Below are 48,837 nucleotides of genomic sequence, written 5' to 3'. Positions count from 1 at the left end.
AATGCAGACCGCGTCCCAGCGCTGGTGGAGCAGCTGGCTGCGCCCAAGGTCCGTCTGCGGGATGAGGCGCAGCAAGCGCTGGCCCAGATGCTGGAAGCGGAACCACAGCTGCGTGCGGCCATGGAGACGCATCCCAGTGAGGAGGCGCGATTGCGGCTCAAGCGGATCCTCAAAGGTTTTCATGACGGACTCTGGACCACCGAGGCCCAGCAGGCCGAGGTTACCACCGGTCCCGAGCGGGGACCCATGCGGGCCACGTCGGACGGAGCCCACCTCGCCAGCTTGCACAGCCGGGGCATCGACCTTGTGGAGACCGAAGACCTGACCACGGTGCGCACGCTGGGCCGCTCGACCACGGGCACGCTCACCCTGCGCATGCTCGCCTGGTCCAAGGATGGACGAAGAATCGCTTTCTCCAACCAGTCCGGTGCCGTGATGGTGGAGGACGAGAATGGCCAGCGCGTCTTGACGGTGCCTGTGGAAATCAGAAAAACAACCGTCAACCCCGACGGCGTGCCTCGTGAAGTCACGCAGAATGCCCCGCCTGTCGCTGCAGAGTTTCTTCCTGGAACCCATGACCTGCTGGTGTTTTCAAACGCTGGTCTCACCGTCCATGCGAGCGGCGGTGCCAGTCCTCGGAAGATGTCGGTGGCCCAGATCTTCCCTGAGATCACCCGGAATATCCTGGCGCAGTCCATGGCCGTGTCCCGGGATGGCAAGGCCGTAGGGGTGGCCTTTGAGGTGCCCGGCCCGGAGGAGGATCTGGTGGCCATGATTTCGCTGCCCACTTTCAGCGTCTCCTGGGTCTCCCAGATTTCCGTCACCCCCCGCTGGATTGCCGTGAACCACGACGGCTCTGAAGCCCTCGTGGCCATGCGGGAACGCGGCGTGGTCCGCTGCGCTGCGGATGCCCCTCAGGCCATCACCATCAGCCGCTCCATCGACGACCTCACCTCTGTGGCCTACGCTCTTGATTACAAGAGCGCCTTTATCACCTCGGCACGCGCGAACGCCCCGGTGCGCCAACTGGCCCTGCCGGATGGCACAGAGATCTGGACGGCGCCACCGTCTCCGATGGGCTGTTACCACCTGACGCTGCTTGGGCCGGACCGCTTCGCGACCAAGACCTTCGACAACCGCATCCTGATCTGGAAGAAACGTGTTTCACCCTCTGCCCGCTGACATGCCCAGTATCCGCCTGATCCTCTGCAGCATGATCTGCCTTCTGGCAGCTCCAAAGGGTTCTGCCCAGGAGCCGGCTGCCCGGCCCTCCATCAACGCGGCCGTGCCCAAAGTCTGGATCTTCAACGGGACACCGGGAGACGACAGACACCACGAGTTCTATGAAACCAATCTGGAGTCGTTGCGACGCTCCCTGACGGGGCGCTTCGGGGTGCCGGCAGGGAACATCACCGTCTTGTACGGCCCCAAGAATGCTGGCTACGACGGCCCCTGCACCCGGGAGGCCCTGCTGGATGAGCTGGCGAAGGTGGTGGCGCACACCAAGACCGCCGGAGCCGGACCCGCATGGATCATCTTGCAAGGACATGCCAACCCCGTCACGGGCGGGGCCATGTTCAACCTGCCGGGGCCGGATGTGAGCTTCCGTGAAATGGGGGATGCCCTGAAGGAGTGTGCCGCGCAGGTGCCCCTGGTGGTGCTGGGCACCACCACGGTCAGTGCGGATCTGGTCCGGCGGATCTCGGGCCCCGGCCGCTATGTCATCACTGCCACCACCGCCGGGGACAAAGAGAGCGAGACGGAGTTTCCTAAAGCCCTGGCCCAAGTGCTCGCCGCTCCGACCAGCGATGCCAACCAGGACGGGGTGCTCAGCCTGTCGGAACTCTATCTCGCCACCAATGAGGCCGTGCTCGCTCTCTACAAACAGGGCGGCTACATCGTGCAGGAGCATGCCCAGCTCGATGGCAACGGCGATGGCAAGGCCACGCAACGCCCGGCGGAGGAGGATGCGGAGCCGGCATCCCGCATCGGCCTCGCTATCGGAGGCGGTAATTCTAAGTTCGAATAACACGACCCCTTACTTCCCCTGAATCATGTCCACTCCAGCCACTTCCAACGATCCCGCTGCCCGACTGTTTGCCGCCCGCGAGGCGCTGCGCAGTGAAATGAAAAAATGTGTGGTGGGCCAGGAGGAGACCGCCGAGCTCCTGCTGCTCACGCTGCTCTGTCGGGGCCATGCGCTCCTGCTCGGGGTGCCAGGTGTGGGCAAGACGCTCATGAGCGCAGCTCTGGCCAAGGCGTTGCATCTGGAGTTCCACCGTGTGCAGTTCACGCCAGATCTCATGCCGGGCGACATCACCGGCACCGAGGTGCTGGAGGAGGACCCCTCCACCGGTCGCTACCAACGCATCGTCATGCCGGGACCTCTCTTCGCCAACGTGTTGCTCGCGGATGAGATCAACCGCACTCCACCCAAAACCCAGGCTGCCCTGCTCCAGGCGATGCAGGAGGGGCAGGTGACCATTGGTCGTGAAACCTACACCCTGCCAAGTCCTTTCCTCGTACTCGCCACGCAGAACCCGATCGAGATGGAAGGCACCTATCCGCTGCCGGAGGCGCAGCTCGACCGCTTCTTCTTCTGCATTCGGGTGAACTACCCGGATCAGGAAGATGAGCTGGCCATCGCCATGAACGCCCCGGGCAGCGCGCTTGCGGCGGTGAATGCCGTATTGGATGCAGAGGCCCTGAAAGCCCTGCAGGAGAGCGTGCAAGCGGTCCCCATCTCTACTGACGTGGGACGTTATGCGGTTCGGCTTGCCTCAGCGACGCGGCCACAAACCAGCAATGTACCGGGCGTCACGGAATTCATCGAATGCGGTGCCAGTCCCCGTGCCTCCCAGGCGCTGGTGCTCGCGGGCAAGGCGCGGGCCCTGCTCAATGGGCGGGCCCACGTGGACTTTGCAGACATCCGGGCACTTGCACCGGCTGTGCTTCGCCACCGTCTGGTCCTGAACTTCCGCGCCCGCGCTGAGAAGGTGGATGCGGACGCGATTGTCGCAAAGCTGCTGCAACAGGTGTCTCAGGAGAAAGCATGAACGCGGTCGCGGCATCAATGACGGTGGAAGATCCGGAGGTCTTCCTCGCGATGGAAGATCTGGATCTGGTGGGCCGGGGCCTGGCGGATGCGGTGTGGCACGGGCAGCACCAGAGCCTCATGCGCGGACCCGGGGTGGAGTTTCACAGCCATCGGCCCTATCAGCCGGGCGATGACCTGCGTCGCGTGAACTGGTCCCTCCTGGCGCGGCAACGGCGGCTTTATGTGCGCGAGAGCCGTGCTGAATCAAGGCGCCCTGTCTATCTGGTGTTGGACAGCAGTGCCTCCATGTCCATCCAGCATGGGCCCAGCTCGAAGCACCAGTATGGCAAGCGGGCCCTCGCGGGAGCGGCGCATCTTGCCCGCAGACAGGGCGATGCTCCGGCGTTGCATCTGACCCATGCGACAAGCCTGCCACCGCGCAGCAGCAGGGACCATGTTTCTGGCATTTGTGCAGCCCTCAGCGGCTGTGTTGCCGAGGGGGCAGGGGACATGGCGACGGCGCTGCTTGAGATGCGACCCTTTTGCCGTCAGCGGGGATTCATCTTGTTCATCTCCGACTTCATGGAACAGGAAGAGGCGGTCTTTGCCGAACTCGCCGCCTTCCGAGCCCAGGGTCATGATGTCTTTGCCCTCCAGGTGCTCGATCCCGTCGAGGTCTCCCTGCCGGAGGGCGGGGACTATGATTTCATTGAACCCGAAACCGGCGGTCATCTTCGCACCGCCGCGGAACCCATCCGTGTGGCCTACGCCCAACGCGTGGCCGAGTGGAGGGAAGGATTGCGCCGGCTGGCAGGGGCACAGGATGTTCGTTGGTACAGCACGACGACGGAGCAGTCTCTGGTGGCGACGTTGAGGGGATGGTTGGGGTGAGGAGGGGGGATTGGTAAGAGGTAAATGGTAAGAGGTGAGTGGCAGATCAAGTCACCGAACAGCCGATGCTTCCGTGTCGTTCAGTGGAAGCTCTTCCTCGAAGAGGATGCGGCCAAAAGCCCAACGTTGGCGAGCTTCGCGCGAGCCTACGTTGGGTATGGGGTATCGGTCTTTTACTCCGAAGGTGTTGGGGCGGTCTGATTGTCTGTCGCATTCAAGGTTCCCTGGCAGGCGTTAGTTTCCCTGTCTATGACGTTGCGGTTGTTCAAAGGATCAAGGAGCTAGGGCATCCACTGGAACGGATGGTGCCGGCGCCGTGTGTAGCCGAATGTCAGTAGAGATGGCGTCACCGAAGACGTTTCAATTAGTGCCTCCTCACGTCGACAACTACAACCGGCCTTGCACTCCTTCAGCAGAAGGGAACGTGCTGGAGCTGATGGGGCTGAGGCACGCGGACGGCTTCGCGCCGCGTTGCGTGCAGTGCACTTACCTTTCCCTTTTTACCGCTTGCCGATCCCCCACCTACCGACCTCAGTCATCCAGATGCACAATCCCCCGTTTCACGGCTTCAATGGCCGCTTGAGTGCGGTCGGCGACATTTAGCTTGTCCAGGGTGTTTGAAATATGCAGTTTCACCGTCGCTTCGGACATGTGCAGCTTCGCTGCGATTTCCTTGTTGCTGTACCCCGCCACAATGTGGCGCAGCACCTGGAGCTCACGCGGCGTGAGCGCATTTCTCGCCTGTCGGGCGGCAAGCTTCGCCGCCACGTTTGGGGAGAAGTATTGTTCCCCGGCAAAAATTCTCCGCACCACCTCCAGCAGTTCCTCCACCTCGGCGGACTTCGAGACATAGCCTGACGCGCCCGCTTGGACGGCCCGCCAGATGTCTTCTTCGCCTTCGAATACGGTCAGCAGGACGACGCGAGCATCGGGGAACTCCAACCGCAGCTGTTTTGTGATCTCCGCTCCATCCTGCCCTGGCATCTTGAAATCCATAGTTACCACATCGGGCTGATGCTCACGGTAGAGCTGGATTGCCTGGGTACCGTTGCTGGCTTCACCCACCAGGGTCATGTCACGTTCGCCAGAGATGGCCTCGGTCAGGCCCAGGCGCATCATCGCGTGATCATCGACAACCAGAACGCGGATTTTTCTTTTCATGAGTGGGGAGTGGAACCGTTGGAGCGTTTGGCGACTTCAGAAGGCACCACCACGTGAATGCGGGTGCCCTTGCCGGGTTCAGAATGCGTCTGGATCGTGCCTTGCAGCTTGTTGACGCGTTCGCGAATGCCCAGCATGCCAAAGTGACCCCGCGGCGCAGGGGCGTTGGTATCAAAGCCGCAGCCATCATCCTCAATCTCCAGGGATACGGTTTCAGGAGTAAACTGTATCTTCACCTGAATGAGACGGGGAGAGGCATGGCGTGCCGCATTGGCCACGGCTTCATGAGCGATGCGCAGCAGGTGAATTTCCGAAGGCCCGGCCAGATGGTAAGGTTCTCCCTTCACCTCCAGGGAGAAGTGCGCCCCCGCCTCGGTGGCCAGGGGGGTGAGCATCTCCTCCAGTGCTCCATGCAGACCGCGCAGCTCCAGGGCGGTGCTTCGCAGATCGCGGATGGAGGTGCGTGCCTCTTCGCGGCAGTGCCGTAGCATCTGCTCTGCCAGGCCCAGCGATTGACTGGCCTGTTCCGGGGCTGTGGCGATGCGTTGCCGTGCATTGCGAAGCTGGATGGAAAGTCCGGCCAGCTCCTGCTCAATGGTATCGTGCAGTTCTCGCGCAATGCGCTCGCGTTCATCCTTCACGGCAGAGCGTTCGATCTGGGTGCCGATGATGCGCGTCTGCTCCGTCACCCGCTGGCGCAGCAAGGCCGCCCAGCCCAGGAAAACCAGCGACGCCGCACCCAGAATGCCCAGGGCCCAGAGCGTGCGCCGTAGCGTCCACCAGGGCGGGTGCTGGATGATGGCTGCATCGTTCCCGCCACGAAGATGCAGACGGAAGCCGTCCACGCTCTCGCTGAAGGGAAGGGGGCGTGTGGTCGTCAGTTCACAGATGCCCGTGAGCCGCAGCCGTGTATCCGGTGCATACCGGGGATACGGATCACTGCGGGGCGGGAGTGTTGCTTCAAAGAACCAATCTCCCGTGCGGCATTGCAGCGTGCTTTCATGGTTGGGTCCGTCCCGCTGCGCCTGCACCGTTGCATCCACGGTGACCAGCTCTGCCTGCTGGGTGCCGAGCTGCCGGTCATTCAGGTTCAGCACCTGAGGTTGAGGCGGGATCGCGATGCTCAGTGGCGTGACCCTGGTGGCGCGCAACACTGGACGGAACGGGGCCACTGCGGCAAAACCTTCCGCCTCCACCCGGGTGCCCAGTACGATGCCCTTTGCCGCCGTATGGACAAAGATGCTCCCGCCATCCCCCCGCATGTAGAGGCCGTCATCCGTGGTGTGCGTCACCACGCCGCGCACCCTCACCCGCGTGCTCGAGTTGGAGTCGCTGCGCAGCAGTTCATTCACCGGGCTCAGCCGGGGTTCTCCCTCTGGAGCAGGAGCCTCAGAGGGGACGATCTGATCAAAACTGGGCACAAAGAAATGCCGTCCGGCAAGCTGCCGCTGGCTGTTGAAGACACTGCCCACCACGCCGCGGATGGTCACGGGCCGCTGCATCAGCTGGGAGGCTTTTTGCACGGCATCTTCACCCGTGGGGACGAGGAGTCGCACGGTCCAACCTGAAATTTCCGCGGTGATGACCAGCGAGTTGTCATGCCACAACACGCCGGTCATCACCGCTGCCACCTCCACCCATTGACAATCCAACGAGGGCGAAAAGAGTTCTGCAGCATCGATGCGTTTTGGCGGTGGCGGCGCACCATCGCCCAGATGGGTGATGTGGCGGCATTCGATGATGGGCAGGAATCCGCCGGGCTGAGTCACCCCCTCAATGCGGATGCGGCTGCCCAGTTTGAGTTCGGTGCCCATTCCTTCTGGCACAGCCACATAGATGCCCTCGCGGCCATCGTTGGCGATCAAGTTGGACTGGCGTGAGTTGCGAAAAGTCACGGTGGCATCCACCAACACCGGCAGTCGCTTCGCGGCCTGTTCAGCCGTCAGCGCACGAATGCTGATGATGGAGGTGAGAGGCGGTTCCGCCCCGTGCGCAATCTGCCCGCTCCAAGGCACGACCAGCAGCATGGCCAGCCAGACGAACAGAGTGCGAGATACAGTTGCAGAGACAGATGCGATCATTCCAGTGACATGCCACGAGCGGGAGTCCGCCATACGACGAGCGGCTTCATGACGCACCAGTCTTTCAGAATATTTCATGTGCGTCATCATATCTGCATAACTCATGCAAAATAATTAGCCATCTGGCTAGGTAGGCAGCAGCGGGGTGTGGATGTCATACTGCGAGCATGAAGTCCACAGTGACATTCCATGAAGTAAAACGTTGCGCCATGCGACTGCCCTTCCGGCCAGGCGTCTCCCGTCGTGCCCGTTTGGGTTTCTCGTTGGTCGAGGTGACGCTTGCGCTGGGCATCGTCTCGTTTTCCATGGTCACCATCTTCGGCCTGTTGCCGGTGGGGCTGGATGTTTCGCGTCAGGCCATCGACACCACCGTGTGCAGTCAGATCACTCAGCAGATGATCCATGCGGCGCAACAGACGGACTTCTCCCGCCTGACCCAGTTGCAGTCCGACTCCGCTTCCGAGCCCTGGTGCTTTGATGATCAAGGGGGGCGCTCCGCGAATCCCGCCTTCACCCGGTACAAGGCGGCCTATCAGGTAGCCCCATCGGCTGCCCTCCCCACCGGAGGCGGTGCCTCACGGCTGGCGCTGGTGACGGTGAGCGTCGTTGGCACTCAGGGGCCGCGGACCAGCAAGGAGGCGGACATCCTCAAGAACCCGGATGCGAGGAGAGTTTCTTTCCTCGTACCCGACAACGGCCGGTAGTTGCACCTCCACCCAATTTTTAGCACCCAAGCCATGCCCCATCGACGTTCCATCCGGGCCTTCACGCTTGTCGAGCTCATGCTCGCCGTGGTGGTGCTTGCCCTGGTGGTGGCGGTGGTTGCCCAGATGACGCAGCAGACCAGCCAGGTCTGGAAGAGTTCCATGGGGCGCATTCAGTCCTTTCAGGAGGCGCGGGGAGCGTTCGAGTCCATGACGCGCACCCTCAGCCAGGCCACGCTGAACACCTACTACGACTACTACGACAGCGCCAACCGTCCGCGCACCGTACTGACGGCGGCCGATCGGGCGGCGTTTGTGCCCCAGGTGTACGACCGCCTCTCGGACCTGCACTTCATCTCCGGACAGGCGCGCACCTTGCTGGCCGCCAGCCCGCAGGCGGTGCCCACCCAGACGCAGGCCGTCTTTTTCCAGGCCCCGCTGGGGCACTCGGCAGCCCACGAGTCCCTGCGCGCCTCTCTCAATGCCTGTGGTTATTTCCTAAAGTTTGGCAGTGATGAGGCCTCAGTGCCTGAGCCGGTGCGGGAAGCGGCCGGCTACAGGCCGCGCTATCGCTACCGCCTCATGGAGATGACCCAGCGCACGGAGCGGCTGGGCGTCTATCAAACTGGGACGGGAAAACCCCAGGACTGGTTCGTGAACCATGCAGAGGCCACGGGCCGGGTGCTGGCGGAAAATGTGATTGCCCTGGTGCTGCTGCCCAAGCTGTCTCCGCGTGAAGATTCCCCCACAGGCAAGGGAGACGGAGTTTCCCTGGCACCGCAGTACAACTACAACTCGCGTGTGCCCCGCAGCGCCACCGATGATGCTGCCTGGGCCGGAGCAGATCCGTCGTTTCCCGGTGACACCTTCACCACCCATCCGCCTGCACCCGCCCCAGGGCTGCCCCCTCAATCGGTGAATGCCTCCCGTCATCATCAACTGCCGCCCTTGATGCGTGTGGTCATGGTGGTGCTGGATGAAGCCTCTGCCACCCGGCTCCAGGGTGACAGCATAACTTCTCCTGCGGTGCTCGACTTCTCCGGCGCGGGCCTGTTCCGCAATGCCGCCGCGCTGGAGGCCGACCTCCGTGCGGTGGAGGACATCTGCAATGCCGAGCCCGGCAACCTCACGAAAAACACCACGCGCCTCACCTACCGGATCTTCTCCACGGAGATCATGATGCGTGAGGCCAAATGGAGTGCGAACTGATATGAAATTGAGATCTTCCACGCGTCGGCGATTATCCCGGCGTGGTCTGGCCCTGGTGGTGGTGCTGCCGCTCATTGCCCTGCTGACCATTCTAGTAGTCACCTTTCTGGCCAGCGTCTCCACGGAGTATCAATCCGCCAAGAGCCAGGAGTACTCGTCGGATGCCCGTATGCTCGCAGACTCCGCTGCCAGCATGGTAGTGACCCAGGTCCAGAATGCCACCAGCGCACCTTCTCTCGCCTGGGCCTCCCAGCCGGGGATGATCCGCACGTTTGACGCCACGGGCAACGCCACCGCTGCCTACAAGCTCTATTCCTCCAGTCAGATGCGAGTGGGGGGAGCCTTCGATCCTGTCTCCAAGCTGGCCGAAGAGGTTCCCGCGGACTGGGCTGCTTCCACGAACACTCCGCTCTACACGGATCTCAATGCTCCTGTGTGGGTGGGGCGGGGGAGCACAGCCGTGGCCCACTACCCCGTCATTCATCCCGGGGCGGTCGCGCGGGATCACGGTGCGACGGAGGCCCTCGTGGGCACGGTGGCCCCGGTGGAGGGTTGTTACCTCGATTCCACCATTCCTTCTGGAGCCGCCATCGTGGCCACCAGCACTTCCCAGACCAATCCCCTGCCCATGCCGGTGCGCTGGCTCTACGTGTTGAAGGACGGCCGTATGGCAGTGATGGATGCCACGTCACGCAAGGTGACCGGTGCCGGGGATCCGCTGCCGGATGGGACGCTGAATCACATCGTGGGCCGCATCGCTTTCTGGACGGACGATGAGAGCTGCAAGATCAACCTCAACACCGCCTCTGAGGGCACCTTCTGGGATCGTCCCTGGACGGTATCGGTAACAGGCAGCGCAGGCACCTCCGATGGTTACGAGCGGCAGTTGGCCCTGCGCATGCCGGCGCAGAACGAATTTCAGCGCTATCCCGGGCACCCCGCCATGACCTGCCTGAGCACGGTGTTTCCGCCGCTCACTGAGGAGTCGCTGGAGACCTACAATGCGAGGATCTACAGCTACATCCCCCGCGTGGTGAATGGCGGCAGCCGCAGTGGTACGGCTTCAGTGACCGGCAGCACGCTGCCACTGGTGACGGATGCCGACCGCCTCTACGCCTCGGTGGACGAGCTCATGTTCAGCACGGTGGGGGTGCCGCGACAGGAGAACAGCCGCGGTGCCTTCATCCCCTTTGCAGAGCAGGACATCGAGCGCACCCGATTCCTTCTCACCACCACCAGCCGGGCACCGGAGGTGAATCTCTTCAACAAACCACGGATCACGCTTTGGCCGCTCCAGGCTAACACGACGGACGTGAACAAGCCGCATGAGGCGGTGAACCGCAACGCGCAGGACAAGCTGATCGCCTTCTGCTCCACGCTGGGCAACAAGAGCGCCACGCCGAAGCCTTACTACTTCCAGCGCTACAACACCTTCACCACCTCGGCCCAGCTTGCCCAAGCCAGCAGTCAGAGCCCCATCATGGATTGGGATGAAGTGCCACGGAATCAAGAGCTCTACGCCTACTTGCAGGCCATGACGCAAGCGCAGATCCCCGGACTGGGCGGCAGCCTGCAGGGCAAGTATCCTGCTACGAGGGACCAGATTCTGACGGAGATGTTCGACTTCGTCCGCAGCCATGTGAACACCTTCAGCACGGCGGGAAACCCAGCGTACTACTACGCCCCCTTTAACCCCAACCGCCTCATTCCAGCGCAGTCGCAGATTGTGCCGTTGGTTCTGCCCAACGGCACCCGGGGCTTTGGAAGATTTCCCACGGTCACGGAGGCTGCGCTGGTTTTCTATGCCTCCAGTGACACGGATCCCACCCAGATGCGGGCGGTGTTGATCCTGGAACCCTTCAATCCGGCGCCGGGGCCGCCGGTGTGGTCGTCCCACGTGCGCTACACCGTGAAGGGGATGGACGCCTTCATGGCTGGTACCACGCCCATGGTCTTCCCCAGTCTGGCGGGGAATCTGGTGACCGGCCTCGATGGTCAGTCCAATGCCACTGCCCTGACCGGGCTGGAGCAGGCCACCCAGTACTACAGTGCCTCCGGCGCCTTCACCAACGCCAAGGTCCTGGGCCAGGGGGACGAGGAAACAAACTACACGTTCTGCTCCGCGGACTTCAAGGTGAATGCCACCAAGTTCGACTTCAACGGTGGCACCATCACCATTGAGATCGCCGCAGCCTCCTCGCCCAATGTTCCGGTGCAGACGCTGAAGCTGAAGTTTCCTGCGGTGACCGGCCTTCCCCGTCCGACCATGAGCACGGCGGCCTACGTCAACTTTGACAATCGCATTGCCCGCTACGCGAACCCCGCTGTGAAGAACGGTCGCTTCGGCATCCTGGAAGACGGCAAACACAATCCGCTCCCCCTGATCACCAACACCGACACGGTTCGCAGTGTGGAAGCCCGCTACGGCGGCCCGGCCAAAGGGGACCTACGGGTCTATGCTTCTCTGCGGGAAGTCCCGGAGGACTACTTCGAAGGTCATGGGGAACGAGACACCGCTTTGGGTGGCAAACCTTATGATGCTCCCGGGGTCACGGCGGAGACCAATCTTGTGCACAGCCTGCGTATCGACGCCCAGACCGGGCCGGGAGACACGAGCAATCAGAATGGATTCTATGCTGGCAGCGGGGGCTCGGGGGACGTGCGCGGCAAACTTCTCCCCAACGCTCCTTATCTGGACCCCAACCGCGGGGACAACAAGCGCAACAGCACCGCGCCGGTCGCTCCACGCGGGCTCAATGGCGCGTACATGGCCGATGGCGTGACTCTTGGTGACTGGGACACGGGTATTGGTGGCACGGCAGACGGCCCCTACATCAACATTGCGGACCAGGCGAGTGCCAACAAGTCCCAGTCCTCCTCCGGACTCTACTATGCCAAGGGGGGCTATGTGAATGGAGCAGGGGTGGTGGAGAGCGGAGCATCCTTCTCACCCAACCGACAGATTGCCTCCGCGGTGGCCTTCGGTTCCCTGCCCACGGGCATTGATCCGGCCCGGCCTGCCGATGCCAAACCCTGGCAGACTCTGTTGTTCTGCCGCAATCCCCTGGGTGGCGACACCCATCCTGGGTTCGGGAAACAACAGGGTGTAACCGGTCCTCCCGCCGGCCCGCCGTACGACACCCCGCCAGATCACGCTTTTCTAGACCTCTTCACCATGCCCATCGTGGAGCCCTACGCCATCAGCGACCCCTTCTCCACGGCAGGAAAAGTAAACATGAACTACCAGATGGTCCCCTTTGCCTACGTCACCCGGGCCACGGCGGTCAGGGCAGTGCTGAAATCCACCAGCATCATGGCCATTCCTGCCAGTGATGCTGGTAAATACAAATACAACACCGCCGCTGCACCCACGCCGGACTATCGTTATGCCTTGAACCTCGATGAAAGGGAGGGAACCCTGGCGGGATTCGAGAGGCGCTTCGCCGCAGGCGACATCTTCCGGTCCGCCTCGGAGATCTGCGACATCTATCTGGTGCCTGGGAAGAGCGTGAACCCGGCCCAGCCCGCTGCGAGTGTGAAGTATGCGGACATGGCGACGTGGTGGAAGGACTATCAGCTCACCGGGGACAATGTGCGTGAGCAGCCCTATGGCCACATCTATCCACGGCTCACCACCAAGTCGAATGTCTTCACCGTGCATGTGAAAGCGCAGGCACTGAAGACCTTGCGGAGAACCACAGCCGGCGAGTTTGTGGACGGTCGGGATCTCGTGACCAGTGAGTTTCGGGGTGCCTTCATTGTTGAGCGTTACCTGGAGCCCAATGCCGACTCCCTGGTGAAGGCTGATGGCAAGACCTCCACAGATGAGCTGGATCCTGAAGGCATGGTCGGGCCTTATAAGTTCCGTGTTCGCAGCGTCACCCGATTTGCTCCATGAATCGAGTCCATCATCAACTCAAGCCCCACAGGCGTTGCGCCGCTTTCACCCTGGTGGAGTTGCTCTTTGTCTGCGTGATCGTGGCCGTCCTCCTGGCCGTGGCGGCACCGCTGGGGATGTCCGTGCTGCGAGCATCCAGCCTGAATCGCGCGACGACCATGATCATGGATGAACTGAACGCGGCCCGGCAGCTTGCCATGACGCGCAACTGCGAGGTGGAGGTGCGCTTCTACAAGATTGCAGCGGATACCTCCACACAGGATCTCCAGTTCCGTGCCTTTCGCACTTTCGTCATGGAGCCGGGTGCCGCCGGCCAGGGCAGACCACAGGGGGATGTGCGGTATCTGCCGGAGTCGATCATCATTGCCGCTGATGGAGAGAGTTCCACCTTGTTCGACTACGGCAATCCCAACCGATCCGGACTTTTTCTCACCAAGGAAACGCTGCCGGGCCAAACGACTGAATCAGATGGCCTGGGATTTGTCTTCCGCCCCAGTGGTGGCACCAACCTCGGCCCGATCGATCCGCCCGAGGGCAACTGGTTCATGACCTTTTTCTCGCAGCATGAACCGTTAAATCCTGAAACCGGCATCCCCTATAACTTTGGCACCGTGCAGGTGGATCCCGTCACCGGTCGTGCCCGTGTGTTCCGTCCGTGAGCATGACATCAAGGTTTAGCCGATTGGCTAGGTAGTCAGTTCGCCTGCCGGAAGGTAATTTTAAACCGTCTCTGCCTGATCCCCATGGGTGGAAGCAATCGCTCCTTCTTTCGCACTTCCTCACGTCATCCATGAACAGCAAGACCAATGATATGCGCCGCCGGACGCTGATCCGTGCTCTGGGGATTCCGCTGACCTTGGTGGTGTCAGCATGGGCTGTTACAGCTCGCGGTCAGGCCACGACGGGCTGGAGCCCGACTGCCGGTGGCACGTACTCTTACTCCGACACGAGCAACTGGGCGGGCAGCACCATCAATGGAGTGTGGCACAGTTCGCTTGCGGTGGCGGGTGGACAGACGATTACTGTGAACTCGGATCTGGCACCGGGCTATGGGTTGACCTTCAACTACACGGGCAACTCAGGGATCACGCTACGGGGAACGGGAGGGAATCGCACTTTCAAGCTCGGAGGGGACATCGTGCACACCGCCGGTGCCAGTGCGACCATCCTCTTTGGATCCACCGGTACGAACGAGGCTCTTAACATCGACCTCGGCGGCGTGGTCCGCAATTTCACGGTGGGAGCAAGCCGCACGCTGGGGTTCGTCAATGCGATATCAAACGGAGGCATCATCGCCAACGGTGGAACGCTGAACTTCTCCGGTGCCAATACCTATGAAGGTTCCACCACGATTCTCTCCGGCACCTTCTCCCTGAACGGTGCTGCCGGTAGTTCCGCCAATTCTGATTTCCTGGTGAAGTTCAATGGGGGCAGCCAGACCACCCTTCGATTCAACAGTAGCACCAGTGGAAACACGGGCGTCACCCGGGCAAAAAGTGTGACCTTGAACGGAGTCGGTCGCAGTGATGGCGTCCTCCTGACCGTCTCAGGAAATGCCGGAGCGAACTCAAACGACACCATCACCGATGCCCTCACTGCGGAGGAGGGCTACGCCGTCGTGACCCTCACTCCGAATGCGGCCAAGAATACGCGGCTCACTGCAGGCACGCTGGTGCGGGAGGCGGGCAGCACCTTGCTGGTCCGGGGGCAGAATCTCGGAGTGAACGTTGCAGCAGACCTCGTGGCGGACTCCTCGAACCTCATGCTCGATGAAACTCCTGATCTCGCTGGCAGCGGGGCGGTGGGGTCATCTACCGTTGGCATCCTGAAAGGCGTGTACGGTGCCACCACCACGGGAGGTTCTGGAACGGGGCTGGTCACCTATGATGACGACAAGGGTGTGCGGTTGTTGAACACGAGCACAGAATACACCGCCGCCATCGTCAGCGGCCAGACCCAGCAGGACAACGTGCTGTACACCCGCACCTCGGGGAGTGCCTCGCAGGACATAACTCTCGGGGCCGGTGTGACCTCGATCAACTCGCTGTCGTTCAATCTCACAGGTGCAGGAACCAACACTGGCGTCACCATCTCCGGTGCTGGTGCCACCCTGCGGGTTCACAGCGGCGTGATCTTCGCCAATCAAGCGGTCACCACCGCCGCAGCAACGGATGTGATGCTCCTCAGCGTGGCCACCCTGGACCTCAATGGTCAGGAGGGTGTCATCCTGGCCTTCACCAACGGCGTCAACAACAGCAATACGAACGCCCCTCTCCAGATCAACAGCGTCATCACCAATGATGGCGGCAAGGGGGTCACCTTTGGCGGCACCGGGCAGATTGTGCTGGGCGGTTCTGAGGCTAACACCTACACGGGCACCACCACTTTGAACAGCGGCATCCTTCGCCTCAACAAATCCGTGGCCAATACCGGTCTCACGACCGATTTGGTGATGAACGGCGGCACCCTGCTCAAGAACAGCAATGCCATCGCAGACACCGCCAGTGTCACCATTAACGCCGGTACTTTCTGGATGGACAGCACTTCAAGCAGCGGCAACAACAACCACACCGAGACGATCAACAACTTCACCATGAACGGCGGCTCCTTCGGCAACCACGGCAGCAATGCCACTTTCAACATCAACGGCAATGCCACCCTCACCAACGGTGAGCTGGGCATGAATGCGGGAGGAGATATCACCGTGCTGGGCACCACCACGCTGTCCGGCGGAGTGCTGCGCGCCAAGGAGTCCTCCAGCACCTCCACCTTTACCGGCCTCACCTCCTTGAAGGAACTGATCATCAACAACGTTGCTTCTGGTGCCTACACCGCCATTATCGTGAACAGCAATGCCACCAACAAAGGGGCCCAGTTGACGCTGGGCGGAGACATCACGTTCAACGGCAATACCAGCAACCAGGAGACGGTGAAGATCGCCACTTCGAATGCTGCAGATGCCAATCAGGGGGTGGTACGCCTCGACGGCACCCGCACCTTCAACATCGGCGATGGTGCGGCCGCCGCCGACCTCACGGTGGAAACCTCCCTCACGGATGCCACTGCTGCCGGAGGCTTGAACAAGACCGGGGCTGGCACCCTCGCGCTCAAAGGCGACAGCACCTACACAGGTGCCACCACGGTGGACCAAGGCCGCCTGCTGGTGAACAACACTACGGGTTCCGGCACCGGGTTGGGCAACCTCACCGTGAGTGCGGGGGCCACTCTGGGAGGCACGGGGCGCGTGGTCGCCGCTGCGGGCAAGAGCCTGACTTTTCACGGCTTGCTGGATGTGGGCGATTCCACCTTGCCCACGCCTGCGGCAGCAGATTTCGAACTGCGCGGGGACACCATCACCTTTAGCTCCACCTCCCGGCTGGAGTTTGACCTCTTTGGCGGCAGCGGCGATGGATTGGGAAATAACATCGTGGGGGTGGATGCAGACCTGCTGCTCTTCGGCACCGGTCAGGGCCTTGTGGATATCGCTTCCGGTGCGGCATTGCATGTGGACGCGGCCGATACCATGACCGCCTGGGCGGTGGGGGATACCTGGAAGCTGATCGACTGGTCGCAGGTCTCCGGGACCTCCGGGAGCTTCGCTTTCAGCTCCAGTGTGGACGGTCTCCTGGCGGGCATGGGTCTGGCGTGGGACACTTCCCAACTGCACTCGCAGGGCACCATCTCCATCGCCGCGGTTCCTGAGCCATCGCGGGCCTTGATGGCGTTTGCGGCCTTGATTGCCGCCGCCTTTCGCCGGAGCCGGCCCAGGGGGACGCGGTCTTCCTGGCAACCTGCGTGGTGCGCCGCGCTTCTTGCATTCATGTGTGTGGGCGTGATGGGCGTGAACGCCCAGGAACCTGCGCCGAAGACAAATCTCGTTAGCAATGGCGACTTCACGCTCGATGCCGATGGCGACTCCTGGCCGGATGGCTGGGGCAAGGGCACAGGTCTTTCCTGGGAGAAGGATGAGGCAGGCAAGCCATTTTTCCGCATCACTGCCACTGAGTCCGGCAAGATGCTCTCTGCCTATCGTGAAGTCCCCATCCCGGCAGGCGTGCTGGGGATCGAAGTGGCTTTCAAGTATCGCACCGCAGACGTCAAGAAGGGCAAGCAGAGCTGGAATGATGCACGGGCCATGTTTCATTTCCTGAACCAGGCGCGGGAGCAGGTGAAACCCACGCCATCCCCCATTGTCTTCTCCACCAGGGCGGCGGAGTGGACAGAGATCAGTCGCACTTACATGGTGCCAGAGGGCGTCGCGGCCCTGCAGATGATGCCCAGCCTCTTCCAGACGGAGTCGGGACGTCTCGATTTCGCCGAGATTCGTGTTGTTCCATTGAACCCGGAGCAGATTGAGGCGCTGAAGAAGGCCGATGCTGAACGGGCCGCCAAGAAGGCGGAGATGGATGCCAAGGTCGCGGCAAAACGTCGTGAGCAGGCGGCGGCTTTGCTGGCCAAGGAAGGCACCCTCCTCAGCAACGGCAACTTTGAGACTGAGAACAAAAAGAAGGATTCGCCCGAAGGCTGGGGCAAAGGCGGCGGCATCTCCTGGGAGAAGGAAGAGAGCGATGGGAACCGCTTCATCCGCCTTACCAGTCTCACGCCAGGCAAAACCGTGCTTCTCTTTCGCGACTGTCCGGTGCCGGAAGGCGCGGCGGCCCTGGAGATGACCTGGAAGCAACGCATCACCGGATTGAAGAAAGGCCCCAAGCCCTGGTTTGATGCGCGCATCATGCTGGAGTTCAAAGGCGCTGACGGCAAGACGCTGCCAAGCAAGCCCGCCCCGCCGTATTCTCAAAAGGACACAGATGGCTGGGTCGAAAAACGGACCGAGTTCCTGGTGCCCGCAGAAGCGGTATCCGTAGTGGTCATGCCCGCGTTGTTTGAAGTGAAGAGCGGCAGCTTTGACCTCGATAACATCCTGCTCAAGCCTACCGATGCCAATGTGCTCCTCGCCAAGCAAAAGGAGCGCGAGATCCTGGCGGAGAAATCTCGTGTGCCCCTTGAAGAGCCCAACCAGGCCAAGTGGCCCCCGGCGATCCGTGCCGAGGGCAACCGCATTGTCACGGTGGACGGAGGCAAGGAAGTCTGGCTCCAGGGCCTGAACGTGCCCAGCCTGGAGTGGAGCCTGCGCGGAGAGCAGGTGTACAAGTCCGTGGTGGTGGCAATTGATGAATGGAAGGGCAACGTGATCCGCCTGCCCATCAAAGACGACTACTGGTTTGGCAAAGACCTCGAAGACGGTGGCAAAGCCTATCGTGCGGTCGTAGATCAAGTCATCACGCTGGCGTCAAATCGTGGCGCGTATGTGGTGCTGGATTTGCACCGCTACCGCGCACCGCGGAAGGAGTTCCTGGACTTCTGGAAGGATGCGGCTGAGCGCTACAAAAACCATCCCGCCTTGATTTTTGACCTGATGAACGAGCCTCACGGCGTCACCTGGGAGGTCTGGCGCGATGGCGGGTTCGTGGAAGAGAAACGCAAAGACGGCGATGAGGATGCTTTCCTCACTCCCGAGGAGAAGCTGCACAACAAGCATGGTTTCCAGTCACCCGGCATGCAGGCCATGCTGGACGCCGTGCGCTCTACCGGGGCCAAGAACATGGTGCTCGTAGGAGGTCTGGACTACGCCTATCAGCTGGATGGCATCATCAATGGATTCGGCCTCAAAGACGAAGGTGGCCAGGGCATCATCTATGCCTGTCATATTTATCCCTGGAAGCGCGGGTGGCAGAAGTACCTGCTTGATGCCGCGGAGAAGTATCCCATCCTGTTGGGAGAAGTGGGTGCCGATGCCAAGAAGATGGACTTCATGCCGCATGAGATGCAGGAGAATGCTGAGACCTGGGTGCCCGACATTTTGGGGCTGATCCAGAAGCATCGGTTGAACTGGACCGGCTGGTGCTTCCACCCCAGCGCCAGCCCCCGCATGCTTGTGGACTGGAACTATACGCCCACGCCCGTTTGGGGCCAACCCGCCAAGGAGGCGCTCGCCGGGAAGAAGTTTGAGCTGCATGGGAAGTTGCGGTGAGGAAGAGGAGTGGTCGCCCGGGACGAAAATTTCGGCACCAGCACTGTAGAAGAACCGTCCCGGTTTTTGTTCATCGAACCACCAAGCACCTTGTCGTCGCCTCATTCCAGCAGCCTGACGCCAAAGGCGTCAAACAATGTAGCCCAGGGTCAGGCCAGGCACGAGCCGCCACCCTGGGTACACGGGCGGTTTGACCCGAACTCCGAAGCGAGTTCTACAAATCGTGGCAGTATCCCTGAGGTGTCCACCGCATGCAGTTCAGCGGCCTTCGGGTGATTTGGGCAGTTTGTTGAACTCCCTTGGAGTTCCGAGACTTTCCTGTCGATACCCAGGGCGGCGACCGCTTCGCGGTCTGACCCTGGGCTATTTTGTATCACGCCGTTGGCGTGGAGAAAATGCGAGATTGGCGGCCAAAGCTCAGGAGAAGCGCGACTGAACAGCCTGAAGCCTGTGACTACTTTTCAGCGCAAGCACTGTAGTAAAACCGTCCCGGTTCTTGTTCCTCGAATCACCCAGCGCACCCAAGAGCCGAGACGGCTCTTCTACATTCATTCATACACCTCCAGCCGGTAAGGGAGGGGGGATCTCCGGTCCCGCTGGTGACCGAAGCGGCAGACTCACGTTCGCCGTTGGTTCATCAAACCGCATGCCGCCTCAGTCACCCCGCGACTGAGCGGGGCTGGGAACCCCCGCCTCCTGTATGCTGTGAAATCTCCGCTGTGTTATCGTGATCCTATGAGACGCGGCGCTCCTGCAGTATCGCGTTTCCGGGAGAAGCCCACTCCTACTTCTCAGCCCCTGAATCCTTCACCACCGTCACCTGCAGGTTCTCAAACGAGAAATCGCCGCCTTCACCGTTGGCGATGCGCACGCCATCGATCCGCATGTTGGCATCGGTGCGTCCTTTGAGGATGGGCAGGCCTTCCACGCCCCAGCCTTTGAAGACGTCGAACTCGCCCGTGCGCTGGCGGTAGCGCAGGGTGAATGTTTCCTCGCTCCCCTGGATGGAGAGGTTGTAGGCAGTGCGAACCTCCGCAGGGCCGCGGAACTTCTGCCCAAAGGTCAGCAGCTCCCAGGAGTAGGAGTCTGAACCCTTGTCGCCCAGGAAAAACATCTCACCATTACGGTCAAAGAGGCTGACGCCGGCGAAGCCCTTGGAGTGGAAGAGCGACTTGGGGGATACGGACTTGAAGGACAGGATCACCACCGCCTGGGCATCCTTTTCCACCGGCTTCGCAAACCTCCCCATGAGGTGAATGAAGTTGGAGCCCGCGCTGAACTTGCCGTCCCGGATCATCGGAACGCCCCGGAGCACTTCCCAGGTGCCGGTCAGAGGGGGACGGTCAGCGAACGATTGATCCGGCACATGCTTGAGCATCTCCTTGAAGACCACCTGCCCTTCATCTGCGAGCGAGTTGGGAGTTGATGGCGTTGCAGAAGATTGCACCAGAGGCTGATCACTCGGAGCACGCAGCACCAGCATCTGCCCCGCTGTCAGAGATTGCACACTGGACGGTGCTCCTTTCAACCGGGCTTCCACCCTGCCTTGATCCACCCGCACTTCATGGATCTGGTCCTCAACCTGGGTCGTGAAGACCGTTCCCAGATCCACGACTGTCATCCACGGCAGTTCCACGCTGAAGCCCTTGGCTTGAGGTGGCACCCGGAACCACGCAAAGCCCTTATCGAGCTGGACGCTGTTCTGTCCGGTGATGGAGAAGCGGGCTGGGCTCTTGATGACCGCCTCGACCCCGCTGGGCAGACGAATGGAGACGGACCCGTCCGTCATGGCCACGGCATCGCCGAACCGCAACTGCCCATCGTCAGTGCTCTGGGGGGCAACCGTCTCAAAGACCGAGGTGGGTGAGAACTTCACCGAAGGGACCACGCCCACCGCAGGGGGCTGATTTTGACCGACTTGCCACAGGCCCGCCACGAGCAGCAGCACTGCCAATGCCGCCGCTGCAAGCAGTGTGCGTCGGACGATTGGGGAACGCCAACGCGAGGCGGGGACTGACACGATGGAAGCAGTGGGCTCATTCGCCGCATCCTTCCAGCCTCGATCACGCAGCAATGAATCGATTCTCACCAGGGCGAGATAGCGCTTCAGCAGCGCTGGCTCGGCCTTCATGCGTTCCTGCAAGACTGCAGCCTGCTCGGCAGAGAGTTCGCCCTCGATGAGGAGATTCAGCGCCCGATCCATGTCGGGCGAGTCCTGGGGAGGGGTGTTGTTCATCATGCTTGGAGGCGAAGTTCTATGCAGCGCCGGAGCGTTTCCCGCAGACGGAAAAGACGGGCCTTCAAGGAGCCGCTGCTTAGCCCTTCGTTCTGCGCATATGTCTCGAGGGAGGTCTTGGTTGCGTAGCGGACGTGCAAAAGTTGCTGATCGGCGGCGTTCAGCGAGCTCATGCACTGCCGCAGGGCTTGGAGCTCCTCCTCCGGCTGGCGGATCTCCTCGGCCATCCACCGGCGGTCGATCTGGTCCATCAGCTCATCGTCCAGATTGCTCACCGGAGAGCGGGCCAGCTTGCGGCGCTGGTTCATCACATAGAACCGCGCGATGGTGAAGATCCAGGCCTTGAAGTTGGTCCCCGAGGTGAACTCGTGCTTCTTTTCCCAGATCTTGACCAGGGCCTCTTGCGCCACATCGTCCGCTCCATGGTAGCCGGGCAGCAGAGATCGAACATACTGCTTCAAGGCGAGCGCATGCAGAGCCAGGTTTTCATCAAACGTGCGGGACTCAACCTCAGCCTCCTTCTGCACAGGCGCACGATCAGAGTCGCCGCTGCTGCTTGAAGAGTTGGGGTAGGAGCTGCCCATGAGTTTGATCCCGCTCAAACGGGGCGGAGCGGAGCATCTTGCGGAGCACGTTGCTCCAGCTTCACCTAGGGGTGCGGAGGAAGAAGTGCTCCAGCGCTTCCATCATACCCTCGCTCGCAGGGCGGCTGGCGAGGTAGCCACCGTGCGCCTGCACATGAGCTTTCACCGGATCCAGCGCGTTGCTCGGGCAGGCGATGTTGCCTGCCACACTCGCGTCCAGCATGGGCAGGTCATTGTGATTGTCGCCGGCGGCGAAGATGCGCTCCCGGGGCACGCCGATCATGCGGGCCAGCTCCTGGAGTGCGGTCCCCTTGCTGTAGGAGGAGTGGGTGAAGCGCAGGTAGCGACCGTTGCGATGGTAACCGATGTCCGGATCCCGGGCGGTGCGGACATTGATGAGCTCGCAGATATCATCGAGCTCCAGTTCATCCAGAGCTACAATGCCCACCTGGCCCAAGTCACCCATAAGGAATTCTGCACGGGTGTTCTGCTCCACATGCTGGCGCATCTCCGCGAGGAACAGCCGGTGCTTGTCCACGAAGTGATCGTGCGCACGCCGGGCGCGGGAGTTCCAGGAGCCAAAGTCCTTCCACGGCTTGAAGAAGCCGGGGCGGTAAATCTCGCACTCCTGCGCGATGATGTAGTCCGGCAGCATGAAGAGATGGTGCTGCGCGATGCCCTCCAGGGTCTGGCTCAAGCTGCGACCGGTGTTCACCACCCAGGCCGCCCCTTGGCTTTTGAAATGGCGCAGCATGTCCCCCATGGCCGGATGAAAGGCCGGCTCCCCCTCATGATTGATGAGAGTTCCGTCGAAATCGAAACAGAGCAGGAGCGTGGGCGCGGGCTTGGCCATGAGGGGCTACAGCGGGGGCAGGGGAGGACGTTATAACTAGCGGTTGTCGAAGAAGGGGAAGCGGAAGATCTCCACGAGCCGCCAGGAGACGAGGGCAAACAGCAGCCACTGGGCGGCCAGATAGCTGCGGGTGATCCAAGGGCTGCAGCCCTGCCGGCGGCGCAGGCGGCGCACGATGGACTCCGCGCCCCAGATCAGGCAGAAGACCAGCGGCAGGTACAAGGAAAGCATGAATCGATCTCCGCTGCCGCGCGCGATGGGCGCGTAGAATCCATAGGCCACACAGTAGATCGCCACTGAGCCGAGCACGAACAGCAGAATGGTGACCGTGCCATGGCGGAAGACGACATGCCCGGCGTGCTCCGCCTTGGGGGCCGCGCTGCACAGCACGACCACCAATGCCACCAGCAGTACACCCAGCCAGATGAGGTACACCCCACGCCATTCCAGCAGGGATTTCCAGGGCTTCTGGTTCTCAATCTTCTGGCTGCGCTTGGTCTGCTTGGGCCAGAGGAACTCACTCACGCGATTCCACGTGCCGTCCTGGAGTCGCTGGACAAAGACGTCCGTGCCGTGCGTGTCGATGTACTTCTTGAGCGAGGGCTTGTCCTCGGGCCGCAGGGCCTGGAGGCGCTCCTTCGTGTTGTGCTGCCCCATCCACTCGTAGCAATCGGGGTTGAACTTGTCCATCCACATCCAGTAGGCAGGGTAGGAGTGGAAGGAGTCACCGAACTTTTCCTTCGCATCGGTGAGGCGGGGGCCAATGGTCAGCAGGTGCACCATGCCCAGGATGAGCAGACCCATCAGGTGATTTCGCCAGTGCCACAGGTTGCCATTGGCCAGTACGAAACCGCGACGGCGGGCGCTGACGAGTTCCCAGAGACAACGCAACGTGCTCACTCCCACAAAGACCATGATCAGGGGGGAGACCGAGCCCTTCGCCATGTAGGCGATACCGGAGAGCGCGCCGATCAGCCCGTAGATCCACAGGGTATTATGAGATAGCGCGGAGATGCACGCCACCCAGGTAAGGAAGAAGAAGACAAAGTACAGCGGCTCCGGCTGGAAGTAAGCGGAGCGCGGCAGCAGCGCGCCGAAGCCGCCCAGCAGCATGAGGTTGAGCGAGGCGGGCAGGGAGAAGATGCGGCATGCAGAGAGGCCCAGCATGACCAGGAAAGTGCAGGTCATGAACACATGGAACCAGCGCCCTCGGTTGAAGTAATCCTCATCCTTCTCCGTCACCGTGGCGGCATCTGCCTCCGTCGGGGTGGGATGGTCTGAGGTGGCCAGCCAGGCTGCCACCCAGGGCCACAGGGGGTTCACCACGCCGTCCGTGCGATGCGGGAAAAAATCTGCCAGGGCTTTGGTGAAACCCTTGTTGAAGTCAGGGCTCAGATCCTCCCGGGTCTCCAGCGCCAGGCGGATGTTGTGCTTCTGGTCTCCTCCCAGGATCTGCTGGGCGGTGTGGTTGGTCTGCGAAATGAGCAGCCCCCCCATCTTCACGTACGCGACCACAAAGAGGATGGTCAGCAGGATGAAGCTCAGCCATCGGAAAAGGCCTGAGCTGTCGTCTTTTTTGCGCGGTGCCGCCGCTTCCTTGTCCCCCATGCAGTGCGAGTGAGTGTGTCCTGGTTCGTTGGTGTGTGGGTCGTAAATGACACCGGCTGAACGGATGTACAGGCCGGTTTCTTCGTTCCTGGGGGAAATTGATGAACTGCTTACTGGCTGATCGGGCGCACCTTGATCTCGACGCGGCGGTTCAGGGCCTGTTCGTCCTTTGTGCCATTGGGGTTCACGCGGGACAGGGGGCGGGACTCACCCATGCCGACGGCATCGATGCGGTCATTGCTCAGCTTGAGGGAGCGCATGAGCCAGCCCACCACGGCATTCGCGCGGCGCTGGCTTAGATCGAGGTTGAACTCCGCAGAGCCGATCGTGTCCGTGTGACCCTCGATGATGAAGCGGCTGTTCGGGTTCTTGGTGATCAGGTAGCCCAGCTTCATGAGGCTCAAGCGGGCGTTCTCGGCGAGTTGGTCGCTCCCATATTCGAACAGGAGGTCGGTCGGCAGCATGATGGGCGCAGTGCTGGCATTCACCGCACCACCCTTGGCCAGCAGATCCTCGAGGTTGCTGTACCCGGCCATGGTGCGAGGGGAGCCGTCACCTGCCTTGCTCTGGTTGTTCATGCGGTCCAGCAGTTTGCCGTCCATGCCTTCCAACTCCTTGTCCAGGGGCTTGGCGGGGAGCACGAGTTGCTGGTCAGACACAGCTTGCCGCAGGGCGGAGCTCTTGATGGCGTCCATGGAGCTGGCCAGATCCGGACCGGGGGCCAAGTCCGCAATCGCCGCCATGGAGGGCGCGTGGGCTGGATTTGTTGCGTTGGGGTTGGACTTGGGGGCCAGGAAGTTGGTCACCTTGTCCACGTCAGGTGTGAGGTCCAGCGGCTTGTCCTCGGGGATCATTTCCGCAATGTCCTGCAGATCTGCCTTCAACTGCGGCTCCGCCTTGTCCGAGGGGGCGATCAGGTCTGGAATGTGCTGGATGGCCTGCTGCTCCTTGAGCGCCTCCGGATTGATGGCAATGCGATCCGCCTTGGCCTTGGTCTGGGTGACCGGCAGCATGCTCTTGCCGAAATCTACCGTGCTGAAGAAGTAGTACAGCCACCAATGGAAAAGGACCGCCAGCACGAAGGCAAACAGCAGCCACAACCGCAGGCTCCACGACCAGCGTTCAAACTTGAACGCCGCGCGGCGGTTGTTCGACCAGGGATAGGTCTGGGTGGACATGGTGACTAGGGTAGCACGTTCAGAAGGCCGGGAAACCGGCATTTCGGTAAATGGTGAGAGGTAAGTGGTAAGCAGTGGAATTAACCCGAAGGCCGGGTCAGCACTCAATTTCGGCTTGAACGTCCAACACCTTGACAACTGACGCACTGCCTACTGACCACTGGACCGGTAAACGAAGACCAAGATTCCCTTTCCTTCGCTCAAAACAGCCTTATTTTACGAACTGGGTCGGTCGGAGGCTGTCGCTGTCAGATGTCGCAAGGCAATTGAGAGAGGAAAGTCCGGACACCTCAGGGCAGTGTGCCGTGTGAAAACGCGGGGGCTGGCGGCGTAAGCTTCCGGTCACGGAAAGTGTCACAGAAAACATACCGCCGCGGGCAACTGCGGTAAGGGTGAAAAGGCGAGGTAAGAGCTCACCGCTCCGACTGAAAGGAAGGAGGCAGGACAAACCCCACACGGTGCAAGACAGAACAGGGGAAACGGCCCGCCCTGGCCGCACCGGCTCCGCAAGGAGTTGGGATAACCCCGGGTATTAGTCGCACCTCGCGCAAAGCGGGGAGCACGGGACGCAAGCCCCGGGCTAGAGAAATGACCGCCACCTTCTGCGGCAACGCGGGAGGCACAGAATCCGGCTTACACCGGCCGGCCCAGGCCCTTCCCGCTTCGCGGGAGACACAAGACTTCAAGACGAAAGACGCAAGACTTGAGGTCAGGGGAGGGCTGGGGGCGATTGGACGATTTGTCCGCATCGGTCCCGAAGGTTTGAAGTTCTTCCACGACAGTGACGGCAGGGTTGGAGTACCGCATTTATGCGGCTCAGGACGAACGTTCGCTGAGGTGACGAGCGGGGCCGACATTGATCCGCCGTTGCACGTCTCACCCTTCGCTCCCAAACCGGCTGAGGACAGCCGGACTACGCTCCAACCTCCGCCGACAGGCAAAAAAAGGCCGCCAGTCTCCTGGCGGCCTTTTGAACAATTCACATCATCTCTCTCGCCTTACGCATTCGCCCGCAGGATCTGCGCGAGCACGTATGGCAGGATGCCGCCAGCGCGGTAGTAGTCGATTTCCACCGGCGTATCGAGGCGGACGATGACGGGCACATTGAAGGTCACGCCATCAGCCTGGGTGACTTTCAGCGTCGCTTCGCTCATGGGCTTGATGTCATTGGACACTCCCAGGAGGCTGAAGGTGGCATCGGTCAGGCCCTTTACCTTGTCGTAATCTTCCTTGTTCACGAAGTTGCAGGGCAGCACGCCCATGCCCACGAGGTTCGAGCGGTGAATGCGCTCGAAGGACTTCGTGATCACGGCTTTCACGCCCAGCAGGTTCGTGCCCTTGGCGGCCCAGTCGCGGCTGGAGCCCATGCCGTAGTCTTCGCCACCGAGGATGACGAGCGGTACGCCCGCAGCCTTGTACTGCTCAGCGGCGTCGTAGATTGGCAGCACTTCTGCCGCCTCGGCGGAGACGCCGGGACCGCTGAAGTACTTGGTGATGCCGCCCTCAATGCCAGGAACCATGAGGTTCTTGATACGCACGTTGGCGAAGGTGCCGCGGGTCATGACGCGGTCGTTGCCGCGGCGGGAGCCATAGCTGTTGAAATCCGCCTGGGTCACTTGGTTCTCCAGGAGGTACTTCCCGGCGGGGCTGTCCTTCTTGATGTTGCCCGCAGGGGAGATGTGGTCCGTCGTGACGCTGTCGCTGAAGATGCCGAGCGGACGAGCGCCGTGGATCTCGTTGATGTCGCTGGGCTCCATGCTGAATTTGTCGAAGAACGGAGGCTCCTGGATGTAGGTGGAGTCGCGATCCCAGTCGTACACGAGGCCCACGCTGGAGGGGATCTCATTCCACTTGGGGTTCTGCTCGGCAAAGCCCGTGTAGAGCTTCTGGAACACATCGGGAGCCAGGGCGCTGGCCATGGCCGCACCGATTTCCTCGCTGCTGGGCCAGATGTCTGCCAGCAGGACGGGCTGGCCGTCGCTGCCTGTGCCGAGAGGTTCCTTGGAAAGGTCCACGTCCACGGTGCCGGCGATGGCATAGGCCACCACAAGCGGGGGGGACATGAGGAAGTTTGCCTTGATGCTCTGGTGCACGCGGGCTTCGAAGTTGCGGTTGCCAGAGAGCACGCTGGCAGCCACGACATCTTCGCTGCGCACCACGTTCTCAATGCCGGGGTCGAGCGGGCCGGAGTTGCCGATGCAGGTGGTGCAGCCGTAGCCCACGGTCTGGAAGCCGAGCTGGTCCAGTTCCGTCTGGAGGCCGGTCTTCTCAAGGTAGTCCGTCACCACGCGGGAGCCGGGTCCGAGGGAGGTCTTCACGGAAGGCTTCACTGTCAGGCCCTTCGCGTTGGCCTTCTTGGCCAGGAGGCCGGCGGCCAGCATCACGCTTGGGTTGCTGGTATTGGTGCAGCTCGTGATGGCGGCGATGAGCACGGAGCCATGTGTGATGCTGTCCTTCACGCCGTCCTTGCTGTCCACGGTCACCTCATACTGGCCGTTCAGAGAAGGCTTGCCGAAGCCATCTGGGGTGGGAGCCACAAGGAGGGACTCAAACTTCTCCTTGAGGGCTGATACGTCGATGCGGTCCTGCGGGCGCTTGGGACCGGCCACGCCGGGCTTCACGGTGGACATGTCGAGTTCCACCACCTGGGTGTACTCGATCTCGTCACCTTCCTGGATGCCCCAGAGGCCTTGGGCCTTGTAGTAGTTTTCCACCGTTCCGCAGAGTTCGGCCGACCGACCGGTGCCGGTGAGGTAGGCGATAGTGGCCTCGTCGATGCCGAAGAAGCCCATGGTCGCGCCGTACTCCGGGGCCATGTTGGCGATTGTCGCACGGTCCGGCACGCTGAGCGCACGGGCACCGGGGCCGAAGAATTCGACAAACTTGCCCACCACCTTCGTTTTGCGGAGCACTTCGGTCACGCGCAGCACGAGGTCAGTCGCGGTCACGCCAGGCTGAAGGGCACCGGTCAGGCGCATGCCCACCACTTCTGGCACCAGGAAGGTCACCGGCTGGCCCAGCATACCGGCCTCAGCTTCGATGCCGCCCACGCCCCAACCGACGACGCCCAGGCCGTTGATCATGGTCGTGTGGGAGTCCGTACCGACAAGGCTGTCTGGATAGAACACATTCTCTTTCTCCAGCACGCCCTTGGCGAGGTACTCCAGGTTCACCTGGTGCACGATACCGATGCCGGGAGGCACCACTTTGAAGGTGTCGAAAGCCTGCTCACCCCACTTGAGGAACTTGTAGCGCTCGCGGTTGCGGTGGAATTCGAGGTCGAGGTTGCGGTTGAGGGAGTCCTGAGTGCCGGCGAAGTCCACCTGCACAGAGTGGTCCACCACCAGATCCACGGGAACGAGCGGCTCGATCATCTTTGGGTTCTTGCCCATGGCATGCACGGCAGAGCGCATGGCGGCCAGGTCCACCAGAAGGGGCACCCCGGTGAAGTCTTGCAGCACGATGCGGGCGACCGTGAAGGGAATTTCGTAGTCGCCGGGGGCCTTGGCATTCCAGTTGGCCAGGTTCTGCACGTCCTTCAGCGTCACCTTTTTCCCGTCCAGATTACGAACCAGGGACTCCAACACCACGCGGATGCTCACTGGCAACTTGGAGACCGGCCCTACTCCTTGCTTCTCCAGTTCAGGCAACGAGTAGAACTTTCCGTCCGTATTGGACCCGGTCTTGAAGGTGCGGAGCGCGTCGAGAGACATGGCAATCTGAGGTTAAAGAGAATAAAAACTTAGCAAAGGCGGACAGAGGGGCAAGTGCCGCCTGCAACGCAGTTTGCAGTGGGCGGGAAATTTCAGGCCAAGCATTTTACATTCCTAAGCCGGGAATTTGATTTCACTCCCGTAGTTTTTGCAGGTAACGGTAAATCGGCTTGTTTTGGATGATTCTTTTCTCGTAGATTTCCAGCATGAAAATCATCGGAATTGAATCCATGACCGGCCAGGAGTTGGGACATGAACTGGACCGGGGCGGCCGGTTTGTGATTTACGAATACACTTTCTCCGTGCTGATCATGACCTTCAAAAGGTCCAGCGACATCTATTTTCTCAAAGGAGGACAGAGCGCCGTGGCCAAAGGTCTGGCTTTTTCCGCCCTGACGTTCCTCTTCGGCTGGTGGGGCATCCCTTGGGGACCCATCTATTCCATCGGCAGCCTCATCACCAACTTCAGCGGTGGGAAGAACATCACGAATGAAGTGCTTGCTGCGATGCAGCAGTAAAAGTTTCAGTTTGCAGCGGGCCGGTTTGCCGTCCCTCTGGGGCCAGCCTTTCATCGAAGGGTATGCGGCGGTCTGAATCCACAAAAAAGCGGTGAAGCAGCCCCAGAGGCCACTCTCACCGCTACTTTTCACTTTTTACTGGCTACTTTTTCTTCACCTGCGCCGGAATCTCGCGCCACTTGCCCTGCGTGAACTCGCGGGCGGTGAAGACCCAGATGGCGACTTTCTTCTTGGACCAGAAGTCCGGGTTTTTGGCCGTGGTGCGGGCGATTTCCACGCGCGGGCCATCGGCACCCCCGGCCTGCATGGTGAACTCCTGCACCGGCGTGCCAAGGGCGACTTGGAGGTGATCCACAAAACCGCCCTGGGTGTCCAGCATGTTGCCGCCTTTGCGGAAGACCTGCAGATGGCTGTCTCCCAGCACCACGATGGGGCTGGCGGGGCTGCTTTCCACGGTGGTCACGCTGCTACCTGCGCCCAGGCCGGCCCGGGAGATGGGGAGTTTTTCTTTGGCTACAGAACCCTTCTGGGCGTCCGTCAGGAGGTCGCCGTGATACTCACGGGTTTCAGCAGGCAGGGTGGTGAGGCCAGCCACCTTGGCGGCGGTCACTTCCGGCAGCGCTTTGTACTTGGCCGCAACGAGGTTGGCCACCAACTGGCAGGCCGCAGGAGACCAGTGCGAATCCGTGGCGCAGTAGAGTTGATTGGCAGGCTCAGCGGTGCGGACTTTCTTGAACTCCGCTTCCAGATCGAGGGCCTCCACTCCTTCTGCCTTCAGCTTGGCAAGGAAAGGGGCCAGGGCGGGCACGCTGGCGGCATCGACCTTGGCATCGAGCTTCTCGGGATAGATCGAGGCCTTGGCGGGTACCGGGACCACCAGAAGCTCCACACCGAGCGCCTTCAGTTCCTTGGCGTATTTGGCAATGACCGGCACCGGGTCCGTGCCTTCCTTGTTGGCTTTGGCGAGGTCAGCGGCAGCCAGATCTCCGTGCTGCAAGTGCTCCAGTTCACGGCGCAAGAAAAACCAGTTGCTGTCGCCCTTGCCGGGGACGGACAGATCGGTGGGGGCCGAGGCGGCGAGAGCCCCTTTCACGACCGTGGTGAAGTCTTCAGCCTGGGTGCCAGTGGGGGCAAGCAGGGCAGCGCAGAGAAGGGCAAGCGTGGAGGAGGTGAGGCGGAGTTTCATGCAGCAATTACACAAAAGAGCAGGAGATGAATTAACGGGAAAAATGAACGTGTCTTCATCTTTCGAATGAAGAAAGCGCGGGGTTGCCCCTATTTGGCAGATGTCACCTTGGGTGAGGACACGTCAAACCACGACTCAAGGTCGAAGGCTGTCGTATCGTCCATCACTCGCTCACCATTCAGGTGACCGTGAGCGGACTGCCGTTCCACCACGAGTTCGTAGGTCTGGTCTTCGGTACGGGGAAAGCCCTGCACCGGTTCACGACCCAGCATGCCCCAGTGCTTCACGAGCAGCCGTTTCTCCGTGGTGGGGAAGTCGCCTTCCAGGACCTCCTGCACTTCATACACGTAGGCAACCAGGGCGCTGGTGTAGGGCTCGATGCCCTCTGCAGTGGGCATGGCGGAAGTCTCCACCAAGCGGGCTTTCACCCGCACGCGAGGCGGGGTGGCTGGCAGGCTGTTGATGCGCACCTGGGCACTGGCGCCATGCGCCGCGGCTTGGTCTGCGGCCAGAGCATGGTCATGCAGGGCCACTTGCAAAAGGCCACCCTGCCAGCCGCCGCCAAAGGTGATGGAATCACTTGGTGCGGGAACGGCGTCGGCAGGAGACGGTTGAAGCTCCACGGACTGGCCATCGACATACAGTGTGAAACCCGCCTCCGAGCGTGTCACCATCAGGTGGAAGGGTTTGGTGGGAAGGGGTTGGGCGGATTTCCAAGCCTCACCAGCGACTTTGGAGACAGTGAGCTGTCCATTGCGCAGTTGGAGATTCATCCCGGGCGCGCGGAACACCTGAGCGCCTTGGTCTGCGGGGGGCTCACTTGCACTACCGCTCGTCGCCTCAAAAGCAGCTGGCAGAACGATTGCTTCGAAACTGGCCGGGGCGTGATCTCGAAAGTGCGCGATGGCTGGTGCGGCGGCCTCCTCCTCCATGACAAAACTGCCACCATCTAGGAGCATCTCATTACAACGGCCAAAGCGGGCAGCGCCCTGGCTGTCCAGCCGGGCTTCCAGCTTCTGCCCTGAGCGGTCGCGGAAGGTGTTGAGCGCTTCGCGGTCCCTCCAGACCAGGAGCAGACCGCTGTTTTCCACAGGCCAATTGCCTGCAGTAGCAGCGGAGCGGGCACCGCTGCCGATCTGGTATCCCGCCAGGGCGGCTTCTCCTGCACCAGCGATCCATACTTCCGGGTACGCATCCCCTTGCTTGTCTTTGGTGACGCGGAGCCACGACTCCACTTTGTCGGCCTGCGGGGTGAGTTTCCCCAGGTAGATCTCTGCCGTGCCGCCTCCTTTGTTGATGACGTTTCCAGAGGAGTTCTTCTCCTTGGAGTAGGGGCCGGTGAGCGTGATAAAACGCGCGTGGTTCGTCCAGCGGGGGTGGTACATCTCCCGACCCTTCACGCCGGGGGCGTCGTTGAACTTCAAGGACCACGACTTGGCACCGTCATCTGCGTACATGGTCACGCTCTTGTGCTCGCCATCGAAGACCCAGCTCAGGCCGCTGTTGTCTGGTGCATAAGCCGTCCAACAGCCGTTGAGCAGCTTCTTGGCCTGCCACTGACCGTTCTCCTGCACCAGGACGCCGGCGTTCGGCCAGGGGAAGAGGGCGCTGGCCCGGGTGCCATCGCGGGAGAACTGAATGTTGTCCGGCGTGATGTAGCTGTCGTCGTAGATAAGCTCTTCCTTGGTGGGGTCCTCTATCTGGAAGCGCACCAGTCGCTGAGCCTCCAGGGACAGCCACTTGGTGGCGCGGAGATTTCTCACGGCATACACCCACTCAATCCCTGTTTTGGGATCCCGCCAGCACTGGGTGGCATAGCCATCCAGCACACGCACGGGCTTGGTGCCCCGCCAGTCCGTCTTGTAGATGTAAGGCTTGTAGTGCTTCTTCCCGCCCTTGCGTACGGTGTTCTTGTCTGTGAAGAGAATGGTCTTCCCATCTGTGCTGATGAGCGGACGGGAGTAGTTACCCGGCTTCTCCAGGATTTCGCGGATGCCCAGACCGTTGCGAGTGTCGATGCCCACGAGGACGAGGTCCTCAGAGACGGCGAAGGTGTCGGACGCTCCTTTTTTGCGGGCCTGGGTCCAGACGATGCGGGTGTGATTGCCGGTGAAGGCCTCCACTTCTTTGGACAGCTCGTCTTTGGGGCTATCCAGTTCCTTGAGCTTGATCTGGCCCGGTTTGCCTTTGCTGCCTTTGTCCTCGTCTTTGCAGGAGGCGAGCAGGAGTACAGGCAGGGTGCAGGCCGCGAGGACGCAACGGCGGAGCGGGAGGGAGCAGGGGATAAACAGCACTTTAAAAAGAGGGGCGATGTATTGGGGCGGTCTCGCCAGGGTATCGGCGTCGAGAGCGCTCAGCGTGGTAAAAAGGTCGTCTGACCGGCAGACAGACCCGCCGCAGCGCCTGATCGTAGTCGGGGCTGCAGGCAGAATGGGGCAATGTCACCGTATCACGGGGGAGTGCAAGACCCCGGGAGAATGGTGCTGCCACAGAGCTGGCGGGCGATCATCATTACGGAGTTTTCCGTAGGTTGACTTTGCCTCGTCCGCAAGCACTTTCGCCATCCCATGCGTATCCTCTCCGGCCTCCAGCCCACCGGGCGGCTCCACCTCGGCAACTACTTCGGCATGATGCAGCCCTCGTTGCAACTGCAGTACGAAGGGGAGGCCTACTACTTCATTGCGGACTATCATTCCCTCACCAGCATTCAGGACGCGAAGGCGCTGCGGGAAAACGTGCGCAATCTCGCCATCGACTTCCTGGCCTGTGGCTTGGATCCTGAAAAAGCGGTCTTTTTCCGCCAGAGTGACATGCCAGAGCACACGGAGCTGGCGTGGATTTTGAGCACGGTGACGCCCATGCCCATGCTGGAGAACTGTCACAGCTACAAAGACAAGGTGGCCAATGGATTCACGCCGAATCACGGTCTTTTCGCCTACCCGGTGCTGATGGCAGCGGACATCCTCATCTATGACAGTGATCGCGTGCCTGTAGGCAAGGACCAGAAGCAGCATCTGGAAGTGACCCGCGACATCGCCACCAAGATCAATCTCGCCTATGGTGAAGGGACGCTGAAAGTCCCGGAGGCGTTGATCCAGGAGGACACCGCTGTGGTGGCCGGTCTGGATGGCCGGAAGATGAGCAAGAGCTATGACAACACCATCGGCCTCTTCGAGGACGAAAAAGTGCTGCTCAAGAAAGTGAAGCGCATTGTCACCGATGCCACACCCGTGGAGGCCCCCAAGCCCACGGAAGACAGCTCCATCCTGAAGCTCTACAAGCTGGTGGCCACGAACGAAGAGTACGATGCGCTGGTGGAGGATTTCAAGAAGGGCGGCCGCGGCTATGGCGACTATAAGAAGCAGTTATTCCAGAAGATCTGGGACTTCTTCGCCGAGGCGCGTGAACGTCGTGCACAGATTGTGGCGCAGCCGGGCTATGTGGATGATGTGCTGCAGGCAGGGGCTACCAAGGCGCGCGTCGTTGCCCGCCGCACTCTGGATCGCGTGCGTCACGCCGTCGGACTCGGCTGAGAGCCTGCGTCGCGCCCATGCGAATTTGTTGGACAAACTGGGGAGCGCCCCACTAGACTCGCCGAAATAAGCGAATTCTTTGATTACGAAAGAATTTCGCAGTTATGGAGGACAGGCATGAGCATGTATGGTTATGGTGAAGAACCGCAGCGCGGAGCTCCGCCGCTGCACAGTGAAAAAATCGTCGGCGAAAGGAAAATCTTTTTCCTGGACCTGAAGGAGAACGACCGGGGTCGGTTCATCAAGATCACCGAGGACGTCCGAGGGCGTCGCGATACCATCATGCTGCCCATGGAGAACGCCGAGGAGTTTCTGGATGCCTTGCAGCGCACGCTGCAGGTCGCCCGTGAAATGGAGTAGGCTCTTCCCTGGCCCATTTTCTTGGGTGCGGGGAGGTGGGTGGCAGCGAGGGAAGGCTGGGGTGAGGCAATCACTCTGGCTGCGGTGGCGAGGATCTTGATGGCAGGGCCCAGCGAGTTCGCGCAGAGAAACGTAACCGGCGACCTGACGGCGGCGTCTCATGGGTCGTGCCCCATGTTCATCCATGCCTGCCGCTCGTGACACTCCGCCCGATTTTGCCCCATTGGTGGCACGGGTGCGGGATGATCGCGATGAGGCGGCGGCCCGCACCATGGTGGAACTGCTCTATCCCGCAGTGGTTCGGATTGTGCGCGGGCATTTGCCGCGTCGCGTCGCTGAGGAGGATCTCACGCAGGAGGTATTCATGAAGGTCTTCGCCCGCATCGATCAATGGCGCGGACCCATGCCTTTTGAGCACTGGGTTTCGCGAGTGGCGGTCACCACGTGCCTGGATGCGTTGCGCCATCAGAAGCGCCGGCCGGAATTGCGTTGGGCCGATCTCAGCGAGCAGGAGGTGGAGGTGCTGGATCAGGTCTTGCAGGACCACTCCCAGGCCAGCTCAGGAGACGCCGTGAGTGCACGAGAGCTGGCGCATAAGCTTTTGGAAACGTTGAAGCCAGCGGATCGGCTGGTGCTCACCATGATAGACATGGAAGGCCGGTCAGTGGCCGAGGTGCAGGCCGTCACGGGGTGGAGCGCCACCCTTGTGAAGGTTCGAGCCTTTCGTGCGCGACGGAAGCTGCGCAAAGCCATGGAAGCACTTGAATCCACCCCCCAACTCCGGCAACAGAAGGCTGTGGTCTGACAACTCCCGCAGATCTTGAGATTGATATTCGCCATATAGAATAGAGACACAGAGACTTTATGAACGACTCCCCTCGCAACTCATCGCCTTGGTCACGGCTGGCCCGCCATGCGGCCCAGGCCCCGGCGGCGGACGAGACCCTGCCGTACGGCTTTGCCACCCGCGTGGTGGCGGGCTGGCAGGCCGGCATGGCGGAACTGGAGGCGGGCATCTGGCGCACACGGGAGACCTTTGCCTGGCGCGGGGCCGTCATCGCCATGGCCATTACCTTCGCTGCCGTGGCTTTGAACTACGACCTCCTCCTGGGTCTTTGGAACGGCGACACGGCCCTGGCGGGTACTTTCATGAACACGTTTGCCGCTCCTTAATTTGCCGCTTCATCCATGAAACTCCTCCGCCACTGGAAACTCGTGCTCGGCATGACCGCCATCTTTGGGGCCGGTGCGCTGTCCGGTGTTGTGGTCACACTCCAAGGGGTGAAAAAGGCGCTGACCGAGCGCTCTGCCCTGAAGCGTTGGGGTGACGCTCGCATGGCCGAATTCCAACGCCGGCTCAAGCTCACTCCGGAGCAGCGGCAGGAGATCCGCCCCATTCTCGACAAAACCGGCGAGCGCTTCCATGGCATCGTGGCCGACGCGGTGGAGAACATCCTCCTCGAACTCGAGGTGACGCACAGCGACATCGCCAAGCACCTCACCCCAGAGCAGAACGCGGAGTTCGACAAGATCAAGCAGGACACCTATCGGCGCTGGAAGGAACTTTCAGGCCGGAAGGAAAAGCTTGGGCCTGCGACGGTACCGTAGGGGAGAGGGAGAAGGGAAGAGGGGTAAGGGATAAGGGTTGTCAGAGCGGGTGGTAATGCGGCAAAGTCTTGCCCAACACACATGCCGAAACGTCAGGACAAGCCCAATACCGAATCCAAACCCGCGAAGAAAAAGGCCAAGCCTAAACCCAAGGCGCGGTCCGCGGCGTTTACGCGGATCCGGGCGGAGGTCATTCGTCTGGTGGCATTGATTCCGGCAGGGAAGTTCACCACCTACGGCAGCATCGCGGTGCACATGAATGTGGTGGCGAGACACGTGGCCACCGTGATGAGTCATCTGACGGAAGAAGAGTCCGCCGTGCTGCCCTGGCATCGGGTGGTGAGTGCCGACGCTCGGATCAGTCAGAACATGGAGACGGAATTGTCCAATGTGCAGCGCAGCCGCCTTGTGGCAGAAGGCATGACCATCGATGCCCAGGGTTACATTCAGAACTCGGATGATCACTTCCATGTGGTGGGCGTGAGGCGGAACATCCGGTGGAGCGAAGTGCGGGATTAGGTGGTGCGTCAGCGGGGGTTCGAGGTATCTATTGCATTGGCGGAGTGGGGATTGTTGGAGTTCCGTCCCGCATGCGGGACGGCCTGGCCGCCAAAGCGACGTGCTTCCAAACCTCCTTTCGCACGCCCTTCCTGCAATAAAGGAGGCGGGGGTTCCCTGCCCCGCTCAGTCGTGTGTCTCTTGACGTGAAGTAGACCTCGTTTTCTCTCCGAATGTTGCATCAGGAGCCGTTCACGGCAAGCGGGGCGCTTGCCCTACAGCGTCGATAGCCGATCAAAAGCAGGGCAGTGATTTTGGGCAATGGCATGTTCCCTCGTCGTGCGCGTGAAGGGCCAGGGGACTGTCGAAACTTGGTGACGTCGGCGAGAAGGCGAAGCTTGCAGGCGCTTCAGCGAGTGCCTCCTCACGTCGACAACTACAGGGGCGCTGGATGGTGGGTGATCAAACACCAGTGGGTGAGAGTTGAGGCGTGAGCCATCGGGGTGGATGCGGACACAGAGGGTCTGTGGCTATACCTCCTGTCGTGAAGCTGACCACACCGGTCGTAATTGTCGACGTGAGGAGGCACTAAGTTCCCGGTATGCAATGTTTCCCGTGGAGTGCTACCGAGTGTCCAAGGGTTGCTCCATGGCCGCGAGGCGACAGAATCAAACACCCCAGACATCCATTTCCCGATGGGCTTGATGGCCAGTTGGGCGCAGTATCGCAATGGTTTGCCGATCGCTCCGTTCTCCATCGGCGGTTGTGCAACACAAACCGCCGCTCCTTGGTCAATCGTAGGACGTTTTGCTTCCGCTGAACCGAACAAAGGCAGGCTAAAGCCCGCCACTACTTTAATTCCCCCTCCGGAATCGCCACACTCTTCCCGCCACGCGCGTTCACCAGCACGGCCTCGGTTTGAAACAACTCGCGGTGGGTGATGGCATGACTGGCCTTCACGCCAACCCTGACAGAACTCCGGCCCTTCTGCAGCACTTCGGCTTCGATCTGGACGATGTCGCCCTCCACCGCGCCGTGGATGAAATTAAACTCTCTGAATACCTTGGTGACGAAGGTGCAGCCGGGGTAAGTCAGGGTGGCGGCGATGAAGGCGAGTTCATCGGCATGGGCCATCATGGTGCCGCCAAAGGCGGTGCCGGCGTGGTTCAGGTCCTGGGGGCGCACCACAAAGTGTTTGGTGAAGATTCGTCCGGCCGTCATGACGAACATCATCCTCTGCCCAGCTCCTCTTGGCGATGACAAAATGAAGCGCCCCCGGGGAAGGCAGAGCCTCCCGGGGGCGCAGTGGTTTCGTATTTCCGTTTGGGCGGAATCTCAAACTGACCGCCGTTGCGATCAGAAGCTGTCCGGCAGGTTCACCTGGCTCCCGTTGATGAACAGGATGCCGGATGGCGTGGTCAGCGTGCCGGTGGAGCGGAGGGTGTTGTCTCCAGAACCGGTCACGGTGTTGTTCAGGCTGCCGCTCAGGTTCAGCGCACCGTCACTGTTGTTCGTGAGGTTGATGCCGTCGTTGAAGCTGTTGCGAATGACGTTCGAGTCGAACAGGACGTTCACTCCAGTGCCTTCAGTGAAGTTGTCCACCAGCACTTCCACCCCATGGGAGGCGGCGTTTTGAATGGTGTTGTTGCTGATGGTGCCCTGGATGTTGCCCGCATCAGTTGTGCTCAGCAGCAGAGCGGAACCGCCGAGGGTTCCGTTGATCTGGTTGCCCGTGATGGTCACGTTCAGGGTGGGGATGGGGCCCACGCCGAAGTAGATGCTGCTGCTCTCGATCTGGATACCGTTCTGGGCGCTGTTGCTGATCACGTTGTTGATGATCGTGGCATCCATGTTGGCGGCGGTGGTGTGCACCACATGGATGCCGCTGCCGAGTTGATCACGGATGATGTTTCCATCGGCCGTGAAGGTCACGTCAGACTGGCCATCCGCAGTCACCCGGATCGCATCGCCGGTCGCGCTGTTGAACTGGTTGGCCGTGGCCTCAAAGTCCATGACGGAGAAGCCGTAGGCATTGGTCTCCACGTAGTTGTTTCCGGCACCGTTGAAGGTGTTGCCTTCCAGCGTCAGCCAGAGCGTGGCGAACTCGGTGTCGTCGGTGGAGTTGGACTGCGCCTCGACGCCATCATCGCTAACGTTGGAGATGCTGTCGCCGAAGACGGCGGCGTCCATGAAGGAGCCGGCGTCTGCGATGAAGAAGTAGCCATCCACGCCACCATCAATGGTGTTCGCGCCACCGGTGAAGTAGAACTCGGCGAGGTCTGCCGAGCCAATGCTGAGGGCGTTGGCCTGACCGCTGGCGAAGGTGTTCTCCTCAACAAGAAGGTCGAACGTGGAGTTGTCGTGGCTGGTGGCATTCACATGGTCAGAGACGGAACCGGTGAACGCATTGCCAGCGACCATGATGTCCAACCAGGAAGTTCCGTAGGAGTCGAGGTGCAGACCGAAGTTGCCTGCGTTCTCAATCGTGTTGTTGGTGATGTCACCCACCGAGACGACGTCGGCGTCGGTCTCAATGTTGATGGCGTCCACTTCCACGTCGTGGATGTGGTTGCTGTCGATCACGAATTGGCTCACGTTATAGAGGCGTACGCCGTTCATGTTCTCGATCTGGGACTGGAAGCCGCCAGTGACTTCGTAACCATTGAGGCCGAAGAACCCGATGTTGGTGGCGTAGAAGCCGCCCGTAACGAGAGGGGCGGGGCCAGTGCCAAACGTGGTACTGCCCACGCCCTGGATCAGCTTGCCGCTGCCGATGAAGTTCACACTGCCGGAGGTGGCCTCAACGCTCTCCGCATAACCTGCTGCCGTGCCCTGAGTGTACACGTTCCACACGCGAGAGCTGGTGTTGCTCTTGGTCTGGGCCACGTTGGCCCCGCCCTGGATGGTGTCCACGGGCTTCTCCGCCGTGCCGTCACCAGTGTTGCTGCCGGCCTGGATGCCGTTGGCGGTGGCGCTGCCGTTGTTCACAAACACGATGTCATCCGCGAGCACGAGGCGGCGGGAGCTTTGGGAAACAACGCGAGTCACGCGCTTCACCTGGGTGCTGACGTTCTCCTCAGCCTTCTCTGTCTCGCTCGCGACCTTGATCGCGGCGTTCTGGCGGTGCACCGGCTCAGCCATGCGCTCGGCCAGGTGGCGGCGGCGGGGACGGAAGGCATCACCGATGCGGCTCCAGAAGCCTTTGCCATCCCCCAGGTCGCCCATTTCAAAGGGCACTTCCATGCGGAAGCCGAAGAGCCAGTCATCTCCCACGAAACGTTCGTCTTCATACCAGGTGGCATTGAGCACGATGGCGGGCACGGGGCGCAACTCGGCGCCCACCTTCCAGCCTTCGACATTGCCCGTGCCGCCGGTCTGCGGGCCAAAGGGCTGGTTGTCGAAGCTGTAGTAGCCACCGATCACCTTGAGGTCGAAGTAGCGGTCCAGACCGGGAACCAGCACGGCGACCTCCGCGTCCCAACCTTCCATGCCATCTTCAAAGCGCTGGAAGAGCCGCTCGATGGTGGTGGTGGTCGTCGTGGTGGTCTGGCGGGTGGCGAAGAGAGCGTCCTGTTGGATGGAGTTGCCCGTGGCAAACGGGTCGTTCACCGGGGTGACGCTGTTGCTCGTGCTGTTGCGGCTGTTCTGGAAGGATTCCCGGGTGCGGAACTCCTCGGCGAGCTGGCGGTCGGAGAGGGGGAGGTAGTAGTTGGCACGGGCCTCGATGTAGCGGGTGCCTGCCTCCATGCCGAACCCGAGCTGCCAGAACTGGTTGTTGGCCTCGGTATCGAGCATGTCGATGAAGAGGTTCGCGCCAATAAACGCGCCTTCCTCCAGGAACCCGGCCTGGTGCCCATCGTGACGGGTGATGGCGGTCACGGGCTGGTCATTGAAAAGGTGACGCCAGCCGAGGCCGAGGCTCGCGGCCACCTCGCCGCCCTCGCCCCAGGAGGAGTAGGGCTGAATATAGAGGACGTCGCCGCCCAGAATGTTGTCGTGGCCCAGGCTGCTGTAGAGCGGCACCACGAGGAAGAGATTGCCATCGGTGTAGTCACCGGTGGTTTTGACGCCGCCGCCCAGGATGCCAGGGAGGCTCCACTGGTCCTGAATGGTAACGGCCTTGGGGTTCTTGTCTGGCGCGGTGGCCGGTTCGCCCGCCAGCAGGGCGGGGGCCAGGGCCGTGGTAAGAAGCACGCCAGCGGCGAACTGCGGCAGAGGTTTGAAAATGGGAGTCTTCATTTTGAGAGGGACAGGAATGGGGATGGAGGAAATATCCGGTCGGAAAAAAGGCGCAGGGACCGCCTTGGGATCCCTGCGCCAGGAGATGGATTAGTCTTCCAGGGAGGTGAGTTTCACCCCCGCGATGGCCGCCTGGACCATCTTGAAGAACACGTCCGTGTTATCCATGACACCCGTGAAGATGCTGGAGCCGCGGCCGCCTGCGGAGAGGGGGATGTCGGAGGCGGTGTGCACCGCGGTGGAGGCTCCGGGGCCGCTGGCCTGGCCGGCGATGAAGAAGTCGCCATCCACGTCCCGGATGGCTGGGCTCACGTTGGGGCTGGGGTTGGTGCGCCAGTCTTCAAAGCGGTCGCCGTTGGCGGCGTAACCGATGAGCACACGGTAGTCCACATCCATGGTGGTAGGGAAGCCGTCATTCTCAAGCTGGTATTCTGGGAAGCGGGCCGCGTCATAGGTGCCGACAACGCCGGTACGCAGGGTGGCCTGGCCGTCGGTGGAGTTGCCCGAGGCCCCGTTGATGGCTCCATTGACGCCATCCGGGCCCTTCTGCGTGGAGCGGGTCACCAGTTCGGCGTTGGTCACCGTGCTGGCACCGATGATGTTGATGCCGGCGCACTCGTGGTCGGCGGTCACCACAATGAGGGTGTCCGGATTGGCCTGCTGGAAGGCCACGGCCTTGGCGATGGCGCGGTCGAGCTCGATGGCCTCCAGGATCCAGCGTTCGCTGTCCATGTTGTGAGCCTGCTTGTCCACAGAAGCGGCTTCCACCATGAGGAAGAAACCCTTCGTGTTCTGATTGAGCACCTGGAGGGCCTTCTCCGTCATCTCGTCCAGCATGGGCTGGTCAGGGAAGTCGGTGATGGTTCCCACTGAGGCGCCGCCGCGGCGCTCGGTGATCTTGTCAAAAGCCACGTCCATGTTGCCGTTGTTAAAGAGGCCCAGCAGCTTGGTGGTGTTGCCGGGGATGCTGCCCAGAGTGGTGGCATCGGGAGCATAGGCGAATCCAGCGGACTGGAAGGCCCCGATCAGGTCACGACTTGCGTCGGCCTGGCCTACGGGTACGCCCCATCCGGTGGCGAGTTCCTGGGGCAGCATGTAGTCTGCGCCAGTGGAGGTGGTGTTGCCGACGCGAGCGGTGCCCGGGGTGCCGTTGGGGAGGAACCACTTGCGACCGCCGCCCATGAGCACGCGAAGGTTGGATTTCGCGGCGGCTTCATCCAGGAACATGTCGCAGATGCCCGTGCCAGCTCCACGATCCTGGGTGTGCACGCCGAAGGAGGCCGGAGTGGCGTCTTCTACATCCGCCGTGGTCACGATGCCAAGGGCTTTGCCCTGCACACGGGCCAGGTAGCTGCCCAGGTGTTCCACACGCGGGTTGTCCCATTTGTCCGTCGTGTCATCCGGGAAGACGCCTTCCTGGTTGTTGTTGGACTTGTTGCCGGTGGAGTAGCAGGCTGCGCCGGGAGCGGAGTCCGTGACGATGGAGTTCAAGGACGGGGTCATCACGATGCCCGTGTAGGGCAGCTTGTCCATGGCCATGGGCTCGATCGCCTTGCCCATCTGCACACCTTTGGAGACGATGCGGGCGGCGGTGCGGTGGGCGATGCCGGTGCCGTCTCCAATAAAGAGGATGACGTTCTTGGCCTTGCGGGCACCACCGGAGGGAGTGGTGGCCACGATCTCAAAATTGCCAGTGGCGGAGGCGGTCGCTCCGCCGATCTGATTGGCGGTCACGGAAAGCGTCTTCACGCCCGGAACGGCATCGGCATAGGCGCGCAGCACCACGCTGAACTGGCTCGGGTTGCCGGTAGGAGTTACGGTCACAGTGCCGGGCACGGTGACGTTGTTCACCTTGAAGGAGGCGCTGATGATCGTCTGGCCGGCGTCCGCAGTCACGGTGGCCTGAAGGTCAAAGCGCTGCCCCTGGGCGAAGCGGGAGATGTACGGCGGCTGGGCGTCACCGAAGCTGAAGAGCAGGCTCGGTGGGTTCAGACGGGTCACGGTCGGCGCGGCGTGGAGGGCCGGCGCTGCACAGGCGAGAAGCCCGCCGGCGGCAAGGGTGATCTTTTGAAGGAACTTGGGAGTCATGAGGAGGATGAGGGCGTTTGGGTGGGTTTGCTTTGGGGGAAAGGGGTGTCGGTACGGGGCCTCAAGTGTGGCTGGCGCCCGCCGGGGTTTGTGGTGGCCGCGGTCTGGCCGGCCTTCATGCGATTGCGCTGCAGGACGATGGGGCGGCGCAGTTCGAGGAGGTTGGTGGTGGCTCCCTCCGTCACGTGCTCGGCATGCAGCCGTACGTGGGAGACCCGACCGTCCACCTCCTGCTGGGGGCCTGTCTCCAGCGTGCCGTACACGGTGATGGACCGGGGCCGCCAGTCGGGGGCCTGACCAGGCCGCGCCTCCAGGAAGACGTGGACCAGGCTCACCGGCAGGCTGTCCGCCAGCATGTATTCCCGCTGGTCATGCGTATTGGGCGTGGCGGTAAAGAGGAAGACACGTGGGTCATCGTGGTAATGCCGCACCATGTGCCCGGTCATTTTCACCTTCTGCCCGGCCAGACGCTGGGACTTGGCGGTGTACTCGAGTCCACGCGGACCCACTGGGCTGACGAAGAGTTCCTGGAACGCCAGGGTTTCATAGGTCCCTGCCACGGTCGGGTCTAGAGCGGGTGGCGACTGTGGGGGCGCCGATGCCAGGGCTGCGGCCGATGGGGAGCGCGGAGTCTGTGATGGCGTACCGCCTGGAGTCGCGCTATCCCGGCCCAGCGACATCCAGCCGCAGAGACCGAGCATGAGAAGAGGACAGACCAGGAGGAGGGTGCTGGCTTTCATGAGGGGGGCGGGCACCGGTCCTCCGGCGCTGGCGCGACCTGTGGCTCCACCCGTGGTCCCGGGCAACGGACGACGTGTGACGATACTGGAAGGCGAATGTGACCGCCAAAATCGCCCCGGAAACGAATCTGCCCTCCTTCTCGACTTGACATCAATGTCGCAAAAAGAGCCGCTGAGCCCCCCTCAGCGGAAGGGATTTAGGGATTTTGTCCATTTGTCGCAAAATGGCGACAAATGTGTCAGGTTGGATACAATAACTTTTTTTGTCCGACAGTGAGGCAAATCGCCGCACCTGCCCTGCTTCAGCTTGACAGTTTGAAGCGGGCGCCGCGACCCCCCAACGGTCTGCAACTCCCGCAAACTGAAGGTTTCATGAAAGTGTGACCATCCTTCAAGCGGAGCGTTCAACCGCGTTATGAACGTGTGTGCATAAAACTACGTACATCTTAGGGGGTAGGGAATACCCCTGTATTTTCTTTGTTAATGGAAACAACTATTTGCATCCATGCGTTTGCCATAGAAATTAGAACCGCCGGTCCGCACACTTCCTCCCATTGAACTGGCAGGCCTAAGCAAACAAGACATTCATGATGACACGCAGCATTCACCAGATATTACGCGCCTCCGCTTGCGCAGCTGGATTCGCGGTGGCCGCCTCGTTTGGCGGTACCAAGGATAAAACCCCGGAAGTGGTCGCTCCCGAGGCGCACCCCATGTATTTGGGAACCGTCAACACCGGGATCAAGGTCAACGACGCTTACGTTGAGGGCAACTTCAGCGTCCTCGCGCCGGTTTGGAGCACCCTCGGTGCCGACGCCACCCTGAGCGGCGGCGTGTTGTTCCTGGAGCCCTACGTCTCCTACGGTGAGGGTGGTGAAATCGCCTCCTCCCTGGGCCTGGGCTACCGCTACCTGTTTGGTTCGCAGCCGGTTTCGGCGCTTTCCAGCAAGGACGGCCGCCAGGCTGGCTTCCTTGAGGAAGGTTTCTTCGTAGGCGGCAACCTCTTCGTGGACATGCTGGACACGGAGGCCAACAACCAGTTCTGGCAGCTTGGCGTGGGCGTTGAGTTTGGCACCCGCTATGTGGAAGTGCGAGGCAACTACTACATCCCCCTGTCTGACAAGCAGCTCGCCGAGCAGTTCCGCACCACGGAAACCCGCCAGAGCTCCCGTACGAGCACGGCCAACAGCGTGACGCCGATCAATGATCCGTACGCCTCGGGCAACACCATCACCCAGGATGCCCTCTTCGCCACGACGCGCACGACGACGACGCGTACAACGACGATCGAGCGTCTGTTCCGTCGTTATGAAGAAGGCATGGAAGGTTGGGACGCCGAGCTGGCCGTCCTCATTCCCGGCCTGGACAAGTACATGGACGTCCGTGTGACCGGCGGCTACTACAGCTTCGACAACCAGCCCTTTGGCCCCCAGACCGGTGGCACGGGCAATGTTGAGGGTTGGAAGGCCGGACTCGAAGTCCGTCCAGTGCCCGCCGTGGTGCTGAGCGGCACCTGGTATGAAGATGACCGCCTTACCGGCAGCGACTGGACGGCTGGTCTGCAGCTTCAGGTTCCCTTTGAATTGGGTGATCTGGGCGATGGCAAGGGCTTCTGGGGCCGCATTGGCGACTCCTTCAAGTCCCGCCGCCGTCACCTGGCTGAGCGCATGGCGCAGAACGTTTACCGCCAGAACGCGGCCGTCAAACTGGCCAGCACCGTGGAACAGAAGAAGGTCAGCACCTCCACCAATGTGCAGCGTGTGACCCGCGTGGTGGCTCAGAAACAGGGCCAGGTGATCCTTACGGACGACATCATCTTCGTGAACAACGGCGGCAGCGTGGGCAATGGCATCCAAGAGGGCTCCGCCCTTGGCGAAGGTGCCAATGGTACGGCTGAACGTCCGTTCGACACTCTCACGGAAGGTTCCTATGCTGCTGGTACCAACAGCAACAACATGGGCCGCGTGTGGAACGTGTACACCCAGGCCAACACCGGCCTCAACTATGAGGAAAGTGTGAAACTGGTGGGCAGCACCAACTTCATCAGCTCCGCGAACCCGCTCTTCGGCCTGAACGGCTACACCTTCGGTGGTGACACCAGCCGTCCTGTGGTGGATGGCGGCATCCGCGCAGAAAACGTCGGTTTCTTCGGCGTGACGGGCTACTCCTTCATCAACGGTTATGACTCCGGCTGGTGGCAGAATCGGGGCAACGGCATCAAGGCTGAAAACGTGACCAAGGTCGTCGTGCAGGACAACACCTTCGACGACATGCGTCGTGGTGTGGTCATCGAGACCAAGGGTGGCATTGAAGCCTCGGCTCTCGTCAGCAACAACACGTTCGACGACGTGAACACCGGTGTGAAACTTCACACCCATGGCCGCTCCAACCTCCTCGTTGACGTGGTGGACAACCGCTTCAGCGGTGACTTCGACGCCGGTGTGGATGCTGCCAGCTTCTGGCGCTCCAAGCTGGACCTCAATGTTGCCGGCAACACCTTCGCCGGTGATGTGGACGACGCCGGTGTGAAGCTCTCCAGCTCCCACCGCTCCAAGATCATCGCCAACATCGAAGACAACCGCTTCTTTGGTGACTACGACAACGCCGGCATCGACATCGAATCCGACGACCGCTCCAAGGTGTTCGCCAACATCATTGGCAACCTCTTTGCCGGTGACTTCGATGACGCTGGCGTGGAAGTCAGCAGCGATGACGACTCCTTCGTGAAGGTGCAGATCGACTCCAACCGCTTTTACGGCGACTACGACTACGGTATCGACATCGAGAAGGAGGAAGACTCCAAAATTGTCGCCATCATCACGAACAACCTCATCGGCAGCCGCCGCTCGGACTTCGATGACGCAGGCATCCGCCTCGCGAGCTACGGCTCCGACGACGACAACTCCGGCCTGTGGGCTCTCGTGAAGGGCAACACCCTGCGTGGTGAGTTCGACAACTCCGGCATCCTGGTGGAGAGCTTCCATGGCTCCTCCCTGTTCGCTGGCATCGTCGGCAACGTGCTTCGTGGTGACTATGACGACTCCGGCATCGAACTCGACGCCTCCCATGGATCCTCCATGTACACCTACGTGAAGGGCAACGTGCTTCGTGGTGACTTTGATGACGCTGGCATCGAGGTGAAGAGCTCCGATGGTGCCGATCTCTGGACGACCATCAAGGGCAACTACCTCGTGGGCGAGTTCGACAGCAACGGCATCGAAGTGGAAAGCTCCGATGGCTCCTGGCTCCAGGCTGACATCAAACGCAACGTGTTCAGCGGCGAGTTCGACAACTCCGGTGTCTACGCTGAGAAGAACGACCGCTCCACATTGGAAATCAACATCGAGCAGAACCTCTTCTCGGGTGACTTCGACAACCGTGGTGTGGATCTCGTGAGCCGCGACAGCGAGCGCAACGATTCCGAACTGATCGCGACTGTGATCGGCAACCGTTTCTCCGGCTACTTCGGCAACGATGGCATCGGCGTGAACAGCTACGATGAATCCGAGCTTAACGCTGTGATCGCTGGCAACGTGTTCCGTGGTTACTTTGGTGACGCTGGCATCGACGTGCGCAAGCATGACCGGTCCGAGCTTGAAGTGGGCATCTACCACAACTGGCTCATGTCCGACCGTATCCCTGGTGACAACTACGAAGTGGGCATCCGCCTTACGAGCGAAGACAGCTCCTGGTCCCGCTCCGAGTTGAACGCCAAGGTGATTGGCAACGTGCTTGCTGGCAAGTTTGACACCGGCATCGAAGTCAACAGCGACGACTATGCTGAGATCAACGCCTTCATCGGCTACAACACCCTTTCCGGCGACTTCGATGACGCTGGCATCGCGGTGCACAAGGAAGGCCGCTCCAACGCGGATGTCACGATCAAGAAGAACCGCCTGAGCGGCGAGTTCGACGAGTACGGCATTCTCGTGGTGGGCTCGGACTCCGGCTACCGTTCGGAACTGGAAGTGAACATCGACGGCAACACCCTCAGTGGTGACTTCGACAATGGCATCTACATCAAGGCCGAAGATCGCGCCGAGGTGAAGGCTTTTGTCCAGAACAACCGCCTCTCCGGCGACTTCGATGGCACAGGCATCACCTTCCGCACCAAGAACGATGGCGAGCTGAACGTGTACCGCTTCAACAACAACCGCATCTACGGTGACTCCGACCGCGGCATCCTGTTGTTCGAGGGCTGGGGCAGCGATCTGCGCGTGTTCGGCTTCGGTTCCACGAACCGTGTGTACAACTCCGACGACCGCCTCGACATCTGGGGTTCGCCCTCTTACGACTTCCGTCTGAACGGCTACCACATCGATTGATTCGGTTTGGATTGACTAGAGACTGATTGCGAGTGCCCCGTCCAAAATGGACGGGGCACTTTTTGTTGAAGGGGACGAGGAGAGATGGCTTCACCCCTGTGCGACCGCGTATGGGCAGCTAGTGGCTGCGTTCGTGAGAACGCGGTGGGTGCATCAGCCAATGGAGCGTTCGAGTAAACCATCGCTTAGCCAGCCGCTGGACGTCGCCATCGCATTCTCACGAATGCAGCTACAAAAGCCATTGTGCGACCGGGTCTTGGGCAGCTCGTGGCTGTGTTCGTGGGAACGCGGTGGGAGCATCAGCCAATGGAGCGTTCGAGCAAACCATCGCTTAGCCTGCCGTTGGACGTCGCCACCCCCTTCTCACGAATGCAGCTACAAAAGCCATTGTGCGACCGGGTCTTGGGCAGCTCGTGGCCGCGTTCGTGAGAACGCGGTGGGTGCATCAGCCAATGAAGCGCTCGAGTAAACCATCGCTTCGCCAGCCGCTGGACGTCGGGTCCGCATTCTCACGAATAGAGCTACAAAAGCCATTGTGCGACCGGGTCTTGGGCAGCT

At 61.2% G+C, this 48,837-nt stretch carries 31 protein-coding genes and 1 other RNA gene; 18 read left to right on the top strand and 14 right to left on the bottom strand.

What is annotated here, in order from left to right; genetic code table 11:
- The 4 genes from BV034_RS31560 to BV034_RS31545 form a co-directional block, all read left to right on the top strand.
- On the top strand, positions 1 to 1,182 hold a 1,182-nt coding region (locus tag BV034_RS31560; RefSeq protein WP_265593685.1), incomplete at its 5' end, for a hypothetical protein.
- 1 nt (position 1,183) lies between these two features.
- Positions 1,184 to 2,029, top strand: coding sequence for a hypothetical protein (locus BV034_RS31555; protein WP_050030921.1), 846 nt, complete (start codon positions 1,184 to 1,186; stop codon positions 2,027 to 2,029).
- Between the two features lie 25 nt (positions 2,030 to 2,054).
- Positions 2,055 to 3,056, top strand: coding sequence for a MoxR family ATPase (locus tag BV034_RS31550; RefSeq protein WP_009965518.1), 1,002 nt, complete (start codon positions 2,055 to 2,057; stop codon positions 3,054 to 3,056).
- The gene (locus BV034_RS31545; RefSeq protein WP_081888273.1) at positions 3,053 to 3,928 is read left to right on the top strand and encodes a DUF58 domain-containing protein; all 876 of its coding nucleotides are present in this window, start codon (positions 3,053 to 3,055) and stop codon (positions 3,926 to 3,928) included. The genes BV034_RS31550 and BV034_RS31545 overlap by 4 nt, the downstream gene beginning before the upstream one ends.
- Positions 3,929 to 4,459: 531 nt before the next feature.
- Here BV034_RS31545 and BV034_RS31540 read toward each other — a convergent pair.
- Positions 4,460 to 5,089, bottom strand: coding sequence for a response regulator transcription factor (locus BV034_RS31540; RefSeq protein WP_050030919.1), 630 nt, complete (start codon positions 5,087 to 5,089; stop codon positions 4,460 to 4,462).
- Complete coding sequence (locus tag BV034_RS31535) at positions 5,086 to 7,248, bottom strand: sensor histidine kinase (protein ID WP_265593684.1); 2,163 nt, start codon at positions 7,246 to 7,248, stop codon at positions 5,086 to 5,088. The genes BV034_RS31540 and BV034_RS31535 overlap by 4 nt, the downstream gene beginning before the upstream one ends.
- Positions 7,249 to 7,379: 131 nt before the next feature.
- Between BV034_RS31535 and vccB the strand changes: the two genes are divergently transcribed.
- The 5 genes from vccB (at position 7,380) to BV034_RS35355 (ending at position 19,012) form a co-directional block, all read left to right on the top strand.
- Positions 7,380 to 7,874, top strand: a complete 495-nt coding sequence (gene vccB / locus BV034_RS31530) for a Verru_Chthon cassette protein B (RefSeq protein ID WP_265593683.1) — start codon at positions 7,380 to 7,382, stop codon at positions 7,872 to 7,874.
- Between the two features lie 33 nt (positions 7,875 to 7,907).
- Complete coding sequence (locus BV034_RS31525; protein ID WP_050030918.1) at positions 7,908 to 9,083, top strand: prepilin-type N-terminal cleavage/methylation domain-containing protein; 1,176 nt, start codon at positions 7,908 to 7,910, stop codon at positions 9,081 to 9,083.
- A gap of 1 nt (position 9,084) precedes the next feature.
- Entirely contained in the window at positions 9,085 to 12,981 is a 3,897-nt protein-coding gene (gene vccA / locus BV034_RS31520; protein WP_265593682.1) for a Verru_Chthon cassette protein A, read from the top strand.
- Positions 12,978 to 13,640 (top strand): Verru_Chthon cassette protein D, encoded by a 663-nt coding sequence (gene vccD, locus BV034_RS31515; protein ID WP_050030917.1) that lies wholly within the window; start codon positions 12,978 to 12,980, stop codon positions 13,638 to 13,640. Before vccA ends, vccD begins: the two co-directional genes overlap by 4 nt.
- A gap of 131 nt (positions 13,641 to 13,771) precedes the next feature.
- Entirely contained in the window at positions 13,772 to 19,012 is a 5,241-nt protein-coding gene (locus BV034_RS35355; protein WP_081888272.1) for a cellulase family glycosylhydrolase, read from the top strand.
- A 784-nt stretch (positions 19,013 to 19,796) separates the two neighbouring features.
- Here BV034_RS35355 and BV034_RS31505 read toward each other — a convergent pair.
- The 5 genes from BV034_RS31505 to BV034_RS31485 form a co-directional block, all read right to left on the bottom strand.
- Positions 19,797 to 21,251: a FecR domain-containing protein gene (locus BV034_RS31505; RefSeq protein ID WP_050030916.1), complete on the bottom strand. Its 1,455-nt coding sequence runs from the start codon at positions 21,249 to 21,251 to the stop codon at positions 19,797 to 19,799.
- Positions 21,248 to 21,832: a sigma-70 family RNA polymerase sigma factor gene (locus BV034_RS31500; RefSeq protein ID WP_050030915.1), complete on the bottom strand. Its 585-nt coding sequence runs from the start codon at positions 21,830 to 21,832 to the stop codon at positions 21,248 to 21,250. Before BV034_RS31500 ends, BV034_RS31505 begins: the two co-directional genes overlap by 4 nt.
- A gap of 61 nt (positions 21,833 to 21,893) precedes the next feature.
- Positions 21,894 to 22,685, bottom strand: coding sequence for an HAD family hydrolase (locus BV034_RS31495; protein WP_050030914.1), 792 nt, complete (start codon positions 22,683 to 22,685; stop codon positions 21,894 to 21,896).
- A 36-nt stretch (positions 22,686 to 22,721) separates the two neighbouring features.
- Complete coding sequence (locus BV034_RS31490) at positions 22,722 to 24,293, bottom strand: hypothetical protein (protein WP_050030913.1); 1,572 nt, start codon at positions 24,291 to 24,293, stop codon at positions 22,722 to 22,724.
- A gap of 110 nt (positions 24,294 to 24,403) precedes the next feature.
- On the bottom strand, positions 24,404 to 25,471 hold the full coding sequence (locus BV034_RS31485) for an OmpA family protein (RefSeq protein WP_050030912.1): 1,068 nt from the start codon (positions 25,469 to 25,471) through the stop codon (positions 24,404 to 24,406).
- 224 nt (positions 25,472 to 25,695) lie between these two features.
- Here BV034_RS31485 and rnpB point away from each other — a divergent pair.
- Positions 25,696 to 26,125: RNase P RNA component class A (gene rnpB, locus BV034_RS31565), an RNA gene on the top strand.
- A gap of 344 nt (positions 26,126 to 26,469) precedes the next feature.
- On the opposite strand, the gene acnA is transcribed toward rnpB, so the two are convergent.
- Positions 26,470 to 29,184, bottom strand: coding sequence for an aconitate hydratase AcnA (acnA, locus tag BV034_RS31480; RefSeq protein ID WP_050030911.1), 2,715 nt, complete (start codon positions 29,182 to 29,184; stop codon positions 26,470 to 26,472).
- Between the two features lie 206 nt (positions 29,185 to 29,390).
- Between acnA and BV034_RS31475 the strand changes: the two genes are divergently transcribed.
- Positions 29,391 to 29,702: a hypothetical protein gene (locus tag BV034_RS31475; RefSeq protein ID WP_050030910.1), complete on the top strand. Its 312-nt coding sequence runs from the start codon at positions 29,391 to 29,393 to the stop codon at positions 29,700 to 29,702.
- Positions 29,703 to 29,844: 142 nt separating this feature from the next.
- Here BV034_RS31475 and BV034_RS31470 read toward each other — a convergent pair whose 3' ends face one another.
- Together BV034_RS31470 and BV034_RS31465 are read right to left on the bottom strand one after the other, a co-directional pair.
- On the bottom strand, positions 29,845 to 30,888 hold the full coding sequence (locus tag BV034_RS31470; protein WP_050030909.1) for a hypothetical protein: 1,044 nt from the start codon (positions 30,886 to 30,888) through the stop codon (positions 29,845 to 29,847).
- A gap of 89 nt (positions 30,889 to 30,977) precedes the next feature.
- Positions 30,978 to 33,182, bottom strand: a complete 2,205-nt coding sequence (locus BV034_RS31465) for a hypothetical protein (RefSeq protein WP_050030908.1) — start codon at positions 33,180 to 33,182, stop codon at positions 30,978 to 30,980.
- 273 nt (positions 33,183 to 33,455) lie between these two features.
- Here BV034_RS31465 and trpS point away from each other — a divergent pair, with 273 nt between their 5' ends.
- The 6 genes from trpS (at position 33,456) to BV034_RS31435 (ending at position 36,908) form a co-directional block, all read left to right on the top strand.
- Complete coding sequence (gene trpS / locus BV034_RS31460; RefSeq protein WP_050030907.1) at positions 33,456 to 34,421, top strand: tryptophan--tRNA ligase; 966 nt, start codon at positions 33,456 to 33,458, stop codon at positions 34,419 to 34,421.
- A 117-nt stretch (positions 34,422 to 34,538) separates the two neighbouring features.
- Complete coding sequence (locus BV034_RS31455; protein ID WP_009965494.1) at positions 34,539 to 34,781, top strand: DNA-binding protein; 243 nt, start codon at positions 34,539 to 34,541, stop codon at positions 34,779 to 34,781.
- A 184-nt stretch (positions 34,782 to 34,965) separates the two neighbouring features.
- Positions 34,966 to 35,586 (top strand): RNA polymerase sigma factor, encoded by a 621-nt coding sequence (locus BV034_RS31450; protein WP_050030906.1) that lies wholly within the window; start codon positions 34,966 to 34,968, stop codon positions 35,584 to 35,586.
- Between the two features lie 59 nt (positions 35,587 to 35,645).
- Positions 35,646 to 35,954 carry a hypothetical protein gene (locus BV034_RS31445; RefSeq protein WP_050030905.1) on the top strand — a complete coding sequence of 103 codons (309 nt, stop codon included), beginning with the start codon at positions 35,646 to 35,648 and terminating at the stop codon, positions 35,952 to 35,954.
- A gap of 15 nt (positions 35,955 to 35,969) precedes the next feature.
- Complete coding sequence (locus tag BV034_RS31440; protein WP_050030904.1) at positions 35,970 to 36,389, top strand: hypothetical protein; 420 nt, start codon at positions 35,970 to 35,972, stop codon at positions 36,387 to 36,389.
- An 81-nt stretch (positions 36,390 to 36,470) separates the two neighbouring features.
- Positions 36,471 to 36,908 (top strand): MGMT family protein, encoded by a 438-nt coding sequence (locus tag BV034_RS31435; protein WP_050030903.1) that lies wholly within the window; start codon positions 36,471 to 36,473, stop codon positions 36,906 to 36,908.
- An 828-nt stretch (positions 36,909 to 37,736) separates the two neighbouring features.
- Here BV034_RS31435 and BV034_RS31430 read toward each other — a convergent pair.
- The 4 genes from BV034_RS31430 to BV034_RS31415 form a co-directional block, all read right to left on the bottom strand.
- A complete protein-coding gene (locus BV034_RS31430) occupies positions 37,737 to 38,120 on the bottom strand; it encodes a hotdog domain-containing protein (RefSeq protein WP_050030902.1) in 384 nt (127 codons plus the stop codon).
- Positions 38,121 to 38,243: 123 nt separating this feature from the next.
- The gene (locus tag BV034_RS31425; RefSeq protein ID WP_050030901.1) at positions 38,244 to 41,126 is read right to left on the bottom strand and encodes an inverse autotransporter beta-barrel domain-containing protein; all 2,883 of its coding nucleotides are present in this window, start codon (positions 41,124 to 41,126) and stop codon (positions 38,244 to 38,246) included.
- A 90-nt stretch (positions 41,127 to 41,216) separates the two neighbouring features.
- Positions 41,217 to 43,214 (bottom strand): alkaline phosphatase, encoded by a 1,998-nt coding sequence (locus BV034_RS31420; protein WP_050030900.1) that lies wholly within the window; start codon positions 43,212 to 43,214, stop codon positions 41,217 to 41,219.
- Positions 43,211 to 43,954 carry a hypothetical protein gene (locus tag BV034_RS31415; protein ID WP_265593681.1) on the bottom strand — a complete coding sequence of 248 codons (744 nt, stop codon included), beginning with the start codon at positions 43,952 to 43,954 and terminating at the stop codon, positions 43,211 to 43,213. The genes BV034_RS31420 and BV034_RS31415 overlap by 4 nt, the downstream gene beginning before the upstream one ends.
- 587 nt (positions 43,955 to 44,541) lie before the next feature.
- Between BV034_RS31415 and BV034_RS31410 the strand changes: the two genes are divergently transcribed.
- Positions 44,542 to 48,279 (top strand): inverse autotransporter beta-barrel domain-containing protein, encoded by a 3,738-nt coding sequence (locus BV034_RS31410; protein WP_050030898.1) that lies wholly within the window; start codon positions 44,542 to 44,544, stop codon positions 48,277 to 48,279.
- The last annotated feature ends 558 nt before the right edge of the window (positions 48,280 to 48,837 follow it).

Source organism: Verrucomicrobium sp. BvORR034, from assembly GCF_000739635.1.
In the GTDB taxonomy this organism is placed as follows: domain Bacteria; phylum Verrucomicrobiota; class Verrucomicrobiia; order Verrucomicrobiales; family Verrucomicrobiaceae; genus Verrucomicrobium.
The sequence above is the reverse complement of the archived record's forward strand: the minus strand, read 5'-3'. Positions and strand labels throughout refer to the sequence as shown.

What these genes read in the sequence shown, in the direction of transcription:
- BV034_RS31545 (WP_081888273.1), top strand. Translation starts at nt 3,053, where the DNA reads ATGAACGCGGTCGCGGCATCAATGACGGTGGAAGATCCGGAGGTCTTC.
- BV034_RS31555 (WP_050030921.1), top strand. Translation starts at nt 1,184, where the DNA reads ATGCCCAGTATCCGCCTGATCCTCTGCAGCATGATCTGCCTTCTGGCA.
- BV034_RS31485 (WP_050030912.1), bottom strand. Translation starts at nt 25,471, where the DNA reads ATGTCCACCCAGACCTATCCCTGGTCGAACAACCGCCGCGCGGCGTTC.
- vccD (WP_050030917.1), top strand. Translation starts at nt 12,978, where the DNA reads ATGAATCGAGTCCATCATCAACTCAAGCCCCACAGGCGTTGCGCCGCT.
- BV034_RS31450 (WP_050030906.1), top strand. Translation starts at nt 34,966, where the DNA reads ATGCCTGCCGCTCGTGACACTCCGCCCGATTTTGCCCCATTGGTGGCA.
- BV034_RS31430 (WP_050030902.1), bottom strand. Translation starts at nt 38,120, where the DNA reads ATGATGTTCGTCATGACGGCCGGACGAATCTTCACCAAACACTTTGTG.
- BV034_RS31525 (WP_050030918.1), top strand. Translation starts at nt 7,908, where the DNA reads ATGCCCCATCGACGTTCCATCCGGGCCTTCACGCTTGTCGAGCTCATG.
- BV034_RS31490 (WP_050030913.1), bottom strand. Translation starts at nt 24,293, where the DNA reads ATGGGGGACAAGGAAGCGGCGGCACCGCGCAAAAAAGACGACAGCTCA.
- acnA (WP_050030911.1), bottom strand. Translation starts at nt 29,184, where the DNA reads ATGTCTCTCGACGCGCTCCGCACCTTCAAGACCGGGTCCAATACGGAC.
- BV034_RS31445 (WP_050030905.1), top strand. Translation starts at nt 35,646, where the DNA reads ATGAACGACTCCCCTCGCAACTCATCGCCTTGGTCACGGCTGGCCCGC.
- BV034_RS31425 (WP_050030901.1), bottom strand. Translation starts at nt 41,126, where the DNA reads ATGAAGACTCCCATTTTCAAACCTCTGCCGCAGTTCGCCGCTGGCGTG.
- BV034_RS31420 (WP_050030900.1), bottom strand. Translation starts at nt 43,214, where the DNA reads ATGACTCCCAAGTTCCTTCAAAAGATCACCCTTGCCGCCGGCGGGCTT.
- BV034_RS31500 (WP_050030915.1), bottom strand. Translation starts at nt 21,832, where the DNA reads ATGGGCAGCTCCTACCCCAACTCTTCAAGCAGCAGCGGCGACTCTGAT.
- BV034_RS31495 (WP_050030914.1), bottom strand. Translation starts at nt 22,685, where the DNA reads ATGGCCAAGCCCGCGCCCACGCTCCTGCTCTGTTTCGATTTCGACGGA.
- BV034_RS31505 (WP_050030916.1), bottom strand. Translation starts at nt 21,251, where the DNA reads ATGATGAACAACACCCCTCCCCAGGACTCGCCCGACATGGATCGGGCG.
- BV034_RS31470 (WP_050030909.1), bottom strand. Translation starts at nt 30,888, where the DNA reads ATGAAACTCCGCCTCACCTCCTCCACGCTTGCCCTTCTCTGCGCTGCC.
- vccA (WP_265593682.1), top strand. Translation starts at nt 9,085, where the DNA reads ATGAAATTGAGATCTTCCACGCGTCGGCGATTATCCCGGCGTGGTCTG.
- BV034_RS31550 (WP_009965518.1), top strand. Translation starts at nt 2,055, where the DNA reads ATGTCCACTCCAGCCACTTCCAACGATCCCGCTGCCCGACTGTTTGCC.
- BV034_RS31455 (WP_009965494.1), top strand. Translation starts at nt 34,539, where the DNA reads ATGAGCATGTATGGTTATGGTGAAGAACCGCAGCGCGGAGCTCCGCCG.
- BV034_RS31475 (WP_050030910.1), top strand. Translation starts at nt 29,391, where the DNA reads ATGAAAATCATCGGAATTGAATCCATGACCGGCCAGGAGTTGGGACAT.
- BV034_RS31415 (WP_265593681.1), bottom strand. Translation starts at nt 43,954, where the DNA reads ATGAAAGCCAGCACCCTCCTCCTGGTCTGTCCTCTTCTCATGCTCGGT.
- trpS (WP_050030907.1), top strand. Translation starts at nt 33,456, where the DNA reads ATGCGTATCCTCTCCGGCCTCCAGCCCACCGGGCGGCTCCACCTCGGC.
- BV034_RS31535 (WP_265593684.1), bottom strand. Translation starts at nt 7,248, where the DNA reads ATGAAATATTCTGAAAGACTGGTGCGTCATGAAGCCGCTCGTCGTATG.
- BV034_RS31440 (WP_050030904.1), top strand. Translation starts at nt 35,970, where the DNA reads ATGAAACTCCTCCGCCACTGGAAACTCGTGCTCGGCATGACCGCCATC.
- BV034_RS31540 (WP_050030919.1), bottom strand. Translation starts at nt 5,089, where the DNA reads ATGAAAAGAAAAATCCGCGTTCTGGTTGTCGATGATCACGCGATGATG.
- vccB (WP_265593683.1), top strand. Translation starts at nt 7,380, where the DNA reads ATGCGACTGCCCTTCCGGCCAGGCGTCTCCCGTCGTGCCCGTTTGGGT.
- BV034_RS31410 (WP_050030898.1), top strand. Translation starts at nt 44,542, where the DNA reads ATGATGACACGCAGCATTCACCAGATATTACGCGCCTCCGCTTGCGCA.
- BV034_RS31435 (WP_050030903.1), top strand. Translation starts at nt 36,471, where the DNA reads ATGCCGAAACGTCAGGACAAGCCCAATACCGAATCCAAACCCGCGAAG.
- BV034_RS35355 (WP_081888272.1), top strand. Translation starts at nt 13,772, where the DNA reads ATGAACAGCAAGACCAATGATATGCGCCGCCGGACGCTGATCCGTGCT.